Source organism: Bradyrhizobium sp. AZCC 1693 (genome assembly GCF_036924745.1).
Classification (GTDB): domain Bacteria; phylum Pseudomonadota; class Alphaproteobacteria; order Rhizobiales; family Xanthobacteraceae; genus Bradyrhizobium.
Genome location: NZ_JAZHSD010000001.1, coordinates 4,032,697 through 4,089,935 on the forward strand (window position 1 = coordinate 4,032,697; position 57,239 = coordinate 4,089,935).

Here is a 57,239-nt window from a genome sequence, read left to right on the forward strand (position 1 = left end):
ACGTCGGAGCCGACCTTTTCGACGACGCCTGCGGATTCATGCCCGAGCACGGCCGGCAGCGGATGCGGGTAAAGCCCTTCCATGAAATGCAGGTCGGAATGGCAAAGGCCGGCGACGCGCGTGCGGATCAGGACTTCGCGCGGGCCGGGATTCGGCACGCTGACATCCTCGATCACCAGCGGCTGGTTGACTTCATGCAGGACGGCGGCCTTCATCGGGTACTCCCTATAATTATGTTTTTTAAACCAGGGCTGGCAGCAGCCTACGCTGCGACGAGCAATTCGCCAACCTCGGCCATGCCGACGTTGCGCTCGCCAAGCAAATGATCCGTGATGGCGCGCTGGGTCGCATTTTCCGCAAGCCGGAACGGATCGCCCGCCGAGATGCGGTGGTCGACTACCATGCGCGACAACAACAATCGCCGCGCGTCACCGCGCATCTCGTGGATGCGGCCACCTTCCCAGGCCAGCGCGACCGCACTGGCGACATGATAGAGCAGGCTGGTGGCGCGCCGCGCATCGCCCTCATTGTCACTCCGGCTGGCCACTTCGCGTGCGAAACCGATAGCGCGGTCGGTCAACTCCCGCAGGCGATCGCGCCAAGCCTGCGGCACATTGGCGCTGTCGTCGAGGCGGGCGTGCAGGTCCGCCGCCAGCGCCGCATCGGCGCCGTGACGTCCGACCGCGCGCGTCAGCGCATCGATCGCGACGATGTTGCCGGTACCTTCCCAGATCGAACCGAGATGGGCGTCGCGCAGCAGCCGGGCTGTGGCAAATTCCTCGATATAACCGATGCCGCCCCGCATCTCCAACGCGTCGCCGCAGACCTTGCGCGCATCGCGCGTCGCGCGGAATTTCAAAGTCGGCGTCAGGATCCGCAGCAGCGCCGCCGCATCCTGGCTGCCGGCCTCGGCGCGATCGAGCGCGTCGGCGGTGAGAAAACTCATCGACAGCGCCTGCTCGGTCGGCAGCATGATCTTCATCAATTGCCGCCGCGCCAGCGGCAGGTCGATGATGCGGCTGCCGAACACCACGCGGTTTCGCGCCACCGTCATCGCATCATGGTGCGCACGCCGCATCAGCGCGGTCGACTTGACGCCGTTGGAGAGCCGCGACGAATTGACCATCTCGGCCATCTGCACAAAACCACGGTCGAGCTTGCCGACGGCATAGGCAATCGCGCCCTCGAACTTGATTTCGCCCGAGGCCATCGAGCGGGTGCCGAGCTTGTCCTTCAAGCGAACGATCCGGTAATGATTCTGCGAGCCGTCGTCGAGATATCGCGGCATCAGGAACAGTCCGACGCCGCGCGTACCCGGCCCCGCCCCCTCCGGGCGCGCCAGCAGCATCACCACCTTGGCGTCGGCATTGGAGCAGAACCACTTTTCGCCATAGAGCCGCCAGTGGTCGCCTTCCTGCACGGCCGTGGTCGTCAGCGTGCCGACGTCGGAGCCGCCCTCCTTCTCGGTCATGAACTGGCCGCCCTGCGTCAGCTTGCTCATGTCGGTTTGCGTTAGCCCATCGAGATACTTCGCTTTCAACGCCTCGCTGCCGAAATTGTTGAGCAGTTTTGCGCAGCCGTCAGTGACGTTGATCGGGCAACCCATGCCGAACTCGGTCTGATTGAACAGGAACGTGAAGGCGTGCTTGGCCACAACAGGGTATTTGTCCGGCCAGCCCATGATGCCCTTGCGGATCGACATCGCGTGAATGCCGAACTCGCCGAACGCGGCCTTTTCCAGTTCACGATAGGCGGGATGATATTCGATGTATTGCGTATCGCGCCCGAACTTGTCGCGCTGATGCAGCACCGGCGTATGCCGGTCGGCGAGCCGCGCGCATTCGTCGAGATAGCCTCCGGCCAGTTCGCCGAGGCGATCGAGATGCGGCTCGATATGGCGGAACAGCGCCTCGGGAAGATGCAGCCGCAGCAGATCGGTCAGCGCCGGATCGGCCCGGTAGAAATTCATCCCCGTCGTATCCGGCGCGAGCAATCCCGGCTGGTTGGCTGACGCTGATGCACGGTCCTGCATGAGTGGATGCATTTTTAGCCCTTGTCCGTTTCGCCCAATATTGATCATCTACCGATAACGCAGGCGGACGCGCCGTCAACAAGCATCATTGGAGGACCGCCCCATGGCGGACGGATACCGCATCATCGGCGCCGGGATGTCGTTCCTGTTTCCGCTGCAAGGACATTCAGCTGCAACGGATTTTTGCGAAACGCAGCCGACGGGTGCGATCTCGAGCCTATCCTCGCCTCCCTCGGGTTGCCTCGCGAGATTGCGCGCCTAGATACCAAGTCCCGATCATCGGAGGACCGCGCCCATGGAATTGCCAAAATACAAGATTGCCCTGATCGTCGGCGCCGGCGAGGGATTGAGCGCATCGCTGGCGCGGCTGTTTGCGCGCGAAGGCATCAAGGTCGCGCTCGCCGCGCGCAAAATCGAAAAACTCGGCGCACTCTGCACCGAGACCGGCGCCCGTGCCTTTGCCTGCAACGCGACCGTGGCCGAGGAAGTCGAGCGGCTGTTCGGCATGGTCGAGCGCGAGATCGGCACGCCCGACCTCGTCGTCTACAACGCCAGCGGACGGGCGCGCGGCGCCTTTACTGATCTGGTGCCGGCGGATGTCGCGCAGGCGATCGCGGTTTCGGGTTTCGGCGGCTTCCTGGTGGCGCAGCAGGCAGCGCTCCGTATGCTGCCGAACAAGCACGGCGCCATCCTGTTCACCGGCGCTTCCGCCAGCGTGAAGGGCTATGCGCAATCGGCGCCGTTCGCGATGGGCAAGTTCGCGCTGCGCGGCCTTGCCCAAAGCATGGCGCGCGAATTGTCGCCGCAAGGCATCCATGTCGCCCATTTCGTCATCGACGGCGGCATCCGCAGCGCCGCACGCACCGAGCCGGCCGACCGGCCGGATTCGATGCTCGATCCCGACGCGATTGCATTGAGCTACTGGAACGTGCTGCAGCAGCCGCGCAGCGCCTGGACCTGGGAGGTCGAACTGCGGCCGTGGGTGGAGAAGTTCTGAGACAAGCCCGTCATTCCGGGGCGCATCGAAGATGCGAACTATGGTGCGCAATTGCGCACCTGAGAATCTCGAGATTCCGGGTTCGATGCTAACGCATCGCCCCGGAATGACGGATCAAAAACATGGGGAGCGAAATGACCACCGAAACCAAAATCGATACCGGCACCGATGAACTGCTTTGCGTGATCCGCGACCGCGTCGCCATCATCACGCTGAACCGCCCCGAGGCCCGCAACGCGATGTCGGATAATCTGACCCCGGCCTTGCGCAACATGATCAAGGCCTGTGGCGAGAATCCCGATGTCGGCGTGCTCCTGCTCACCGGCGCCGGCACGGCGTTCTGCGCCGGCGGCAACGTCAAGGGCATGGGGGCGAATCGCGACAAGACGAAGCTCGCAATGTCCCATGACGAGCGGGTCGCCGATCTGCAGGAGCGGCAGCGTCTCCTGACCGGCGCGCTGGTCTCGGTGCGCAAGCCGACCATTGCCGCCCTACCCGGCCCCGCGGTCGGCGCCGGGCTCGCTCTGGCGATGGCCTGCGACATCCGCATCGCCGCGCAATCGGCATTCCTTTCCACCGGCTACCTCAAGGTGGGTCTGAGCGGCGATTATGGCATCGCCTGGCTCCTGACACGGTTGGTCGGCACTTCGCGGGCACGGGAATTGATGTTCACTTGCGACAGGGTCGATGCGGCCAGGTGCGAGGCGATCGGCTTGATGAACCGCGTGGTCCCCGACGACAGGCTGCACGCGGAGGCCTTCGCGCTCGCTAAGTCGATCGCCGAAGGACCGACGATCGCGATCCGCTACATGAAGGATAATCTGGACGAAGCCTTGATGTTCGATTTCGCCACCGCGCGCGATCATGAGGCCGAGCGCATGATCCGGGCCCAGCTGACCGCCGATCACAGGGAGGCCGTGCAGGCCTTCATCGACAAGCGCAAGCCGGTATTCAGGGGAAGTTGAGACGTTCGCCGGCAATTGAGAAAAATAGCCCGGTTCTGGTGCGGCCAGAACCGGGCTCAGTGGTCAGACCGCAGGCGAGGACATTGCGCTGGGTGAGACGGCGGCAAGCCGCCAACTGGCGCAGGGGATTTCCTGCGGTTCGACATGAATTGGCTTCTGCAAGCGCGTCAGCTTCCAGTCGCCGGGGGTGTTGGTGAAGGCGTAGCCGGACTTGCGGGCGAGCGCGATCATCGCGTCGTTGGAGCGCAACGTGTCGCCGAACAGGCGCGTGGCGCCGAACGAGGCCGCGCGGCATTCGAGATTTTTCAACAGCGCCATGCCGATGCCGTGGCCCTGCCAGCGGTCGTCGATCGACAGGCCGAATTCGATGCTTGCGGTGTCGCTCTCGAAGGCGTAGCGGGCTTCGCCCACGATGGTCTCAAAGCCCTCGACCAGCATGGTTGCGACCACGCTGAACTGGTCAGCCTCGCCGACATGGATGAAGCGGTCGAGTTCGGACGGCGGCAGTTCGCTGGCTGCGCCGAGGAAGCGGTTGTAGCGGGAGCGCGTCGTCAGCGAGCGGAAGTAGTTTTGCAACGCCTCGGCATCGCGCGGCTCGACGAAGCGCACGGTCACGGCCTGGCCATGCCGCGAACGCAGCACGTCGGAATATTGCCTGAGATCGTCGAGACGCATCGTGGTCATGGGCCGCTCCCGCGGAGCTTAAAAATACGGCCGGCGTCCCCCTGACGAGGCGACGCCAGCCCGGCTGCCATTCAAGCCCGCCAGAACGGTTTTTCGGCCTCGTAGGCGATATCGCTCCAGGAGATGCCGATGTCGTGGAGTTCGCGCTCGGACCACTGCGCCAGTTCGCGGCGCGACTGATAGCGCTGCCGCCAGATGTGGAGGGTCTCGGCGATCTGGGCCAAAAGCCCCGGTTCATGATGATTTATCATCGATTCATGGGTGTAAGTGGACATTTTCGGCTCCTGTAGCTAATCTGTTGCCGCTAATATCTGCCCGATTCAGGCTTCCCACAAACGACACTTTGTACCGTTTCGGATGATATAAACTCATGCATCTGGGGATCGCGGAATGACCGCCAGGCTGCCGTCGCTGAATGGATTGCGCGCCTTCGAGGCCGCGGCCCGGCATTTGAGTTTTACGCAGGCCGCCTCCGAGCTGAACGTCACGCAGACCGCGATCAGCCATCAGATCAAACGGCTGGAGGAGGAGCTCGGCGTTCGCCTGTTCATCCGCCAGAACCGTTCGCTGGCGCTGACGCAGCAGGCGCAGGAATATCTCCCCGGCATCCGCGCCGCGTTCAACGACCTCAGGCTCGCGACCGACCGCCTGCTGCGCAAGGACGATGACCATGTGCTGACGGTCTCGACGTTGGCATCGCTCGCCGCCAAATGGCTGTTGCCGCGGCTGACTGCCTTTCAGGAAGCCCATCCCGGCATCGATGTGCGCATCACCACCTCGACCAATCTGGTCGACTTCCAGCGCGACAATGTTGACGCCGGGATCCGCTACGGCCGCGGCCAGTGGCCGGGCGTCCGCGCCGACTGGCTGATGGCGGACGAGCTGTTCCCGGTCTGCAGCCCCGCGCTGCTCCATGGCAACAAGCCGCTGAAATGCCCCGAGGACCTCAGGGATCACGTGCTGCTGCACACCAGCAACGCCAACAGCGACGACTGGCGGCTGTGGCTGACGGCCGCCGGACTGCCGGCCGATTTTTCGAAACAGCCCGGCGTCACGTTCGACCTGATCTTCATGACCGTGCAGGCCGCGATCGACGGCCTCGGCGTTGCGATGGGCCGCACCGCCTATGTGCAGGAAGACATCGCCAAAGGACGGCTGGTCGTTCCCTTCAATATCGCATTTCCAGTCGACGCCGGTTTCTATCTGGTCTCGCCCTCGGGGCGAACCGACCCGCCCAAACTCGCAGCCTTCCGGCAGTGGCTGCTCGCCTCCGTGCAGAGCAAGCCCTGACATCGCAGATATTCCGCGATGCGAGTTGCATGCGACATCGTCGCATGCCGCTGCGCGGATCACCGACGAAGGCGCACGAGACGCGTGACGCGGCCTCTTCATCAGGCTAGAAAATCGCTGGAGCGGATGGACTTGCCTGGCCGAGCGCCGGTTTGATTTCCATGCCAACAACGATAACAGGAGCGCATGGTCGATCTCAGTCAAAAATTCGATGTGCTGGTGATCGGCGGCGGTAACGCCGCTCTCTGCGCCGCCATCAGCGCTCGGCGCGCCGGCGCCTCCGTGCTGGTGCTGGAAGGCGCGCCAAAATTCTATCGCGGCGGCAATACCCGCCACACCCGCAACATGCGTTGCGCGCATGATGCCGCGACCGAGATCCTTACCGGTCCCTACACCGAGGAAGAGTTCTGGGACGATCTGCTGGTCCTGACCGGCGGTCAGACCGACGAGGAACTCGCCAGGTTCATGATCAAGGAGTCCAAGGACATTCTGAACTGGATCGTCGAACAGGGCGTGCGCTGGCAGCCCTCGCTCGGCGGCACGCTGAGCCTCGGCCGCACCAATTCGTTCTTCCTCGGCGGCGGGCGTGCGATGCTGAACGCGCTCTATCTCACCGCGGAAAAACTCGGCGTCGAGATCATCTACGACGCCGAAGTGACCGACCTCCAGATCGAAGACGGCATGTTTCTGTCCGCAACGTCGAAGCAGCCGATCGATGGCGCCGCTGAAATCCGTGCTTCGGCGCTGGTCGCCGCCGCCGGCGGTTTTGAAGCCAACATCGAATGGCTGAAGGAATATTGGGGCGAGGCTGCCGACAATTTCCTGATCCGCGGCACGCCCTATAACCGAGGCTCGATCCTCAAAATGCTGCTCGACAAGGGCGTGCAGGAGATTGGCGATCCCACCCAATGCCATGCGGTCGCGATCGACGCCCGCGCGCCGAAATTCGACGGCGGCATCATCACGCGGCACGATTCGGTGGTGTTCGGCATCGTCGTCAACAAGCACGCCCAGCGCTTCTATGACGAGGGCGAGGACATCTGGCCGAAGCGCTATGCCATCTGGGGCCGGCTGGTGGCAGCCCAACCGGACCAGATCGCCTACATCATTTTCGATTCGACTGTTGTCACGAGCTTCATGCCGACGCTGTTTCCGCCGATCGCAGGCGCTACCATTGCCGAACTCGCCAGCAAGCTCGGACTGGAGCCGACCGCGTTGGAAAAAACCATCACCGATTTCAACGCCGCGGTGCAGCCCGGCACGTTCGATCACACCATCCTCGATGATTGCCGTACCGCTGCCATCACGCCGCCGAAGACGCATTGGGCGCGCAGGATCGAGACGCCGCCCTATCTCGCCTATCCGGTGCGGCCCGGCATCACCTTCACCTATCTCGGCACCCGCGTGAACAAGCAGTCGCGCATGGTGATGAAGGACGGCAAGCCCTCCGCCAACATGTTCGCGGCCGGCGAGATCATGGCCGGCAACGTGCTCGGCAAGGGCTATGCGGCGGGCATCGGCATGACCATCGGCAGCGTGTTCGGACGGGTGGCGGGACGAGAAGCGGCGAAGAATGCGAGGAATTAGCGAGTAACCTCTCCCCGCTCTTCGCGGGGAGAGGTCGGATCGCGCTCGGCGATGCGAAGCATCGTCCGGTGCGATCCGGGTGAGGGGCTCTCTCAGCGAGCACGGTGCGTGGAGAGAGCCTCTCACCCCTACCCTCTCCCCGCGAAGGGCGGGGAGAGGGAGATAACAACGACGGGAGGAAACATGTCGCGCATTGCATTTGCTTTCATTACAACGCTCCTGACGGCGTCGACGCTCGCCAACGCCGCCGAGCCGATCGCGTTGCGCGACATGGGCTCGTTCCATGTCGGCGGAAGGTTGGTCGAGATCAGCGGCAAGCCGGTGAAGGAAGTCACCTTCACGCCGGGCGGCGTGCCCGCAAAAGTCGATCCCAACGGCACCTATCAGGTCGAGCAGATGTATGCGCAGTATTTTCTGCCCGCCAATGAGAAGGGCGCCTATCCGCTCCTGATGTGGCATGGCGGCGGGCTGACCGGCGTCACATACGAGACGACACCGGATGGACGCGAGGGCTGGCTGAACTATTTCCTGCGCAAGGGCTGGGCCGTCTACAATTCGGATGCGGTCGAGCGCGGCCGCGCCGGCTGGGCGCAATACCCTGACATCTTCAAGAGCGAGCCGGTGTTCCTCACCACCGCCAACCCGTTCGAGCGGTTTCGCATCGGCGATGGCGCAGGCTCCTACAATCCGGATCCGGCCAAGCGCAAGCTGATGCCCGGCAGCCAGTTCCCGAACGAGGGCTATGAGAACTTCGTCAAGCAGAACGTGCCGCGCTGGACCACGACAGATGATGCGATCATCGCTGCTTACATCGCCGAGATCGACCGCGTCGGTCCTTCCGTCATCCTGTTCCACAGCCAGGCCGGCAGTTTCGGCTTCAAGGTCGCGCAGGCGCGGCCCGATAAGGTCAAGGCCTTGATTGCGATCGAGCCGGCCGGCCTCGGCGATCCGGCCAAGGTCGATGCCTTGAAAAACATTCCGACGCTGATCGTCTATGGCGACTACATCGAGAAGGACTCGCGCTGGCCGAAAATCCGCGCCAACGGCATCGCCTTTGCGGACGCCATCAAGGCCGCCGGCGGCAGCGTCGATGTCGTCGACCTGCCGCAGGCCGGCATCAAGGGCAATTCGCACATGGTGATGATGGACAATAACAACGCCGAGGTCGCCGCCCTGATCCAGAAATGGCTCGAGGGCAAGGGGCTGACGAGGTAAGCGGGCTGGCGCGAAGGCAGGAAGCAACGGATGCACGGAACGCGAATCCTGGAAGAGGCCGACCGCCTGATGACGGTTTGCAATTCCTGCCGTTATTGCGAGGGCCTTTGCGCGGTGTTTCCGGCGATGGAGATGCGCCGCGCGTTCTCCGACGGCGACCTCAACTACCTCGCCAATCTCTGCCACGCCTGCGGCGCCTGCTACACCGACTGCCAGTTCTCGCCGCCGCATGAATTCAACGTCAACGTCCCGCAGACGCTCGCAGTGGCGCGGGCCGATTCCTACGCGGCCTATACGTGGCCCCGCGCATTCGCCGGCGCATTTGCGCGTAACGGGCTCGTCATCAGCCTCGTTGCCGCGCTCAGCGTCGCCGCGTTCATCTTCGGCTTTGCCGCGTTGAACGACCGCCAGGTGCTGTTCGGCGTCCATACCGGCGCCGGCGCGTTCTACAAATTGATGCCGCATAATGCGATGGCCGCCCTTTTCGGCGCGGCGTTTCTCTATGCGATCGTGGCTTTGGTGATGGGCGTGCGCGCGTTCTGGCGCGATATCGGCGAGCCCGTCGGCATGAAGACCGATGCGGCCGCGCTGTTTCAGGCGATCCGCGATGCCGGCGAGCTGCGCTATCTCGACGGCGGCGGCGTCGGCTGCTTCAACGAGGATGACCGCCCGACCGACCGCCGCAGGCTCTATCATCATTTGACGTTCTACGGCTTTGCGCTGTGCTTCGCCTCGACCTGCGTCGCGACGCTCTATCACTATCTCCTGGCCCGCGAAGCGCCGTATGCGTGGTGGGATCTGCCCGTGGTGCTGGGCACGCTCGGCGGCGTCGGGCTGCTGATCGGGCCGATCGGCCTGCTCACTGAGCGATGGAAGCGCGATCCCGTGCTGGTCGATGACGCGCGCTACGGCATGGATATCGCGTTCATCGCGATGCTGTTTCTCACCAGCCTGACCGGCATGGCGCTGTTGCTGTTGCGCGAGACCGCAGCGATGGGGCCGCTGCTCGCGCTGCATCTCGGCGTGGTGTTTTCGCTGTTCGTCACCATGCCCTACGGCAAGTTCGTGCATGGCATTTATCGTTTCGCCGCGCTGGTGCGCTATGCGATGGAGCGGAAGGCGATGCATGGGGCGGGGGAGTAAGGCCGGAAACACATTAGCGGTGGGCACCGCAGAAACCCGTCATGCCCCGCGAAGGCGGGGCATCCAGTACGCCGCGGCTTCTCGGTTCGATCACTGCTGTCTCGGATACTGGGTCACCCGCCCCAGTGCGCAATTGCGCACCAGGCGGGCGATGACAACGGATTATGAGGCGGCATTCTCGCGGCGCATTGCGCCCGAGGTTTGCATCTCAGGTGCGCACTTGCGCACCGGGGAATGACACCGATCTCGCCAGGCGCGGGCTTAACGTAGCGTAACCCGCCGCCATTTCATCGATGGACGGCGGGTTACGCTTCGCTTGCTGGACATCGCGAGACGCGCGGCGAAGGTGATCGCCTGCCGGGCAAAGAGCGACGGCCTCAGCCCGGCACAGGCGCTGAGGCCATCGATGTTTCTGACTGAGGATGTATCTGCGCTGATACGACTCTCCAATCCAGTCGTACGCTCAACGTTCCAAGTTTTTGCGAACGCGAACCCACGCGATATCCGCGGAACGTATGCAGTCAGACCCAGGAAAAAGGCCCCACCGAGATGGGGCCTTTCACGTTCGACGATGCCGCTACCTTAGTTGTAGTCCGAATATTGCCTGCCTGGCCACGGGCGCCGACGTGGTATTTATCGGGAAAATGGCATATTGGGTTTTGGGGAAAATGCGGTTGCCATGAACGAGGACTATTACAAGCAACGGGCCCGGGAAGTTCGCGATATCGCGGCCAAGGCCGACCCATTCATCAAGCAGCGGCTTTTGGACCTGGCCGACCGCTACGATGGCAAGCGCAAAACAAGCGTCACGCCCTTACCGCCAGCGCCAGCCACCACCTAGAACCCGTCGGGCGAGCGCGACGGCCATTCCGGCCAGGCCCGGTCCGATCGTTCGCTGCCATTTCGCTTCGCGGAAAAATGTTCGGCGACGGCATAGTTTCGTGTTTTGCAACCGGAACGGACTGAAAATCAGCCGGTTAGTTCTGAGCGTCCTGTCTCAAAGGGCCAAACGGAAGTCCGTTTTGCATCGAGGGTTGCGATGGCCAATGCAAAATACGAACGCGCCCGTGCGCGAGCGCGACTGGCATTGATTGCGCCGGCGGTTGACGACGTCACCGCTGCCTATTTCGACAGGCAGGTCGAAAAGGTTTTGCTGGACGCCAAACAGCGCGAGGAAAAGTCGGACCAGGAATTGATAGCGACGCTGCTCGATGCCGTCGCGAGGAAATACTTCTCGCTTGGCCTGCGTGACCGCGATCCCGAGCGAAGCCCGGATGGCCGTGCACCGGGTCGCACTCCGACGAAGTCATGAAGCTTGCAGCCAAGCCGACTGCCGTCTGAACTACAGCTAATCCTCAGCCGTTGATTTGAGTCACCGGAACGTGACTGCTTCGCGCATCGCACGGTGCAAATTGATGCACGAATGCGCGCTATTTGATCTGGCATTGGCGTCCACCAGTACCTATCTGTGATGCAGGTAGGAAATTCGCCCCAAGGACAACTCCGAAAAGGAGCCATCTATGGCGAACGTACTAACCACTGGGGCCTGGCTTTCTGCTCCGACCAAAAGATCCTCATTTTTCGCACGATTATTGAGCGCGTACGCCGAATCCAATCAGCGACGGGCTGACCGCGTTGTCGAGGAGTATATTGCTACCCACGGGCTGCAAAAGCTGTCGGACGATGCGGAGCGTCAAATCAGTCGCTTGCTTGTCAAGGCGGACCGCTAGTCATGATCACACTCATCATCGTGCACGTAGCAACCAAGCTCGCCCGTTTTGCGAAAGAGGCCGGTGAGACGTGGCGCGAAGCGCAGCGGCTTCGTCGTACCCTTGGCGGCCCAATGGACGAGTAGCAAACGTAGGATGGGCAAAGCGACTTGTCCGCCTTGGCTCGACGAGCGAAGGCGGAAGCGCGCCCACCATTCTGAGTGATGCGCGAGATGGTGGGCACGGCGCAAGAGCGCCCTTTGCCCACCCTGCGGCGATCCGCAACCGCGCGTTCGCGGTTCAGTATCGCTCCATGATCTGATCGAGCTTCCTGCTGAGCAACCAGGACAGGCCGAGGAACGCGACCAGCATCACGATGCCCAGGCCCGAAGAAGCATTGTTGATGGACGTCTCCGAGAATTGACCGAAGGCATAGCCGGCCGAGACGACGGCGCCGGACCAAAGACCCGCCGCGACGAAGTTGAGCGCGAGGAAGGTGGACCAGGGCAGCCGCGATATCCCGTAGGCAAATCCCGCGAGACCGCGGATGCCATTCGGAAAGCGGTGAAACAGGATCATCCAGACATAGTGACGATCCGTCAGGCGGACGACGGTCTGCACGGTGCGCTCGAACCGCGGAAAACGATCGAGCAAGCGGGCGCCATAGCGCCGCCCGATCCAGAAGCGGATGACGTCGCCTGTGAAACTGCCTAACCAGCAGATCACGATGAGCGCGCCAAGACCCAGCGCGCCCGAATGCGCCGCGTAGCCGGCGAACAGCGCAAGCAGCAGGCTATGCGAGGCCGCATAGGCAAACATGAAGCTGTAGGCCGCATCGCCGTGTTGGCGTATGAGGTCGAGAAACGAGGTCAGATCCGTCGGAAACAGCAATGCAAGCCCACCCAAACCGGTTCATGGAGCGTTCCCCCAGATGAGTGGGTTCGGCCTGAACGCTAGCACTCGGCGGAAGGCCACGAAAGCCAACAGGCAGGCCCACAGCCGCCAGCTTTGCACGCCGAGCGTGTTTGTAAGTGAGGCGAGCCGTACAACGCGTTAGGACGCGTACTCATTCATCGAGCTTGATCGGTGCGGCTCGATCGACGCCCGCCATGCGCCGATAGCGACCAATAAGCGGCCGGGACCCGCCGCTCTAAGGACCGCATGTGGCGAGCGCATAAGGGCATTGCAATTACCGCCGATCACATTTGGATCGCGCGAAATCGCGGGAAGTTCATTCTGATCACCCGCGTCGATTGGACGCAGCTGGTGTTGTTTGGCTGGTCCGGCAATAACGCCGGACTGCAAAACAAAAAAGGGACGAACAATGCTCAGGAAGTTGCTAGGTGCAGCCGTAATGGCTGCAGGTGCTTACGCTTTTGTGCCCGCATATGCCGCGCACGTCCATCACGCCGTGCAGGTCGGTGTCGGATGTAGCGGCGACAACTTCGCCAAAGCTGAAGGCGGAGCCGAGGCTATGGCCGACAGCCCTGCCAAGTTCATGGCGGAAAGGGAGATTGCTCAGGCGCAGGACGCAATGCTCAGTGGGAAGATGAGTGGATGCGCAATGCATCTTGGCCAAGCGTTGCGCGCTGAAAGCGTGGCCCAAACCCCTTATCCGGGGACGATGGCCCCGGCTTCGTTCGCAAATACAGCCGCACAAGCCCCGGCCGAAACCATACAAGGAGCGACGCCGCAGCCGCAGTTTAATTGGACCCCGCTGAAAGGCGCGTATTGAGCCTCAGCAGAAGGGCCTGACCGCGCGCGGCGATCGGCCCAGCTTCGCGCGCCGCTCCCTCTAGGCCGTAGGGTGAGCAAAGCGACAGCGTGCCCACCATCACGAAGCGCGATCGGTGATAGATGGTGGGCACGGCGCTGACGTGCCTTTGCCCATCCTACGATCGCAACGACGCCCGCCTACAAATCCACCACCACGTAGTCGCTCTCGACCGACACGGCGAGCGTTTCCGCGACATACGGCCCTTTCACCACCGCCGATCCCGGCTCGACATTGACCGGATAGGCGCGCGCGCGAAAACGCTTCGGATCGCAGTAGGATTGCCCGGTGCGAATGTCGAATTCCCAGCCGTGCCAGGGACAGCGGATGATCTCGCCGAGCCTGGTGTATTCGATTTCGCCGGGATCGGAGGATTGCGCGAGCCCGATCAGCGGGCCCTCGCACAAGGCCGCGCCCTGGTGCGGGCAGCGGTTCAACAGGCCGAAGAACTCGCCCTTGATGTTGAAGATCGCGATCGGCCGCTCGTCGATGGTGAGGAATTTTCGCGTGCCCGGCGGCAACTCGTCCACCGGGGCAATGACGTGTCGCGCCATCAAGAAATCCCGTACAGCTTCTTCGCATTGCCGAGATAGAAGGCTTCGCGGTTGGCGTCGCTGACGCCGGCCGGCAGCACGCGCGACGGTTCATCGAAATCCCAATGCGGGTAATCGGTGGCGAACAACAGCTTGTCCCAGCCGATCCATTCGATCACCTGGAACAGATGGTTGCGGCGCTCCGGGTCCTCCATCGGCTGCGTGGTCCACCAGATGTGGTCGCGGATATATTCCGACGGCTTGCGTTTCAGATACGGCACCTCGCTGTGCAGCCGCTCGAAACTCTTATCCAGCCGCCAGCCAAGCGACGGCGCCCAGCCGAAGCCGGCCTCGATCATGACCATCTTCAGTTTTGGATATCGCTCGAACACGCCTTCGAGCACCAGGCTCGCCAGCACGGTCTGCTGGCACTGCGAATGGCCGACCATCTCCTCGATATAGAAGCTCGGCCAGCCGGACGGGGGGTGAGCGGATTGCCGCCGAAGCCGAAGGCATGAATGCCGACCGGCAGGCCGATCTCCTGCGCCGCCTCGTAGATCGGCCAGTAGCGGCGCTGGCCGAGCGGCTCGACATTGCGCGAGAGCAGCAGCACCTGAACGAAATTCTTGTCGCCTGCGCGCTTGCGAATTTCGGCGGCGGCGGAAAGGCCGTCCTCATTGGCGACGACGATCGAGCCCTTCAGGCGGGAATCCTTGGCTGTCCATTTCTCGATCTGCCAGTCGTTGATCGCGGTGCAGATCGCGCCGGCCAGATCCTGGTTGCGCAGGCCCTGCCCGCTGGCGAGCGGATTGAGAACGCCGAGTGCGACGTTATAGGGGTCGAGAAGCTGCTTCTGCATGAAGGACAGCGAGGAGCCCTGCGGCCCGCCTTCCGGCGGCCAGGCATCGCGGCGCGAGGCGTTCGGCTGCGCCTTCGGATAGGGCGGGCCTTCCATCATGCCGTGATAGGCCTGCTTGCCGTAGGCCTCGAGATGGTCGTGCCAACGTTTTTCCAGAAAGGGATAGAGCTCGTCCGCGGTCGCGCGCGCCGGATGGATGTCGCAATCGGCGATCGCGGTCTTGACGCTGACGGGTGACGCGGGCTCCGGACGGTCGCGGAACTGGACGTTCATGGCGTCGCCTCCTTCGCAAATTCCAACCGGCCGTAGGTCGCGAGCGGATTGTCGATCATGATCTTGCGAACAAGATCCGGCGACAACCCCGGCGGCAGCACCTCGTCGCCGTCGAATTGCCAGTGCGGATAGTCGGTCGAGAATAGGAGCAATTCGTCCGACTGCATATGGTCAAACAGGCGGTTCAGGGTTGCGGGATCGGGCGGCGCATCGACCGGCTGCAGCGAGAAACGGATGTTGCTGCGCACAATCTCCAGTGGCGCGCGATCGACCCACGGCGTTTCCATCCGTATCCCGCGCCAGAACTTGTGCAGCCGCCACAGATAGGCCGGCAGCCAGGTGAAGCCACTTTCCAGCATCACCATCTTCAGATTCGGGTGGCGGGCGAACACGCCCTCCACGATCAGGCTGGTGAGCTGGGTCTGGAACGCGGTGGCCTGCGCGACATAATCCTCGATGTGGTAGGAGCCCCAGCCGACCGAGGTCGGTGGGTTGTGATAGGCGCTGCCGGCGTGGATGCCGATGGTGAGACCCAGCCGTTCGGCCGCCGCATAGATCGGCCAGTAGGCGCGCTTGCCCAAGGGCATGTCGCCCATGACAAGCATCAGCACCTGGACGAAACGCTTGTCCTTGGCGCAGCGCTCGATCTCGGCAACTGATTTTTCGAGGCTTTGCGCAGGAATCACGATCGAGCCGCGCAGCCGCGCATCCCGGTCGAGCCATTCCCTGGCCAGCCAGTCGTTCAGCGCGCGGCAGAACGCGTCCTGCATGTCCTCGGAGAACACCATCTGCACGCCGTAGAGCGGATTGCAGATGCCATAGCTCACCTGAAAGCGGTCGAGCGCCTGCTTCTGCATGTCGGCGAGGTCTGAACCCGGTTTGCCCTGCCCCGGCCGCCAGTCCGGCCGCGACGAGATCGGCGAATTGGTCGGATAGGATTGCGAGACCAGATCGGTCATGCCGCGCGTCGTCACCTGGTCGCGCCAGTAGTCGTTCATGTAGGGCAACAGGCCGGTCAGATGAGGAACGGCGGGATGCAGATCGCAATCCACGCCGCCGGCAATCGGCGACGTCATGATGTTTCCTCGTTCGCGAGCGCGGTCTCACGGCATCTTGTAGGCATCGCCGCTTGGTTCTTTAAGCGCATTCAAGCAGGCTGGTCTGCAGCCCGCAACTCGGCAAACGCTGGCCCCCTGTGCTAGGAAAACATGGGTAAGGGCTTTGGGGAGATTTTCGATGACTAGGATTGGACGTACGGCGATTGTCTTAACCCTGTTGCTGGCCGGCAGCGCATTCGCGCAGCAACAACCCCCTGCCTCGCCCGCAGCACCGCCGCCGGTCGATTTCTCCAAGGTCGAGATCAAGACCATCGACCTCGGCGACAACGTCTACATGCTCGAGGGCCAGGGTGGAAACATCACCGTGGCGGTGGGGAAAGCCGGCATTATCATGGTCGACGGCCAGTTCGCGCCGCTGCACGACAAGATCAAGGCCGCGATATCGACGATCTCCAACCTGCCGGTCAAATATCTGATCAACACGCACTATCACGGCGACCACACCGGCGGGAATGAAGCCTTTGCCAAGGACGGCGCCATCATCGTTGCCGACATCAACGTCAGGAATCGCCTGGCCGAGGGAACCACCAATGGCCTGACCGGCGTCAAGACGCCACCGGCCGCAGCAGGCGCATTGCCGTCGAAGACCTATGCCGGCAAGATGTTCAAGATCAGACTTCCCGGCCGCGTCGCCGATCTCCGGCACATCGCCAACGCGCATACGGACGGCGACACTTACGTCTGGTTCAAGACCGCCAATGTGCTGGCGACCGGCGACACCTTCACCAACGGCCGCTATCCCAACATCGACTTCGCCAATGGCGGCAACATCAGGGGCATGATCGCGGCGACCGACGCCTACATCAAGCTGACCAACGCGAAGAGCCGCATCGTGCCGGGCCACGGCCCGATCGCCGACAGGGCGGCGCTGACCGAATATCGCGCCATGCTCGTTACCGCGCGCGACCGCATGGCGGCGCTGGTGAACCAAGGCAAGAGCGAAGACGATGTGGTGGCGGCCAAGCCCTTCGCCGATCTCGACAAGAAATGGGCGCCGACGGAGTTGGCCTCCAAGAATTTTATTCGCGTCGTCTATCATTCGCTCGCGGACAAAACCGACAAGAAGGCCGTGCTGAAGCGAATGCTGCGCCGGGGTTGAGAGAACATGAATGAACTCGTAACAACAGCCGAAAAGATCGCCGCCCAACTGATCGCGCGGAAACAGACGATTGCAGTCGCGGAATCTTCAACCGGCGGCCTGATCTCGGCGGCGCTCCTGTCGGTGCCGGGCGCATCGGCCTATTTCCTCGGCGGCGCCGTGGTCTATACCCGCGACGCGCGACGGCTATTGATGGATATTCCCGACGAGGCGATGAAGGGTATCCGCTCTGCATCCGAGCCCTACGCAAAGCTGCTCGCAAGCCAGGTCCGCCAGCGCTTTGCGACCGACTGGGGATTGTCGGAAACCGGCGCAACAGGCCCGACCGGCAACCGCTATGGCGACGCCGCCGGGCATAGCTGCATGGCGGTGGCTGGGCCGTCGCAATCGGTGTTCACGCTGGAAACCGGGAGTGCCGACCGGCAAGCCAATATGCAGGCGTTTGCGAAGACGGCGTTGAATCTGCTGCTGGAGAATTTGTCGAAGTAAGCTGTCGTCCCTGCGAACGCAGGGACCCATACGCCGTGTCGCTTGTTGTGAGAGAACGCTGTTCGACGGCTTTCGCCCAACAATCAAGTGCGGTGGTTATGGGTCCCTGCGTTCGCAGGGACGACGGGGAGATTTTACAGGTACTGACCCGAGGACCATATCCATGCAACAGCCATTCGACCGCGCCGCTGAGGATCTCGGCAACTCGATCCATTTCGAGCACGTCAATGTCACCATTCCCGATCAGCGACTGGCGACGCTGTTCTATATCGCCGGCCTCGGGCTGACCCGCGATCCCTATCTGATGGTGTCGGACACCAACATGTGGGTCAATGTCGGCAGGAGCCAGTTTCATCTGCCTGATGGCGCGCCGCAGGTGCTGCGCGGGCATACCGGCATCGTCATCGCCGGCCGCGAGGCGCTGCTGGCGCGGCTCGCATCCGTGGCGAAGAAGCTGGAAGGAACGTCGTTCGCATTCACCGAGCATAATGACCATGTCGAGGCGATCTGCCCCTGGGGCAACCGCGTGCGATGCTATGAGCCGGACGCGGCGCGCTTCGGGCGCATCACGCTCGGCATTCCCTATGTCGAGTTCGACGTGCCGGCAGGCACCGCGAAAGCGATCTGCGCCTTCTATCCTCAGATCATGGGGATGCAGGCCGAGTTCCTGAACGGTGATAACGCCGTGGCGCGGGTCAAGGCCGGCAAGGATCAGGTTCTGCAGTTCCGCGAGACCGACCGGCCTCAGCCCGAGTTCGACGGCCATCACGTGCAGATCTACATCACGGATTTTTCAGGTCCCTACCGTCGCCTGCGCGAACGCGGCCTGATCTCGCAGGAAGACAACCAGTATCAATACCGCTTTCGCGACATCATCGACCTCGACGGCGGCCGGCACCTGTTCACCGTCGAGCACGAGGTGCGCAGCGCGACGCACCCGATGTTCATGCGCCCGCTGGTCAACCGCAACCCGGCCGAGACCAACCGCACCTACGCGCCGGGGCACGAGCGGTGGGCTTGGGCGATGGGGCCGGATGAATACGATCGGCGGTAGGGGCGGGCACACTGTCGTCCCTGCGAAAGCAGGGACCCATACGCCGTGCCGTGTGTTTTGAGAGACGCTGTTCGACGGCTTCGTTTCAACAACGTAAGTCGGTGGGTATGGGTCCCTGCTTTCGCAGGGACGACAGCGGGGATGAATTACCGCTCCCTGAACGAGCGCATCAGCTGGTCGCTGAACGGCTTCATCAGATAGGAGAACATGGTGCGGTCGCCGGTCTGGACGAAGGCTTCCACCGGCATGCCCGGGATGATCTTGACGTTGTCGCCGAGGCGGGCGACTTCGGCCGGCGGCAGCGAGACGCGGATGGTGTAGTAGCTCTGGCCGGTGCGCTGGTCGGTGGTGACGTCGGCGGAGACGCGCGTCACCACACCATTGAGTTCCGGCGTGGTGCGCTGGTTGAAGGCGGACAGCCGCAGAAGCGTCTTCTGGCCGATCTGCAGCTTGTCGATGTCCTGCGGATTGACCTTGGCCTCGACCGAGAGATCGTCGGCCCGCGGCACCACCATCATGATGGCGTCGCCGGCGGTAATCACGCCGCCCACGGTATGCACCGTCGACTGCAGCACGACACCGTCCTGCGGCGCGCGGATGTCGATGCGGCGCAATTGATCCTCGGCGGTGACCTTGCGCTCGACGAACTCGCCGATCTTGTCGTTGGTCTCGCGCAGATCCTTGGAGACCTCGCTGACCACGTCCTTGTCGACCTGGATGATCTGCAGCTCGGTTTCGGTGATCTTGCCCCTCGCCTGCGCACGCGCGGCGATGTATTGCGCGCGCTCGCCCGACAGCCGGGCGAGGTCGCGCTCCAGCACCGTCAGGCGCGAGATCTGGATCAGGCGCTGCTCGTAGAGCTGGCGCACGCCGACCAGTTCCTTCTCGACCAGCGCAACTTCCTTTTCCTTGGCCTGCTCCTGCGCCGTCAGCCCTGCGATTTCCTCGTTGAGCTGCGAGACGCGCTCGCGCAACTGGGATTTTTGTCCGGCGCGCCCGAACACCCGCACCTCGAACAGCTTGGTTTCGCTCGCCATGACGTCGCGTACATCGGGATCGCCGGCCTGATCGGTCAGCTGTGGGGGAAACTTGATTTGGTCGAGGCCGCGCTGTTCGGCCTCCAGCCGCGCGGCGCGCGCCCACAATCCGTTCAGCGTCTTGACGACGATGGCGAGGCTCGCCTTGACCACGGTCTCGTCGAGACGCACCACGACGTCGCCGGCCTTGACGATGTCGCCGTCGCGCACCCTGACCTCGCCGACCACGCCGCCGGTCGGATGCTGCACCTTCTTGACGTTGGAATCGACCACCACCGAACCCGGCGCGATCAGCGCGCCCGAAATCTGCACCGTCGAGGCCCAGCCGCCGAATCCGCCGGCCAGAACCAGCATCAGCGAGAGCCCAACGATGAGATGCATCCGTATCGAGCGCCGCGCGCCCTTCAGCTCATCGGTCATGATTTTTTCGCGACTCCTGCCTCGGACACGATCTTGATCGGCGTCGGCGGTGCGACGCGCTGCAACACCTGGCCGAGCACGGTTTCCTTCGGACCGAACGCCTGCATGCGGCCGTCCTTCAGCACCAGAAGCTGGTCGACCGCCTCGATGCCGATCGGCCGGTGCGCCACCACGACCACGATGGCGCCGCGCTCACGCGCGCTACGCACTGCGCGCGTCAGCGCCTCGTCGCCCTCGCTGTCGAGATTGGAATTCGGCTCGTCGAGCACGATCAGGAACGGATTGCCGTAGAGCGCGCGGGCCAGCGCCACGCGCTGGGCCTGGCCGGCCGAAAGTGCGGTGCCCTGCTCGCCGATCTGGGTGTCGTAGCCCTCGCGCATCTTGATGATCATCTCATGCACGCCGGCTTCCTTGGCCGCGGCGATGATCGACTCCGACTTCGCTTCCGAATCGAAGCGGCAGATGTTCTGCGCCACGGTGCCGGCGAACAATTCGACGTCCTGCGGCAGATAGCCGACGTGGCGGCCGAGCACGTCCGACGACCACTGGTCGAGCGCCGCGCCATCGAGCCGCACCTTGCCGCGGGCCGGCATCCAGACGCCGACCAGCGCGCGCACCAGCGACGATTTGCCCGAACCGCTCGGACCGATGACGCCGACGCCGGTGCCGGCCTCGACGGCGAAATTGACGTCCTGCACGATGACGCGCTGGTCGCCCGGCGGCACGATGCTGACGGCCTCGACCGACAGCCGCTTCGAGGGCGCCTGCAAAAGCGTCTGTTCATTCGCCGCCGGCATTTGCTGCAGGAGCTTGGACAAGCGATGCCAGCTCTGGCGCGCGGCAACGAAACCTTTCCAGTGGGCGATGGCGAGATCGACCGGCGCCAGCGCGCGGGCGCTCAGGATCGAGCCCGCGATGATGATGCCGGCGGTGGCCTCCTGGTGGATCACGAGATAGGCGCCGACCGCGAGCACCGCCGATTGCAGCATCATGCGCAAGACTTTTGCGACCGCCCCCAGGCCGCCGGCAATGTCGCTGGCGCGCTGATTGCCCGCCAGATAGGTCTCGTTGGCCTCGCTCCAGCGCCTCGTTAGCCGTCCGGACATGCCCATCGCGACCAGCACCTCGGCGTTGCGCCGGCTGGTGGCGGCCAGATCATTACGCCGCGCGGCCAACGTCATCGCCTCCTTTGCCGGCGTGCGCGACAGGAACTCGGTGATCAGCGTCAGCGTCACCAGAACGGCGGCGCCGGCCAGAGCGGTGACGCCGAGCAGCCAGTGAAACGCAAAGCAGATCGCCAGATAGAACGGCAGCCACGGCAGATCGAAGAACGCGCCCGGCCCCATGCTGCCGAGAAACGACCTGACATTGTCGAGATCGCGCAGCGGCTGCAGGCCCTCGTTGCGGCTGCCGACCAGCAGCGGCAGCCGCACCACGGTTTCGAACACGCGCGTGTTGAGGGCTTCGTCGAGTGCGGTTCCAATGCGGCCGAGAATGCGACCGCGGATCAGATCGAGGCCGCCTTGCGCGATGTAGAGGCCGCCGGCGAGAATCACCAGACCGACCAAGGTCGGCACGCTGCGGCTCGGCAGCACGCGGTCGTAGACCTCCAGCATGAAAATCGAGCCGGTGAGGTACAGCAAATTGATCATGCAACTCATGACGCCGACGCCGATAAAGGCGTTGCGACAAGCGCGCAGCGCTTCACCGAGCTCGGAACGCCGGACGGGAGCGGCTGCCATTAATGCGTATCTCTTCAAAAGGATAAGGTACGTGCAGGTTCTACCGATGTTTTTGGACACCGTCTATTTATGTCACGTTAACCTGCATCCAGTTCCCCCATATGAAGGGGGTGAAGACGGAAGTCGCGCGTTTTGGGCCGCTAATTTGACGCCGGCGCCAGCCGCCCGGCGGGTTCGACCTTCGGGCTGGGCGGAAACGGCACCAGAATCACCGGCATCGAGACCCGGCCGATTTCGCCGTTGATATCGAGCAGGACGCCGCTTCCGGCACCCAACCCGCCCGCCGGCCGCCAATTGGCCTGGGCGCGAATACCGACCCATCGGCCTTCCGGCTGGCGGAACAACTGAACCGTGAGATCGGGTTCGAATCCGCCACCACACCCCTAAACGGCTGGGCGATGCCATGGGTCCAGTCCGCCGGTCCCAGCACCGAGGACAGCGGCAGCTTCAAAGGGCTCGAAGATGGCCAATGTCAGGGTATCCTGAGATCAGGAATTTCGAACATTGGGCCAGTCTGGCAAAAGCCAGAGAATGCAACAAAGGGGTTTTCTCAGCTCAGATGAATAATATTCAACCGGGGGCTTTGGCAAAAAGCTAATCGCGCCCTTTGCGTTCGAGGCCAGCCATTGCGAGACGATCTATCTCGTCTCCCGCACCGAGCAGGCGCGGGACCGCCGGATTGCCGCGGTGCGGCGCTGGATCGTGGAGGCGGTTGGCCGCGCCAAATAGCGCGCGTTACATTCGCCCGCGGATCAGCCGCACGACCAGCAGCAGGATGATGGCGCCGATGGTGGAGTAGACGATCTCCGACACCAGCCCGGTGCCGATACGGACACCGAGTTTGGGAAACAGCAGGCTGGCGAGCAGCGCGCCGGCGATGCCGATCAGGATGTCGCCGATAATGCCGAAGCCGGTGCCGCGCACGATCTTGCCGGCCAGCCAGCCGGCGACCAGTCCGACAAACAGAACAACGAGAATGCCTTCGTTGGAAATATACATCTGACGTCCCCCCGGTTTGCCACGCTGGCCGGATGACAGCCTATCGCATTATTGTCCGATGTGACGAGCCGCAATCCGCGCACAGCCCAACTGCGCCCGCGAAGTGAAACTTTTTTGCCTCACCCGCGTTATGTCGGCATGAGACACGGCGATATTTGGTATGTCACTTTTGGTCCGCACAAAGCGGACGACAGCGCAGCGGGCATGGCCCGCTCGACCCGCACCTTCAAGTCGGAGGTCGACGCCAAGCTGTTCGCGATGCAGATCCTGTCCAAGGGACTGACGGCGAGCGCAGGCACGCTCAATCCCCATCAGCCGAAGCAGGTCGTGGGGCCATCCCAGATCGAGAGTTGGGCCGATCCGGGCCTGGGTGGGTAACTGCTCTCTTGTCCCGGACGCGGCGCAGCGTGAAACGCTGCACCGCTGAGCCGGGACCTACCTGCTGCCACAGCGTCTGGATCCCGGATCAGCAGCGCACCACGCCGCAAGGGCGGCGCGCTGCGCAGCATCCGGGGAACGCATCCAGGACTGATTTCTTCGTCATGGCCGGGCTTGTCCCGGGCGAGTTGGCTACACGTCGGCGGCTTGCTCTGCCAGCACACAGCGCGCGGTGCGGTCCGCCGATACCTGCACATTGGGCGGCAATCCTTCGCTGCAGCGCGGCTGCGCGTAACTGCAGCGCGGCGCGAACGAACAACTCGCGGGCGCCTTGTCGAGCGAAGGTGGCGTGCCCGGGATGGTCTCCAGCCGCTGGCCGCGTTTTGCGCCGTGGACGGTCGAGGCCAGCAGGCCCTTGGCATAGGGATGAACCGGCGTGCGTACGATGTCGCGCAAGCGGCCCTGCTCCACGATCTGGCCGGCATACATGACAGCGACACGGTCGCAGATCTCGATGGCGACGCCGATATCGTGAGTCACGAAAATCACGGACATGCCGAACTCGCGCTGCAATTCGCGCAGCAGCAGCAGAATCTGGATCTGCACGGTGGCGTCCAGCGCCGTGGTCGGCTCGTCGGCCAGCAGGATTTTCGGTTTGCAAGCCAAGGCCAGCGCGATCATTGCGCGCTGCCGCATGCCGCCGCTCATTTCGTGCGGATAGGCCTCGAGCCGGCGCCTGGCCGAGGGAATCCGCACCACCTCCAGCATTTCCAGCGCGCGCGCAGTCGCCTCCTTCTGGCTCTTGCCTTCGTGGCGCATCACGCTTTCCGCGATCTGGTCGCCGATCGTGTAGACGGGATCGAGCGCCAGCGCGGGCTCCTGGAAGATCATCGAGACAGTCTGGCCGCGGAACGCCGAAAGTTGTTCGTCGTTCATCGCCAGCACGTCGCGCCCCAGCACCTTCACCGTCCCCGAAATCTGCGTCCGCTTCTTCGGCAATAGCCGCATCAGCGCGCGCAGGGTTACGCTCTTGCCGGAGCCGGATTCGCCGAGCAGGCCGAGCACCTCGCCCTCGCCAAGCGAGAGCGAGATGTCGTTGACGGCGTGAACCGTGCGCTCGCCGGTGAAGCGGATGTTGAGCTCGCGGATTTCGACGAGGTTGCTCATGCCAATCTGGGTACCTGCTGGTGATAGTCGGTAGCGCGCTGGAATGCCGCGCCGATCCGCACAAGCCCGGCCTCATCGAAGGGGCGGCCGATCAACTGCATGCCGACCGGCAAGCCCTTTCCGGTGAAGCCGGCGGGAATCGAAAGCGACGGCAGGCCGAGATAGTTGATCGGACGGGTGAACTTCGTGATCCGCTGGATCACTGATTCCGCGTCCAAGCTGTTGCCGACGTCGCTCTCGGCAATGGTCACCGCCGGCATCGGCGCGACCGGCGCGATCACGGCATCGGTGCCGCTGACCGCTGCGAGATAGGCGGCGAGCGCCGGACCGCGCCAGCGCATCGCTTCGAGATAGGTCACTGCCGGAATAGCGAGCCCGTTCTGCAAGCGCATCAAGACCTGCGCGCCGTAATCCTGCGGCCGCTCTATCATCCAGCGCTTATGGAAGGCGGCGGCTTCGGTGGCGAGCACGATCTGGCAGGCGGCGGTGAGCTGCCGCTGGTCCGGCAGATCGACCTTGACGATCTCTGCGCCCTCGCCTTGGAGGGTGCCGATGGTCTCGTCGAGCACCCGCGCCACCTCGGAATCGAGATCGTCGACATAGAAGGCGGTGGGCACGCCAATCCTCAGGCCCTTGAGCGAGCCTGTGGTCTCGGCCATGTAGTTGGGCACCAGGAGCGTCGAGGCGGTAGGATCCTCGGGATCGGCCCCTGCCATCAGCCCGATCAGCAGCGCGCAATCTTCGACCGTTTGCGCGAGCGGTCCGACGGTATCAAGCGATTGCGACAGCGGCATCGCACCGGCGCGGCTGATCAGGCCGACGGTGGTCTTGAAGCCGGTGACGCCGCAGAAATGCGCGGGCATCCGGATCGAGCCGCCGGTATCGGAGCCGAGCGCCGCAAAGGTCAGCCGGGCCGCGACCGCAGATCCGGAGCCGGACGACGAGCCGCCGGTGATGTGATCGACATTCCAGGGGTTACGCACCGCGCCGTAATGGACGTTGTGGCCGGTCGGGCCGTAGGCGAACTCGACCATCTGCAGCGAGCCGAGCCTGACGGAGCCGGCGTCCTTCAGGCGCTGCAACGCGGTGGAAGTTGTCGTCGCGACGTAATCGCGGCGGATTTTCGAGCCGCAGGTGACCACCTTGCCGGCTTCGTAGTACATGTCCTTGTGCGCCATCGGCACGCCGTGCAGCGGGCCGAGATTTTTGCCCTTGGCGAGCGCGGCATCGGCGGCGTCAGCGGCGGCGAGCGCCTCATCCGCCTCGATCGCCATGAAGGCGTTGACGCGCGGCTGCCATTGCGCGATCCGGTCGAGACAGGACTGCGTGACCTCGCGCGAGGAAAATTTCTTGCCGGCGATCGCTTTCGCAACCGCGACCGCTGACATCAGGGCCGGTTCGCTGCTCATGTCGACACCTTCGCGCGCTGCACCAGAAGGAAGCTCGCAGGTTCAAGGTCCATCGGCAGTGTGCCCGCGACAGGCGCAAAGCCGTCAAAGGCCGGGCCGATGGAATTGGCGATGCGCGCGGAAACTTCCGAATCCTGCGGCACGCCGGCGACATCGGTCATTACCTTGACCTGCTTGGGGTCGGGTTTTGTCATGCGGCGGTTGCTCCCTCGTCCTTTTCTTTGGCCGGTGCGCGGCTGTGCCCGGAACCAGCTATGGCCATGTAGCACGCCGCCTGATGGCCCATTGTATCGACATCGCTGAGTTTTGGCGTCGCATTTGCGCAGAGGGGCTCCGCAAACGGGCAACGGGTGTGAAACCGGCAACCGGGCGGCGGGTCGATCGGATTGGGGGGATCGCCCGAGATCGGCGGCGTCTCGGTGCGATTATCGGGGTCGGACGACGGCATCGCGGCCAGCAGCGCCCGCGTATAGGGATGCGCCGGCGCATCCCAGACCTTGTCGACCGGGCCTAGCTCGACGACCTCGCCGAGGTACATCACCAGCACGCGATCAGAAATGTAGCGCACCACGTTGAGATCGTGGCTGATGAACAGGTATGTGAGGCCGAATTCGCGCTTCAGGTCCGCCAGCAGATTGAGCACCTGGGCCTCGACCGACTTGTCCAGCGCCGACACCGCTTCATCGAGGATCACCAGCCGCGGCGACAGCGCCAAAGCGCGGGCGATATTGACGCGCTGGCGCTGGCCGCCGGAAATCTCATGCGGATAGCGGTTGGCAAAGGTTTCGGGCCGCAAGCCCACCTTGCCGAGCAGCTCGCGCGCCAGCGCGCGCGCAGTGCCATCAGCCATGCCGTGAACTTTCGGACCGAACGCGATCGATTCCTCGATGGTGAGGCGTGGGTTCAGCGAGGCATAGCTGTCCTGAAACACCATCTGCATGCCGCGCCGCAATTCGCGCAGCGACAGCGCGCGGCCGACCTGCATGCCGTCATAGACGATGTCGCCGGCGTCGCGCTTCATCAGGTGCATCAACAGCCGCGCAGTGGTCGATTTGCCGCAGCCGGATTCGCCGACGATGCCGACGGTTTCGCCCTTGGCGATGGAGAAGGAAACATCATCGACCGCGCGCACGGTTTTGCGGGGGCTGAACAGATCGCCGCGCACCGGAAAATGCTTTGTGAGGCCAGTGACCTGCAGCAGCGGCTGCGCGGCGCCGCCGACGTCCTCGACCGGCTCCAGTAGTTCGACTGACGGGCTTGTCTCACTCATCGCGTCAGTTCCTGATGTCCATGGCGCTACGCATGCCGTCGCTGAGCAGATTGAAGCAGATCGACACCGCAAAGATCATGACGCCCGGCAGCGCCGCCACCCATGGATTGACATAGATCGCGGTACGCAGCGTGTTCAGCATCAAGCCCCATTCCGGCTCCGGCGGCTTTGTACCCAGGCCAAGGAACGACAGGCCGGCGGCGAGGATCATCGACACCGAGATCAGTCCCGTCGCGTAGACGAAGATCGGACCGAGCACGTTGCCGAGCATATGCACACGCATGATGGTGAAGGGGCCGGCACCGGAGGCGCGCGCGGCCTCGACGAAATCCATGTTGCGCACGCCGGTGGTGACACTTTCCGACACGCGGGTGATCTGCGGCACGAACACGATGGTCAGCGAGACGATGGAGTTGACGATGCCAGCCCCCAGCGCGCCCGAGATCGCAATCGCCAGCAGCACCGACGGGAAGGCGTAGAACACGTCGATCGTGCGCATGATCGCGGTGTTGAGCCTGCCGCCGACATAGCCGGCGACGAGTCCGAGCGAGGTGCCGATCACGAAGGCGAAAATCACGGGCAGGATGCCGATGATCAGCGACAGCCGGCCGCCATAGATCAGCCGCGCCAGCATGTCGCGGCCGAGTTCGTCGGTGCCGAGCGGATAATTCGGCGTGCCGATGTGCCGAAGCCTGCGGATCATCGAGCCCTGGTAGGGATCGGCAAGGCCGAGCCATGGCGCGCACAGCGCGGAGGCGAAGATCAGCACCAGCACGAAGGCGCAAACCATGCTGACCTTGTCGCGCGCGATGCGGCGGCCGACGGTGGCCCAATAGCCGCGCGCCTTGGTGGCGGGCGCAGCTTGCAGGGCGGTATCCGACATCACGGTCATAAATCAGCCCCGCTTGATGCGCGGATCGATCGCGGCCTGCGCGATATCGACCAGCATATTGAGGGCGACGAAGAACAGCGCCAGCACCAAAATCGTACCCTGCAGCAGCGGCAGGTCGCGCTGGAAGATCGCGGAATTGAGCAACAGGCCCGAGCCTGGCCAGGAAAACACGGTTTCGATCAGGATCGAGCCGCCTAGCATGTAGCCGAGTTGCAGGCCCATCACTGCCAGCGCGGTCGGTGCGGCGTTCTTGATGACATGCTTGAACACATCCAGTTCGCGCAGGCCTTTGGCACGCAGCGCCTCAACGAAATCCTGCGAGAGGATGTCGCCGGTCAGCGCCCGCACGGTGCGGGTGACGATGCCCATCGGAATCACCGAGGTCGTGATCGCCGGCAGGATCAGATATTTCATGTGCTCCCAATCCCAGCCCCACGCGCCGGAGCCACCGGGACCGGCGCCGACGGCGGGCAGCCAGTTGAGCTGCACCGAGAAGATGATGACCATCACCATGCCGAGCCAGTAATGCGGCACCGACACGCCGGCAATCGCAACCGAGGTTGCGACCTTGTCGATCCAGGTGTCGCGGAAATAGCCGGCGATCAGGCCGAACATTAGCCCCAGCGTGAAGCCGATCAGGGCGGCGGCAATCGCAAGCGTGACCGTGTTGCCGACGGCACGCAACACTTCCGTCAGCACCGGGCGGCCGGTGGCGATCGAACTGCCGAGATCGCCATGGAGCGCGCGCCACAGCCAGAGGCCGAACTGGACCGGCAGCGGACGATCAAAGCCGTATGCCGTGCGCAATTGCGCCGCGAGCTCCTGCGACGCATCCGCCGGCAGCACAGCGACGAGCGGATCGCCGGGCGTGATGTGCACCAGCAGGAAACACACCAGCGCGACGCTGATCACGATCGGAATGACGTAGACGATACGCCGGGCGATATAAGCAAACACGAGCAACTCTCTTCTTGCCTTCTCCCCTTGTGGGAGAAGTGCCTTGGACGCAAACTCTATGTCGTCATGGCCGGGCTTGACCCGGCCATCCACGTCTTGGCCACAGCAAGAAAGGCGTGGATGCCCGGGTCAAGCCCGGGCATGACGACTGAAGTAACCCTCCCCTACGGCGCCATCGACACCGGCGAGAAGTCGACGAACCAGCTCTTCGGCTGCACAAACCCCTTGACCTTGGGGCTCATGGCGCGCGGCGAGACGTCGTGGGCGACGTAGAGGAACGCCGCATCGTCGACCGAGGCCGCGTGCAGTTCGGCCAGTGCCGCGTCACGCGCGGCGGGATCGAAAGTCTGGCGCGCCTTGGTCACCAGCTCGTCGAACCTGGGATTGTTGATGTAACCCCAATTATTCGACGTTGGCGGGGCCATCGACGATTGCAGGAAGCGCACCAGCGCGAAGAACGGATCCATCGCCGCATAGGTCACGTTGGTAGCATTGGCGCCGTTGGCGGTGGGATCCTTGGCGCCGCGGCGCCAGTTGGTGAACAGCGTATTCCACTCGATGACGTCGAGCTGGACGTCGAAGTAGCATTCGGCCAGCGCCTGCTGCAGATATTCGTTCATCGGCAAAGGCTGCATCTGGCCCGATCCCGACGCCGACGTCTGCGTCTTCACCGTCAGCTTCTTGCTGGGACCGTAGCCCGCCTCCTGCATCAGCTTCTGTGCGGCCTTCAGGTCATACTTGATCTCGAAGGTCGGCTTGCCGCGCCAGGGATGGCCGGCCTCGAACGTGCCGGTCGCCGGCACCATCAGCCCGGCGAGCAGGCCTTCCTTGAGACCTTCGCGATCGATGCAGAGATTGGCCGCCTTGCGGACGCGGATGTCGTTCCAGGGCGAGCCTTCGACGCGGGAGAACTGCCACGGCCAGACATGCGGCGACTCGTTGGCCTGGAGCTGGAAGCCGCGCTGCTTGATTTCCTTGACCGCGTCAGGTGCGGGCGCCTCGACCCAGTCGACCTGGCCGGACAGCAAGGCCGCGGTGCGGGCGTTGGCTTCCGGCATCGGCAGCAGCACCATCCTGTCGGTCTTCGGCACGCGCGCCTTGTCCCAATAGCCGTCGTTCTTCACCAGTTCGAGCCGCTCGCGCGGGGTGAACTTCGACATCTTCCAGGGGCCGGTGCCCGACGCCTCCTTGGCAAAGGCCGCCCACGCGGCCTGCGACTTGGCCTTGGCATCGGCGCCTTCAGCCTTGTCATAAAACGCCTGCCACTTGGTCGGGCTCGCCATGAACAGGTTGGTCAGGTTGATCGGCAGAAAACTGTCCGGCTCCTTGGTGGTCAGCTCCACCGTCAGGTCGTCGATCTTGCGCGCCGAGGCCAGCGTCGGCATGCGCGAGGCGGTGACGCCGACCTGGCTGGCGTCGAATTGCGGCGCGTCCTGCTTCAGCACCTTTTCGACGTTCCAGACCACGGCATCGGCGTTGAACGGCGAGCCGTCGTGGAAGGTGACGCCGGGACGAAGCTTGAAGGTCCACTTCTTCTTGTCTGATTCGTCGACCTTCCATTCGGTTGCGAGCCCCGGAATCATCACGCTGGCCTTGTCCGCCGACGACAGGTCCCACATCGTCAGGCCGTCATACATGGTCAGTCCGGTGAAGCGGTTGCCCTCAAAGCCCTGATCGGGCTGGCCGAGCGTGCGCGGAATATCGGCAGCCGTCATGCCGATCCGCAGCACCGTTTCGGCGCTGGCGAGTTGCGGCAGTCCGACCACCAGCGCGGTCGCCAGCAGCCACGCGGTGGCCGTCTTCTTCGATTTGTCGTTAGCGCATATGCAGCAATTCCTTCTCGACTTGGGTGACTAATTCTTATGCAAAGGTATGCAATGGCTGTGCCAAGGAAGGCACTTCGCTGGAGGCCTTTAGCCGCACAACTCCCTGTGAGTGCGCATACACGTACAGGTTCTGTGCTCCATCTGGCATCAAGCTTGCATTTTTTAGCTCCAAACCCCGCCCGATGGAGCTTAATTCATGCGCATCCGAAATTCGATGCTTCTTGCTGCCACAGCATTCACCCTCGGATTCCCTCTTGGCTTGCCTACAATTTCGGCGCAGGCGGAAACCGTTGTGCGCTACGGCATTTCGATGGCGGACATCCCGCTGACCACTGGCCAGCCTGACCGCGGCGCGGGCGCCTACCAGTTCTCCGCCTATACGATCTACGATCCGCTGGTCGCCTGGGAGATGGACGTGTCCGACCGGCCCGGCAAACTGGTGCCCGGCCTGGCCACCGAATGGAAGGTCGACGACGCCGACAAGAAGAAATGGCGCTTTGCCCTGCGCAAGGGTGTCAAGTTTCACGACGGCAGCGAATTCAACGCCGACGCGGTGATCTGGAATCTGGACAAGGTGCTCAATGACAAGGCACCGCAGTTCGACAAGCGCCAGAGCGCACAGGTGAAAACCCGCCTGCCCTCGGTCGCGAGCTACGCCAAGATCGACGATGACACGATCGAGATCACCACCAAGACCGTCGATTCGTTCTTCCCGTATCAGATGCTCTGGTTCCTGGTCTCCAGCCCCGCGCAATATGAAAAGCTCGGCAAGGACTGGGACAAGTTTGCCAGCCAGCCCTCGGGCACCGGCCCGTTCAAGCTGACCAAGCTCGTTCCGCGCGAACTCGCCGAGTTGACCAGGAACGCCGACTACTGGGACCCGAAGCGAATTCCGAAGGCGGACAAGATCGTGCTGATCCCGATGCCGGAAGCGCTGACGCGCACCAATGCGCTGTTGGCCGGCCAGGTCGATCTGATCGAGACGCCGGCGCCGGATGCGGTGCCGCAGCTCAAATCCGCCGGCATGAAGATCGTCGACAACGTCACGCCGCATGTCTGGAATTATCATCTGAGCGTGCTGCCCGGCTCGCCCTGGACCGATGTCCGCCTGCGCAAGGCGCTGAACCTTGCGATTGACCGCGAAGCGGTGGTCGGGTTGATGAACGGTCTCGCAAAACCCGCCAAGGGCCAGGTCGACCCGTCGAGTCCGTGGTTTGGCAAGCCGACGTTCGAGCTCAAATATGATCTCGCCGCGGCGAAGAAGCTGGTGCAGGAGGCCGGCTATTCGAAAGAGAAGCCGCTGAAGACGACTTTCGTCATCGCGCAGGGCGGCACCGGGCAGATGCTGTCGCTGCCAATGAACGAATTCCTGCAGCAGAGTTTTAAGGAAATCGGCATCGATGTTGACTTCAAGGTGGTCGAGCTCGAGACACTCTATACGGCGTGGCGCAAGGGGGCGGCCGACGAGATGAACGCCGGCATCACTTCCAACAACATCGCCTATGTCACGTCAGACCCGCTTTACGCGATCGTCCGCTTCTTCCACTCCGGCCAGATCGCGCCGGTCGGCGTCAACTGGGGCGGCTACAAGAACCCGAAGGTCGACGCGCTGATCGACGAGGCGAAACAGACGTTTGATGTCGCCAAACAGGACGAACTGTTGGCGCAGGCGCACGCCGCGATCGTCGACGACGCCACGCTGGTCTGGGTGGTGCACGACACCAACCCGCATGCGCTGTCGCCCAAGGTGAAGAAATTCGTGCAGGCGCAGCACTGGTTTCAGGATCTGACGCAGATTGGGCTGGAGTGAAAGGGGCTTGATCCAGCTGTGGAGACAAGGCACGGCGGCGCCCAAGCATAACCAACGTCGCCCCTGGCAAACCAACGGGCCCGCACGAATAGGGCTTGAGGATTTTGCCCGTCTCACAATTGCCGCACAGCAGTCATGTTGGCCGAACGTGTCCGCCGTACTGTAGTCGTATTCCGACGATCATGTGCACGGCATGCCTGCTGGGCAGCGCTCAGCAGGCATGCTTTGTTTCGTCTAACGTTATGGGGAACTGCCGTGATCAAGATTGCGATTGTAGCGGGTGCGACGCTTGCCGTGGTGACTGCCGCCGGCGCCGCCGACATTCCACGCCGACAGCCCGTCTATCAGCAAGCTCCCGTAGGCAAGATGCCGATTGGCAAGACCCCCGTCGGGAAGAGCCCAATCGGCAAGGCGCCCGGGCCCGTCGTGTCGCGCTACTAGCGCACGGCATCGACCGGGGGGGCGTTGAACCTGCCTTTGTCGTCGACGGTTGAGGGGCGAAGCGTGGCAAGTCGACCTAACAGATTGGGACCATGCTTGCTTGCGGGACTCACACTCGCAGCTTCGCTCCCAGGCACAATCCCGTCGGCTTCTGCACACGAGGCACGCGAGCGCTTGGCTGACGCGAATGCGCTTGTGTCCAGTGACGCGCCCATCCAGCCAAGACCGGCGGGACAGGCGGCTCGAAAGCAGGGCACCGCCAAGGGCCCGTACTACGTCGATTTCAGAGCCAGGACGGCGGCGAGCTGGGGACATGCTTTCGTCTGGTACGGGAAGACCAGCGAGCGAGCAGTTGAGGTCGCGGGCCTCACGCCTGCCGGAGACACCGTTGCCTACGTGCTGGGGCATTTGACGTGGGTCCCGTCCGAGACCGGGGCGAGCTATGGCGATCTTGATCCGGAGTACCTGACCGCGAGCTACCGGGTTTACCTGAGTGAGCCGGACGCAAAAAGGGTGTTCGCTTACATCAAGAAATTGCAAGCGAGTTCACCGGTCTGGAACGCGGAAACATCCAATTGCACGGCGTTTATCGGCAGCATCGCAAGTTTTATGGGACTGAAAGTGCCTCTGCGCTGGCAGCGTCCCGAGAACTACGTCAACAACCTCAAGGAAATGAATGGCGGACGCCAGCTGGTCCGCCTGTCGTCGGAGTAGTTAGCGGTTGGTGGTCTCGCAATATCCGCTGTCGTCCCGGGCAAGCGAAGCGCGACCCGGTGGCTCCACCCATCCTGCGTTCTTGTCACTTCGTCAGCAGTGCAAACGCTCCGTTCCAGTCTTCCGGCGGCGGATTTTCGAGATAGCCGCGGATGCGGGCTTCGTAGAGATTGTAGAGCAGCTCCAGCGAATTCGCCTCGTCGGTCTTGCGGCCGCGCGCGATGGCCGCCAGCGCGCCTTCCCAGTCGCGGTTGCGATAGCAGGCGAGCATCTCGATCGTTAGATTCCGCAGGCGCTGGAAGCGGCCGGACTGCGCGGTGTCCTCGCGGCCGGCGATGGCGTAGATCACCTCCGGCTCCTTCTTGCCCTTCACCATGATGAAGTCGAGTTCGAGGATTGCGAACCTGTTCTTCACCGCCAGCGCGGTCCTGGAGCCGATGATGATCGGAAAGCCGTATTCCTTCGACTGCCCTTCGAGGCGCGAGGCCAGATTGACGCTGTCGCCGAACACCGAATAGTCGAAGCGCTGGTCGGAGCCCATGTTGCCGACCACGCAGATGCCGGTATTGAGGCCGACGCCGATATTGAGCGGAATGAACGGGCGGTTCTCCTCCTTTGCCTCCTGCTCGCGCGCCTGATTGAGCTCGTCGACGCGCTCCAGCATGTCGAGCGCCGCCTCGCAGGCGTTGAGTTCATGGTCTTTGTCGTCGAGCGGCGCGTTCCAGAACGCCATGATGGCGTCGCCCATATATTTGTCGATGGTGCCCTTGCGCTTGAGGATCGCGTTGGTCAGCGGGGTGAGGAAACGGTTCATCAGCGCGGTGAGGCCCTGCGGGTCGTTCTTGTAGGTTTCCGAGATCGAGGTGAAGCCGCGCATGTCGGAAAACATGATGGTCATCTCACGCTCCTCGCCGCCGAGCACGAGCTTTTCCGGCGACTGCGCGAGTTGCTCGACCAAAGCCGGCGACAGATATTGGCCGAAGGCGGAACGAATCTGCCGGCGCTGCGCCTGCTCGCGCACGAAGCTGGAAAAGATCAGCGTGAGGTAGATCGCCGTGGTCGACATCAGGGGATAGGTGAAATCGATCAGCAGCCGGTGCTGCGTGTAGAAATATACCGAGGTTCCGACCAGCACGCTTGCAAACGCGCCCCCGACGATGACCAGCGAGACCGGACCGAACAGAGGCGCGAACACGATGACGAGAAGCCCGAACAACATCGCTGTCGCGAACTCGATGGCGATGCCGTTATTCGGCTGCGAGATCACCGCGCCGGCCAGCGTGCTCTCGAGCACCTGGGCATGAATCTCCACGCCGGGCATGGCGCGCGACACCGGCGTGGTCTTGATGTCATTGAGACCGACCGCCGAGGTGCCGATCAGCACCAGCTTGCCGGCGATCATGTCGGGCGCGACGTTTTTCTCCAGCACATTGAACGCGGGGACGTAGATCGAGGCGTCGTTGCGGGCATAGTGGACCCAGAGCTGGCCGTTATGGTCGGTCGGGATCTGGACGCCCTTGATGCCGAGGCTCTTGATGCCGGCCTTTTCGGCCTTGATCAGGATGGTGCCGGACCCGGCGGCGACCCGAAGCATCTCGAACGTCAGCGAGGGCATGGTCTGGCCCTGCGCCTGCATGATCATCGGCACCCGCCGCACGATGCCGTCGCGTTCGGGCTTGATCGTGAACAGGCCGCGCCCGGCGGCGGCATGCTCCAGCACCGGCACGTTGCGCAACAGGCCGGGGAACTCGAACATGAAGCGGTGCGGTTCCTCGCCCAGCATCGCCAGTCCCGTCACCGGCAGCGTCTTGTCGAGGGCCGCGATTTCATCGGGCAGGCCAGACTCGCCGAGCACGACGCGGGAAGCCTTGATGGCGTCGGCAAAGACCTGGTCGTTGCTCGGCAGCGCGCGCAGCTTGGCGCGGGTTTCCTCGTCGAGATTGCGGAACGTGTCGGCCGCATAGGCGGGGTTGAGCCGGTCGGGCTCCGAAAACACCGCGTCGAACGCGATCACGACGGCGCCCAGCCTGGTCAACTCGGTGACGAGGGCTGCAATCCGCGTCCGCGGCCACGGCCACTGCCCGAGCTTCTCCAGGCTCTTGTCGTCGATATCGACGATGGTGACCGGCCTTGCGGTCTTCTTGCGGGGATCGATGCGCTGGAAAGCGTCAAACATCCGGACCCGAATTTCCTCGACCGGGGCCGGGTCGGCGACGCGAAGGGCTGCGAACCCGATCAGCAGCGCAAGGCACAGCAGCCGCGCATACCCGATGCGCCGCGTGAACCACCTCGGTAGGGCCCGGAGCTTCATGGCTTCGATTGTTCGCTAACTGACGGCGCCAGACAAGCCAGAAGATGGCATCGATATCCCTGAGTTAGTGGCGAAGCGCCATCTTAGTGATGCGGCGACACTATGAAGTCGCTCGCATGCAGGCTGGCGGCGGCAAGCCCCTTAAGGGTGATGGTGTCGCCGGTATCGAGCGTGATCAGCTTGTCACCGCCGCTGGTCTTCACATGAGCGGAATTTGCAAGCCACGCAGTGATGTTTTCGGCGTCCACGGACTGGGCGAACGCACGGAGATCGATATGGTCCTCGCCCTGCGTGAAGTCGGTGATCTCATCGGCGCTCGGGTCGTCGTATTGGGATGCCGGCGCAAACACGAACTGGTCGGCGCTTGCACCGCCGGTCAGCGTATCATTGCCTTCCGTTGCGAAGATGACGTCCTTTTCGTCCGTCCCTACGAGCGTGGCGCCACCCCATCCGGACTGCTGGAACACGAAGTTCAAGGTATCGCTCTGGCCATTTGCGTCCGTTGCAGTCACCGTGACGATATCGTTCAGCTCGGTATCGCCGTTGTAGTCCGTCGGCGTGTAAATGATGCCGTTGGCAAACTGGGCATTGATTTCCGAAACGTTGCCCACATTCACCGGCGAAAGCGTGCCGTGCAAAGCGCTCACCGTGATCGTCACATCGGAAGCCGGGTCGTCATCAGATAGCTTGATGTCAAAAACGGTGCTGGTAACTGCGGCGTCTTCGTTCTCCTCAACCTTGATGCTTTCGGCGCTCAGGACCGGCGCTTCGTTGACCGGCATGATATCGATGGTCGCGGTGGCGGTTGCGGTCTGGCTGCCGCCCGACCCGCTGTTGCCATCGTCGTTGACGGACAGCGTCAGGTCGGTCGATAGACTCGGATTGTCCGAATTCGCGGTGTAGCTGATCGTGCCGGAATTGTCTCCGGAGAGCAGCGCTTCGATGTAGTCGAGCACTCCGGTGATCGTCACAGAGGACGTACCGTTGCCGGTGACCGAAACGGCGTTTCCACCCAAGTCGACGTCCAGGATGCCTTCGCCGACGGAGAGGGTCACCGTTTCGGTGCCGCCATTGCGATCGATATCAGCGACATGCAAGCCGGTACCGCTGATGACCAGCGGCGTTTGTTCAGTCGCAGCGTAATGCGTCGCAGGCGCGGCCGCGGTCGGCGCGTCGTTGACCGCCGTCACCGTCAGCGTTGCGGTATCCGATGTCACGGAGAAGGCGGCGGAGCCGCCCGATGCCGGGACGTCCGCCATGGTGCCATGGATGCCCGTCGTTTGATCCCACGCTACATACGTGAACGTGTCCGTCCCGCCATCTTGGCCGTCGGGGACGAACCTGACCATGTCGGTCGCCGCCAGCAGCAAGGCGGAGCCGCCCGACACCGCCGGGAAAGCGACGAACGTGCTGCCGTCGGTGGAATATTCCCAGTGGCCATGCGCGCTGGTCGTAGCGGTGATTGCGATGCCTTGCAGCGCGCCGTGATCGACGTCGGCAATGCTGGCTCCGAGAAACGAGGCGACGGTCTGGCCGGCATTCGCGGTCTCGTCTTCGGTAATCGTGATCAGCGACGGAGCCGACGCGGTCAGGACCGGCGCGTCATTGGTGCCGGTAATGGTGATCGTGAAAGGCTGTGACGTGATCCCGCCATCGCCATCGTTGATCGCGACCGTATAGGTCAGCGTAACGGACTCGGTCTTGGCCAGATAGTCGAATGCGGTAGAGGCCGCCGAGAAGTCGAGATGGACGGACCCGGCCGACGAGCCCAAAGCCTTGGTCACGGTTCCCGCGCTCACCAACGCAATCAGTTCGCTCGCGTTGAGGCCAAGCCCGTCGGTATCCCCGTCCAGCGTCACGCCGGTGATCGTCGCGGTATGACCGACATCATTCAGGTCGACATCGGCGAAGTGGACCGGAATCGTGGCGGTCAGCGGTTTGGTATCGGTCTGCTCGACCAGGCCCTGCTGCGTGATGTCGGCGATGTCAGGCGCGTCGTTGCTGCCGTTGATGGTGACGACAATGTCCTGCGAGGTGACGCCGCCATGGTGGTCGTCGACCTCTACCGTGTAGGTCAGCGTGACCGCCTCGCCATCGGCGAGGTAGTCGAAATAACTATCCGGCGCCGAGAACGACCAGCCCTTCGAGCCCTGCACGCCATCGGTGGAATCGGTAAGCGTACCCAGCGACAGCCAGCTGAGCTGCACCGTGCCGTTGGCCAGGCCCGTCATGACGCCGGAGGCGTGGACGCCGGTGATCTTGACCCCATGCGTATCGGTCAGATCGACATCGCGGAATGTGATCGCGCCGCTGGCGGTATCCGGTGTCGCCGAAGCGTGGGTGTCGGCGCGTTCCGCGATGGTCGCGGCCTGCGGGTCGCTGGTGATATCGGGCGTGTCATTGCTGCCGGTGACGGTGATGGTGATCGGCTTGGTCACCACGCCGCCATGCCCGTCATCGACGGTTGCGGTGTAGGTCGGCGTCAGGATCTCGCCGTAGGCAAGGAAATCGAATGCATGGTCGGGGACGCTGTAGCTCCAGCTCGCCGAACCGTCATTGGTGTTGCCGGGCGCCTGCACCACCGTCAGCGGCCCATCCACCGCTGATATCGCCGCGAGTTGCTTGGCCGTGAGCTGCGAGGTGATGTCGACGCTGTAGGCATTCAGGTAGGTGAGCGCCGTAAAGGCGGCGCTCGCCACCGGCCGGTCGGTCAGGTCGACGTCGGTGAAGCTGATGGTGCCGGACGCGGTATGGAGCGCAGCGGACCCCGTCGGGTTCGGCTGGTCGAGGTTCGAAAATTCGGCAAAGGCATCGCTCGTCGTGGCGATGATCGGCACGTCGTTGGTGCCGGTGACGACGACGTCGGCGCCATGGATCGAGACCGTGATCGGCGTGGAGACGACGCCGCCATGGCCGTCGTCGACCTGGGCGACGTAGTTGAGCGTCAGCGTCTCGCCCTTGGCGATGAAGTCGAACTTGCTGTCTTCAATGCTGTAGGTCCAGCTCGCCGAGCCGTTGTGGGTGTTTCCGGCCGCCTGCACCACGGAGAGCGGCACTTCGACGGCCAGGATCGCCGCCAGCTGCGCCGGCGTCAGCGTCGCGGTGACGTCGCTACCCTCTGCATCGTAATAGCGGAACGGATCGGTCGTGGAGATCGCGGCGCTGACGACGGGCCGGTCGGTCAGATCGACGTCGGCGAAGGTGACGGAGCCGGTCACGGTATCGACCGCCGTATTGCCGGTGCCGATCCGCTCCGTAATCGTGCCGCCGGTCGCCGACAGCGTCGGCTTGTCGTTGGTGCCGGTGATGACGATCGTAAACGGCACGAACGTCGTCTCGTTGCTCGGCGCGAAGTTGTTGTCGACCCGCGCCATATAGGTCAGCGTCAGCGTCTCGCCGGCGGCGAGGAAGTCGAACGCGCCATCGGCAATGGTGTAGGTCCAGGTCGCCTGGCCGGTATTCTTGCCGTTGGCGTCTTGCACCACGGAGAGCGGGACCTCTACCGCCTTGATCGCGACCAGTTGCTCCGCCGTCAGCGTCGCGGTGACGTCGACCTTCTGCGCGTCGGCGTAAACGAAGGAGGAAAACTCGGTCTTGACGCTCGGAACGTCGCCGGGATTGACGTCGGCGTAGCTGACAACGTTGGACATGCTGTCCACGGCGGTGCTGCCGGTGGTGTTGGTGCGCTCGGTAAACGAACCGCCATGCGCGGCAGCCGCCGGCGGCCCGGGAATGTGAACAAGCGTGGGACTGGGACCCGTGCCGGGGGAAGCCGCGGGTTTGTCCGGGATGTTGAGGAACTGAAGCGTAACCGGGACGACATCGTTGCTGGCCAGCTTGAGGAACGACGTTTGCGGGACGATCGAGTCGGTAAAGTTGGTCGTGAGCTTGGTATTCGGGTTGTTCAGGTCGGTGAACTTCAGCGAAAACACGTCGCTGATGATCTTCTGCGCGTCGGGCGACAGTTGCACGGACGACTGGAAGCTGACCGAGCCCTGGCCATTGATGATCGTCTGCGTGCCGGCCTGGTTGACGGTCGCGATCGGCGTCAGCGTGGTCTTGTCGAACAGGATGTAGGAGCCGGTGGTGCCGTCGGGCTCGACCAGCACCTGGAATTTCGCCGGCGGCGCACCGCCCTGCGACGGCACCTCGAAATCGATCTCGACCAGCACCGCGGTGCCGCGGATGCCCATGGTCGCGACCGGCGTGTCGATCTTCATGTCGCCTTTCTTGGCGGTGGCGCCGGCGACGAACGAGATCGTGCCCTGCACCAGGCTGAGCAGCGATTTGTTGTCCGACCCGTTGGGGTCGTAGACCATTTCGTTCAGCACCATCTTGGCGTTCGAGGCGAGGCCGAACACGGTGCCGTCGATGAAGGTGATGCCGAGCGTCGAATCGGAGCCGGACTGGACGACGTCGCCTTTGTGGACAGTGTCGCCCTGGTTCAGGATGATCGACACCCCGTTGCGGATCGCGGTCGCGTTGCCCGCCAGCTTGGTGACGTGGCCGATGACGGCGGGCGCGACGCTGGCGCTGCCGTCGGCCTGCGCGAACTGGGTGTGCCCGGCCAGCGCGTTGACGATGTCGCCGGTGAGGTGCGCGCCATCGGGCGAGGCCAGCGCGGCGCGCTTCTCGCCCTTGAAGTACTCGCGCAGCACCAGCTCCTGGTCGCCACTGGAGAGGATCAGGTCGACGCCCGACCGTTTGAAATCCCCGTGGAACAGCAGATGAGCATCAGAAATAATTATGGCGTCGGACGGCGCCTGTGTCGAAACCTTGTCGACATGGAACTTGCCGGAAGACGAAAGATGGCCGGGCTGTGACAGCGGCCCGAGATCAATATCAACGCCGGACGCAGGGTCGAGCCCGCCCGATCCGAATTTGCCGGCGTAGTTCAATTGGGCACCACATAAAAATAGTTAAGAATTATGCAATTTCCCTGCAGGGTTTTCATACCATGCAGGTAAGGAACACAAAAGCAGGCGTGCCGCGTACACCCACAACATGGGTTATGTCCGCGACCGGACCGAAAAGGTCCGAAAAAGTGTCGGGCCGAAGTGTGGCAAGGAAAAGGCCAAATTCGACCAAGGCGTATCTAAAGAATGGGCATGGCTTTTGCCAAGCATAAAGATAAGCAATCATAACAGTTTATCTCTGCTGCACCACACCGAATGTCGCTTCATGCGGGATGAAACAGCGGCCTCAAAGCTGGTCACTTCGCCGGATCGGTAGAGCCGCAGGCAGGCCGGCGTCTCCTTTAGGGGATCGGGACGGGTTGTAGTCGCCAGGCCACAGGCAGGGTTAATTCGATGACCAGCGCCCCCTCGGATCGATAAAATTGGCCGCAAACCGGCAAGACCTGATTCAGCCTGTTCGCTCTTCGCAGGCCGGCTCCCCGTCGTCTTAAGCGGATCAAAAGCACCCGCGCCCATCCTGCCCCCTCCAAATGATCCGGTCACGCGCAGGCAGAACACGCCCGCCGATGTCCGGACAAGGGGCGTCAGATGGGGTTGTCAGTCTACTCGCACGCATTTCGTGCGGGCATCGTCGCGTGCGGCCTGGCCTGGTTCGGACCGGCCGACCTGCGGGCCGAGACGGCGGAGCCGTCCGCGCCGGCAGAGTTGGTCCAGCGATCGGCCGAGCCGTTCGGGCTTGCGGCATCTCTCCTCACGAGCGGCGGACTGCGTGACAAATGGCTTGGTCTGCAACGCCGGCTCGAAGACGAAATGGTGCAGCTTGCGCTCTGCGAAGGCGACCGTGACGGCTGCGTGTCGCCGGCCGCGCTGAAATTTCTCGACATCGTCGACGCCGCCCGGTTGCGCGAGGGCCGCGCCCGCCTCGGCGAAATCAACCGCGCCATCAATCTCGCCATCCGGCCGGTGAGCGACCTCGCCCAACACGGCCAGATCGATGTCTGGACCTCGCCGCTCGCAACGCTCGCGCGTGGCGGTGGCGATTGCGAGGATTATGCAATTGCGAAATTCATAGCCTTGCGCCACGCCGGACTCGCGCCCGACGATCTCAGGATCGTGGTCCTGCGCGATACCATTCATGGCGAGGATCATGCGGTGGCTGCTGCGCGGCTGGACGGACGCTGGCTGACGCTCGACAACCGCCGCATGGCGATGGTCGAGGATGCCGACGTCAGAAATTTCCGGCCGACATTCGTGATCGGCCAGCACGGCGTGATGCGATACGCCGACGCTTCCCTGCTCGCCGACGCCTCGGGCAGCATCCTTGTGGCGCCGCTGGTCTTGAGCGCTCTGGTCGCTGACCAATTGAATTTGCCGATTACCGACTGACGGCGCGCAATTGTTGCGCAGCGACGGATGACAACAATCTGCTTTCCTTGCCTGATCTTCCTTGCCTCATGCCGATGGTGCGCTGCAGCCGTACTGCCCATCGCATTCCGAAAACATGACGAGACAAGTTTCTCGCTTTCTCAGCTCACGCATCCTTCTCGACTTTCGTATTGACGCTTTTTCCCGTTTCAGAAAGATTGTTGGTCCACAGCGCCAGCAAATAGGCGCGCAGGAAGTTCATTGGGAGGGACAACATGAAAAGCATTGCGTTTGCCGCAACCCTTGTCGTTCTTGCGCCGCTCGGTGCAAGCGCTCAGACGACCGACCAGTTGGTCAAGGGAGCGGCCGATACAGCCAACGTTCTCAATTATGGTATGGGCTATCATCTGCAGCGGTTCAGTCCGCTCACGCAGATCAACAAGGATACCGTAAAGAACCTGGTGCCGGTGTGGAACTACAGCTTCGCAGACGATAGAAGCGCGCAGTCACAGCCGCTGGTGTACCAAGGTGTCATTTACGTCACCAACCACAACGCCACGATGGCGGTTGACGCAAAAACCGGCAAACAGATCTGGAAGACCAAGGTCGAGTACCCGGCAGAGACGCCGCGCATCGTGTGTTGCGGCATCATCAACCGCGGTGGTGCGATTCACAACGGCAAGCTTTTCCGCACCACGCTCGACGCCCACGTCATTGCACTCGACATGAAGACCGGCAAGGAGCTGTGGCGTCAGAAAGCGGCCGACATCAAGGAAGGCTATTCGATGACCGTGGCGCCGCTCGTCGCGGACGGCGTTGTCATCACGGGCATTTCCGGCGCGGAGTTCGGGACCCGCGGGTTCATCGATGGTTGGGATCCGGAGACGGGCAAGCGCCTGTGGCGGACACACACGGTACCCAGCCCCGAGGAGCCCGGCGGAGACACCTGGAAAGGCGACACCTGGAAGCTCGGTGGCGGATCGACATGGATCACCGGCTCCTATGACCCTGAGCTGAACACGGTTTATTGGGGCGTCGGCAACCCGGGGCCGTTCAATGCGGCGGTGCGTCCCGGCGACAATCTATACACCTGCGCGGTCCTGGCGCTCGAGCCGAAGACCGGCAAGATCAAATGGCACTATCAGTTCTCGCCGAACAATCCGTTCGACTATGACGCGGTCGCCGAGATGGTGCTTGCCGATATGACCATCGAAGGCAAGTCCACCAAGGTTCTGATGGATGCCAATCGCAACGGCTTCTTCTATGTCCTTGACCGGACGAACGGGAAACTGCTTGCGGCCAACCCCTATGTGAAGGTGAACTGGGCCAGCGGCATCGACATGAAGACCGGTCGCCCGATCGAAACCGACATCTCCAGGGACGCCCGCGAAGGCAAGAAGGTCACGGTTCACCCGTCGATTCTCGGCGGCAAGAATTGGGAGCCGATGTCGTACAATCCGCAGACCGGCCTCGCCTACGCCAATACGCTCAATATCGGCGGCAACTACAAGTCCGAACCAGCCGTCTTCAAGCAAGGCGAATGGTATCTCGGCATGGACCTGACCGATATCTGGGCGTGGCCCGACGGACCGCGCGGCCATCTCAAGGCCATCGATCCCATGACCGGAAAGGCAAAGTGGGAAGTGCCGAGCGATATACCGCGCTTCTCGGGCGTGCTGTCGACGGCCGGCGGGGTCGTGTTCTCCGGCCAGTTGACCGGCGAGTTTGACGCCTTTGACGCCAACGACGGCAAGAAGCTGTGGAGCTTCCAGACCGGCTCGGGCATCGAGGGACAACCGGTAACCTGGCAGCAGGACGGCGTCCAATACATCGCCGTCACCAGCGGCTATGGCGGCGTTTACTCGATCTTCTCCGGCGATGAGCGGCTTGCCAAAGTGCCTACAGGCGGCTCGCTGTGGGTGTTCGCGGTAAAGAACTGATCGCGGAACGCTGATGACGGACAAGGTATCGAAGCGGACGGCGGCGTCTCTCGCCGCCGTCGCAGTGGCGGCTATCGGGTGGATTTCGCTGCCGGCCAGCGCGCAGCAACAAGCCGCCGCCAGCGATCAGGCGCTGATCGGTCCCGGCAAGACTGCTTATGCGCAGAAGTGCTCGCACTGCCATGGTCCGAACATGGTCAGTTCGGGCACGGTCGCACCCGATCTGCGTGCATTCCCGGACGACAACGCCCGGTTCACCACGACGGTGAAGCAGGGCAAGAACAACATGCCGCCGTGGAAGGACATTCTGAGCGACCAGGAGATCACCGAGATCTGGGCCTTTGTATCGAGCCGGAGGAATCGATGAAGGGCCGGCTCGCAGTCGCTGCCGTGCTGCTTGTGACGGCGACGGCAACGCATGCGGATGGAGATCCGCTGAAAGTCTGTCTCGACGAGAACCTGCCCCCCCTTTCACTGCATCAGCGTGGAAAGCCCGACAGCGGGTTTGACGTCGCTCTTGCGCAGGCTGTTGCCGAGCGCCTCGGCCGACCGCTCAAAATCCAGTGGTTTGAAAGCAAGCTCGACGAAAGCTCGAGCCCGGCCCTCGAAGCCAATGCCCTGCTTTCCGACGGCCGCTGCGCGCTGGTCGGCAGCTATGCCTTGACCAATGACTCGCTCAAGGTGCCTGGCGTCAAGACGGCGAAGCTGCCGGATTTCGAGGGCGCCACCCGCGACGACCGCCGCCGCCGCGTGCCGGTCGGCGTGCTTGCAGCGAGCCAGCCTTATGTTTACTCGCCACTGACCGTCGTGCTCGGCGAGAAGACGCGCGACCGCAAGATCTCCGGCGTCGGCGATCTCGCCGGACTACGCATCGCGATCGAAAGCGGCACGCTTGCCGACGCTATCCTGATGACGTTCGAAAAAGGACGCTTGATCGACGACATCACGCATCTGGTTCCAGGACGGCATGACTTGCTCGGCGCGCTCAACCGCGGCGAATTCGACGCGACATTGCTCGACCTCAGCCGCTTCGATGCCTACCGCGCCGCCCATCCCGATACCAAGCTCGCCGCATCCGGATACTATTACCCAATCGGCGTTAATCGGGGCTATGTCGGCCTCGCCAGCGATCCGGCGCTCGTCGCCGCCGCCAACAAGGCGCTCGCCGGTTTGCAGGCGGCAGGAACCATAACCGACCTCGCGAAGGCGGCCGGCCTCACCTATCTGCCGCCGGTAGAACCCGCGATCCTCGGCGACGAGTTGCTGAAGGTACTTCAGAAATAACGACGAAAGACGTGGATGGCCGGGTCAGGCCCGGCCATGACGAGAAACGAAAGGGCTGCGCGATCGTTTCGCGCAGCCCCTTGTCGTTAGCCTTTGCCGTTGGGAGCTATCCGCTCCGTCAGAACATCAGGCCTTCCTTGATCAGCACCCAGCGGCCGTTCTTGACCTGCTGGACCTGGGTGATCGTGTTGGCGAGATGGTCGGTCTTGGAGAACTTGGTCGGCGGCGAGTTGAAGATGTCCATGAACTTGTCGCCGGATTCCAGCGCGTCCATCATCTTCTGGCCGGTCAGGTCCTTGCCCGCCTTGTTGGCGTAGAACGCAAACGTCATCATGGCGTTGTAGCCGATGATCGCCTGCGTGTTGGCGTCGGTGCCGAACATCTTCTTGTAGTTGGCGAGCCAATCCTTGACCTTGCCCTTTGCGGTGTCTTCGTACGGGATTTCGAAACCCGAGGCCGCGTAGAGGCCTTCGACCGCGTCCTTGCCGAGCGCCGGCACTTCCAGCACGTTGGTCGGCGTGGCGCCGAGGAAGGTGACGTCCCAGCCGAGCTTCTTGGCCTCGCCCATGGCGCCGATGGTTTCGCGAATGACCGTGCCGAGCACGACCATGTCGCAGCCGTCGGACTTCATCTTGGCGATCTGCGCGCTGAAATCGGAAGCGCCGCGCTTGTAGCTCGTGACCGAAGCGGGCGTCAGCTTCATCGCGGTGACCTGCTGCGTGAAGCCGTCAAGCACGTTCTTTCCGTACTCGTCGTCCTGATGCAGGATGCAGGGCTTCTTGAAGTTCTTGCCCTCGATCATGTATTTGACGGCCGCACGCGTGCTCTCGACGTAGGGCAGCAAATTGTTGAACTTCAGCCGCTCCTGCGGCTTGGCCGGATCGAACTTGAAGGTGAATTCGGCCGCCGTCAGCGGGAACAGCTGCAAGACGCCGGCATCGAACAGGATGTCCTGCGCGGCGAGCACGGTGGGCGAACCCATCGGACCGACCATGGCGAAGACCTTGTCGCGCTCGACCATCTTCTGCGACGCCAGCACGGCGCGCTTCGGATCGTAGCCTGAGTCCTCGAGAATCAGCTTGATCTTGCGGCCATGGATACCGCCGGCAGCATTGATTTCCTCGGCCGCCATCTTCATGCCGTTGGAAACCGGAACGCCCCAGACCTTGATCGGGCCCGACAGGTCCTGATGGGTGCCGATGACGATCTCGCTGGCCGAGATGCCTTGATCGGTAACCTTGGTCTGGGCTGCGGCCGGCAGCTGGGTCAGCGCAAGGGCGCTCACCGCAAGGCCCAACGCCCTAAACGATTTCGACATTGCAATATCCTCCTTGTTGGCCCGTGTTGAGCGAAGGGTAGGGCCTTGTTGTCCTTCGCCGCCTACTCGATGCTCGCTTCGAACTTCCGTTTTTCCTTACGCCACCGCCCGTTCGCCATACATGGCGTTGATTTCGGCGGCATAACGCTTGTTCACAAAACTGCGCTTCAGCTTCATGGTCGGCGTCAGCTCCTCGTCCTCAGGCGTGAGCTGACGTTCGATCAGGTAGAACTTCTTGATGGTTTCGACGCGCGCGAAGTTAACGTTGACCGCCTCGATCTCGCGCCGGATCAGGTCCTGGATCTCGGGCGCGCGGCACAGACTGGCGTAGTTGGTGAAGGGAATGTCGTGATCCTGGGCGTATTTTTCGACATTCTCCTGGTCGATCATGAGCAGGCACGTCAGATACGGCCGCTTGTCGCCGATCACCACCGCATCGGAGACGTAAGGCGAGAACTTCAACTGGTTCTCGATTTCCGACGGCGTGATGTTCTTGCCGCCCGAGGTGATGATGATGTCCTTCATCCGGTCGGTGATCCTGACGAAGCCTTCATTGTCGATCGAGCCGACATCGCCGGTGTGCAGCCATCCCTTGGCGTCGATGGTTTCCGCCGTCTTTTCCGGCTGGTTCAGATAACCCATGAACAGGAAATCACCGCGGATCAGGATCTCGCCTTGCGGTGAAATCGCCACCTCACCCCATGGCGCGGCCTTGCCGACCGAGCCGAGCTTGATCCGCTCGGGCGGCATGATGGTCGCGACGCCGCAATTTTCGGTCTGGCCGTAGACCTCGCGCATGTCGAGGCCGAGCGCGAGATACCAGCGGATCAGATCCGGCGCGATCGGGGCTGCGCCGGTGAAAGCCAGCCGGCAACGGTCGAGCCCGAGCATGCGGCGAATGTTGCGGAACACCAGCCAATAGGCAGCGCGATTGGCGAGCCGCAATGACAGCGGCGGCGTATCGCCCTGCAACCTGTACTCGGTCATCCGATTGCCGATGGCGAGCGCGTTGCGGTACATCCAGTTCTGGAACGAGGTCGCGTCCTTCAGCGCAATCGTGATTCCGGAATAGAATTTTTCCCAGATCCTGGGCACCGCGAGGAACGCGGTCGGCTGCACCTCGCGCAGATTGTCCGGCACGGTTTCCGGACTTTCGGCGAAGTTCATCACCGATCCCAGCGCCAGCGAGACGTAATAACCGCCGACCCGCTCGGCGACATGGCAGAGCGGCAGGAACACCAGCCGCTCTTCGTGATCGGTCGACGGGAACAGGTCGTTGGCATGGCGCATCTGGTGCGTCACGCTGCGATTGGAATGCATGGCGCCCTTGGGCGGGCCGGTCGTGCCTGACGTGTAGACGAGGATGGCGAGATCGGACGCCGCTCGGCTTCCGATCATCTCGTCCCACAGCGCCTCGTTGCCCTGCTCATGGTTGCGCCCGAGCGCCATGAACTCGGCCAGCGACAGCACCATCGGGTCGTTAAAGCCGCTCAGGCCCTCCATGTCGAACACGACGATCTTCTGCAGCGTCGGACACCGCGAACGGCACGACAGGATCTTGTCGAGCTGTTCCTCGTCCTCGGCAAAGATCACTTTGGTCGAGGAATCGTTGATCAGATATTCGACCTGCGAGGATGAGTCAGTCGGATAGATGCCCGACGAAACGCCACCGGCGCACAGGATGCCCATGTCGGCATAGACCCATTCCGGCACCGCGTTGGCGATGATCGAGGCGACGTCGCCGGGCCGGAAGCCCGACGCATGCAGGCCGAAGGCGATGTCCTTGGAGATCTGCAGCCACGCGCGCCAGCTGGTCGGCTGCCAGATGCCGAATTTCTTTTCGCGGATCGCCGGCCGGTCGCCGCGGGTTTCCACGGACTTCAGAAAGCTCCTCGCGATCGTGTCGGCGACTGTCAGCACTGCCGGTCTGGCCATGCTCTCTTCCTCCCTCTGTCGCCTGCTTCGCCGGTCTTGTCAGCCGGTCTTGCTTTTTGAAGCAGGGCCTGAATCTAGCTCTAACTCGTTCTGAACGCCATGCTTTTGACTATGACGGTTAACGCCAGGCCTTCTAACGCCAGGCCTTCTAACGCCATGTCTTCTTTTTTTTCCAGCGCCGCTCGCCGCGGGCGCCCTCTTCCTTGGCGCCAAGATAGAATTCCTGGATGTCCTTTGAATTCATCAGCCGCTCGCAGGTGTCGTTCATGACGACCCGGCCGATTTCCAGCACGTAGCCGTAATGGGCGGTCTCCAGCGCCACCTTGGCGTTCTGCTCGACCAGCAGGATCGACATGCCCTGTTCCTCGTTGACGCGCTTGATGATGGTAAAGATCTCCTTCACCAGGATCGGCGACAGGCCGAGCGACGGCTCATCCAGAAGCAGCAGGGTCGGACGGTTCATCAGCGCCCGCCCGATCGCCAGCATCTGCTGCTCGCCGCCGGAAAGCTGCCCGGCCGGCTGGTTGATCCGCTCCTTCAGCCGCGGGAAGTAGCCGTAGACGCGGTCGAGATCCTCGGCGACGCCGTCGCGGTCCTTGCGCGGATAGGCGCCCATCATCAGGTTTTCGCGCACCGAGAGGAACGGGAATACCTCACGGCCCTCTGGCACGTGGCTTAAGCCCAGCCGCACGATCTTGTCGGCCTCCATGCGCTGGATCGGCTTGCCCAGGAATTCGATCGAGCCCTTCTGGGGATCGAGAATGCCGGAGATGGTCTTGAGCACGGTGGTCTTGCCGGCGCCGTTGGCGCCGAGCAGCGTGACGATACGGCCGCGCGGCACCTCCAGGCTGATGCCGCGGATGGCCATGATCGGCCCGTAATAGCTTTCGATATTGCTGAGCTTGAGGATGATGTCGGAAGCGCTCATGGCATCATCCTCATGCGCCGAGATAGGCGGCGACGACGTCGGGATGGCGCTGCACCTCGGACGGCGAGCCCATCGCGAGCACGCGGCCATAGTTGAGCGCAATCACGCGGTCGGAGACGCGATTGACCAGCGTCATGTCATGCTCGACCATCAAGACGGTGATGCCGAGCTCGCTCTTCATGTCGCGGATCCAGAACGACATGTCGTCGGTCTCCTCGACGTTGAGCCCGGATGACGGCTCGTCGAGCAGAATCAGCTTCGGCTCCGAGCACAGCGCACGCGCCAGCTCGATCACTTTGCGGACACCGTAAGGCAGCCCCGAGATCAGCTTGTCGCGATAGGCTTCGAGATCGAGGAATTCGATCACCTGCTCGACGCGGCGGCGGTGCATCTTTTCGCCGGCGCGCACGCTCGGCATGAACAGCAATTCCTGCCAGAGCTGCGTGGTGGAGTGTCGGTGCCGGCCGACCAGGAGATTGCTCAGCATGGTCGCATTCTCGAACAATTCGATGTTCTGGAAGGTGCGGGCGATGCCGAGGCCGGCAATATCGTAGGCCGGCTGCTCGGTGATGTCCTGGTCCTCGAAAAAGATCCTGCCTGAAGTGGGCGGATAGATTCGCGAGATCAGGTTGAAGATCGAGCTTTTCCCCGCGCCGTTGGGGCCGATGATCGAGAGGATCTCGCCTTTCTCTACCGCGAAGCTGACGGAATCGACCGCCTTGAGGCCGCCGAAGTGCAAAGACAGGTTCTCGGCACGGAAATAGCTCATCGGTTCCGCTCCGATTTCACGTAGATTTTCTGACGCTTGAAGGTGGCGCGCTTGTAGAGCGGGAATAGCTGGAAGAAGAGTTTTATCTTGAGCCAGCGCCCGTACAGACCGAGCGGCTCGAACAGCACGAACAGCACGATGATCACCCCGTAGATCGCGCCCTTGAGGCCGTTGGCGGATGCAATGGCGGCGACGTTGCTATATATTTTCCCCGCGGTCACGCTATCGGCGCCGAACGTTGCGGCGACGCCAGCGATGATGCCGGGCAGGTCGTCCTTCAGATAGGTCAGGAACGGATCGATCATGACCAGGAAGATCGCGCCGAGCACCGCGCCGTGCAGGCTGAAGGTGCCGCCGATCAGGATCACGATGATGAACTCGATCGAGAGCTGCAGCGTGAACATTTCCGGGCTGATGAAGGAGAGCTTGTGCGCGAACAGCACACCGGCCAATCCGGTAATACCAGCACTGATCGCAAACGACTTCACCTTGTAGAGTGAGACGTTGACGCCCATGCTGCGCGCCGCCGTTTCGCTGTCACGGATCGCGACGAAGGCGCGCCCCGTGGGTGAGCGCAACAGATTGAGCGTGCCGACGATGGTGAGGATCAAGACGCCGAGACAAAGGAAGTAGAAGGTCGGGCCGTTTTGCGGCACCGCCTGCCCGAACAGGCTCAAGGTCTTGACGCGCATGCCTTCGTTGCCGTGGGTCACGCTTTCCCAGCGGGCCAGCACTTCCTCAACGATGAAGGCAAAGGAGATCGTCGCGATAACGAGATAGATGCCCTGCAGCCGCAACGCGGGAAACCCGACCAGCGCGCCGACCACGCCGGTCAACAGGCCGCCAGCCAGGAAGTAGACCGGAAAGGGAACGTTGTATTGCTGCAGATAGGCCGCCGTATAGGCGCCGATCGCCAGAAAGGCGGCGTGGCCGAGCGAGGCCTGCCCGGTGAAGCCGGTGAGAATCATCAACCCCACGCCCACGGTGGCGTAGATGCAGACGAACACCAGCTGGCTGACCAGATAGCTCGACAGCACGAACGGCGCGATCACGAGAAACGCCAGCAGGATGCCATAGGAGACGACGTAGCCGCTGTGCGGAAACAGCCTGATGTCGTCTTCGTAATCCGTCTTGAAGAGGAACCGCATCAGACCTTCTTCCGCATATGAATACCGAACAGGCCTTCGGGCTTGAGCAACAGCACCACCAGAAGAACGATGTAGGGCGCGACGTCCTTCCAGCCCTGCGGCAGGTAGAAGCCGGCCATGCTCTCGATCACGCCGATCAGTACGCCGCCCACCACGGCGCCGGGGATGGATCCGAAGCCGCCGAGCACGGCCGCCGGAAACGCCTTCAGGCCCAGCACCAGACCGACATTGGAGTGAATGAAGGTGATCGGCGCCAGCAGCACGCCGGCGGCGGTTGCGACCGCCGCAGAGATCGCCCACACGATCGACACCACGCGCTTGACCGGAATGCCCATGTAGTAGGCGGCCAGCATGTTTTCAGAGCTGGCACGCATCGCGGTGCCGAGCGTGGTGCGGTTGAAGAACAGGTACAGCAGCGCACAGAGGATGACGGTTGCGGCGATCACCGAGAGCTTGTCGTAGGCCAGCACGAGGCTGCCGATCCGCAGCACGCCGTCGCTGAACGGCGTCTCGATCTTGAAATCGTCGGTGCCCCAGATCATGCCGACCACGGAGCGCAGGAAGTATCCAAGCCCGATCGTCGCCATGATGATGGAAAACTGCGGATAGCCGAGGATCGGACGCACCACGACGCGTTCGGCCAGCATGCCGAACGCCGCCATGGCGATGACCGCGCCGGCGAATCCGAGCCAGTAATTGAGACCGAGCATGCCGATGAAGGTGAAGGCGAAGAATCCGCCCAGCATCATCAAATCGCCTTGTGCGAAATTGACGACCTCGGTTGCCTTGTAAACGAGCACGAAACCGAGCGCGATCAAGCCGTAAACGCAGCCGAGCGCGACGCCACTCACCAGCTGCTGAACGAAGTCCAGCATCATTTCCCTCCCCGATGCCAGGCGATTCTGTCGATCGCCTTTTCCGCATCTTGTGTCTACACGCTGCCCGCCATCCACGATGCCGGTAGCCGCATATGTCCCGCTGCATTGAGCCCAAAGCGCCGAGCCCTGTCAACAAAGCGCTGCACGCCGCGCCGTTAACAATTGCGGAGAAATGCCGCAGCCCGGGAAGTTGCGGGGTTCGCTTCGATTTGGCGTGCAAGATTCACCGTGCCGAAAGTTCTTCGGTCCATGTTCCGGACGACAAAACGAAACCGGACCGTCCCGTCATCATGCAGCCAGATGTATCGGCGCTCGAAGTACGAGGGTTAACGAAGCGTTTTGACCGCCCGGCGGTCGATGCGCTCGACCTCACCGTTCGCACCGGCGAATTCTACGCCCTGCTCGGCCCCAACGGCGCCGGCAAGACCACGACATTGCGGATGGTCGCCGGCCTGCTGCGGCCCGACGCCGGCTCTGTCTCCATTTCAGGCATCGACGCACTCGCCGATCCCGTCGCCGCCAAGCAGATCATGGCATGGGTTTCCGACGAGCCGATGATCTACGACAAGCTGACGCCGCTGGAATATCTCGAATTCGTTGCCGGCCTCTGGGGCATCGATCCCGCGGTGTCCGCCGCCTCCGCCTACAAGCTACTGGTGTCGCTCGGCCTCGAGCCGCATCTGCACGAACGCTGCGAGGGATTTTCCAAGGGCATGCGGCAGAAGGTTGCCCTGGCAGGCGCGCTGGTCCACGACCCCCGGCTGATCATCCTGGACGAGCCGCTGACCGGGCTCGATGCGCTGTCGGCGCGTCACGTCAAGGGATTGCTGCAGGAGCGTGTTCGTTCCGGCTGCACCGTCATCATGACGACGCATATTCTCGAAGTCGCCGAACGGATGGCCGACCGGATCGGCGTCATCGCCAAAGGCCAGCTGGTGGCCGAGGGCACGCTCGACGAATTGCGCCGGCAGAACGGCTGCACCGACACCAGCCTTGAGGACGTGTTCATCGCACTCGTCGACACTGCGGCCGCCGCATGAGTTCAACCGCAGCGCTCACCTGGTTTGCCCGGCACGAAATCCGGCTGGTCTGGCGTGAATGGCTGGCGATGATGACCGGCAGCCGCGGAAAACGAAAACGCGCCATCATCGCCCTGATCGCGTTCGCCGCCATCATGCACCTGCCGGCCTATGCGGTGATCGGCCGCTTTGCCGATCTGCAAGCCCCGCTCGGCAAGCCCGAGCTGATCGTCATCACGGCGAGCATCTTTCTCGCCTGGGCCCTGATGCTGTCGCAGGCCATCGAATCCGTGACGCGGGTGTTTTATGCCCGCGCCGATCTCGACCTCATCATGTCGTCGCCGGCGAACCTCGACAACGTATTTTCGGTGCGGATCGCGGCGATCGCGCTGTCCGTCACCGGAATGGCGCTGTTGCTCTCGACACCCTTTGTCGACGTGCTCGTGATCGGCGGCGGCATCCGATGGCTGTCTGCGTTCGGCGTCGTCATCGCCATCGGCCTCTCGGCCGCGGCGGTTGCGATCGCGATCACGGTCGCGCTGTTCAGATTGATCGGCCCGAGCCGCACCCGTCTCGTCGCGCAGATCGTGGCCGCCGTCATCGGCGCCGGCTTCGTCATCGCGCTTCAAGTTGCCGCGATCCTTTCCTACGGCACGTTGTCGCGCTTTGCGGTGCTGACCTCCGATGCCGCTTCAGCCTATGCGCCCGCACTCGGCAGTCCGCTGTGGTGGCCGGCACGAGCCGCGATCGGCGATGGCGCGGTGCTGGCGCTGCTGTTGGCCGTCGGATTCGTGCTGCTCGGCTGCGTGATGGCGATCTTCTCGCCGAAATTCGCGGACACCGTCGTCAGCGTCGCCGCGACCGCGCGGCCTGTCCGTCGCGGCCCGCGCGCAACCGCATTCCGCGGCGGTTCGCGGCAACAGGCGCTGCGCTGGAAGGAGTTCCTGCTGTTGCGGCGCGACCCCTGGCTGATGTCGCAGAGCCTGATGCAGTTGCTCTATCTGGTGCCGCCGGCCCTGATGCTGTGGCGAAGTTTTTCGGAAAGCTCGGACGCGGTCGTGCTGATCACACCCGTGATCGTGATGGCGGCGGGGCAGCTCGCCGGCGGTCTCGCCTGGCTGACGATTTCAGGCGAAGATGCCGCCGACCTGGTCGCCACCGCGCCGCTGCCGCCCTCGCGGGTCACCCGCGCCAAGATCGAGGTGGTGCTGATCGTGATCGGCGTCATTTTCACGCCGCTGATCGCCGCGCTGGCTTTTGCTTCCGTGATGCAGACGGCGGTTACCGCGCTCTTCGTCGTCACCGCAACCGTCTCGGCCGCCGCGATCCAGTTCTGGTTCCGCGTGCAGGCCAAACGCAGCCAGTTCCGCCGCCGCCAGACCTCTTCGCGGCTGGCGACATTCGCGGAAGCTTTTTGCTCGATCGGCTGGGCCGCGACCGCGGCGCTCGCGGTCACAATCCCGATCGCCGCCGTGATCAGCGGCGCATTGACCGCGGCCATTCTCGCGGCGACCTGGAAGATCAGCCCGCGGCGGGGTGAATGGCCCCGGTTATCGCAGACAGCCATACCGGGAAGGCCTTGATGGATGCACAAGGTCAGTCTGCGCAGCTATTGCCTTAGTGCGACCTGCAGACGGCTACTGCTTCTCCAGCCCCGCCCGCTCGATGACTTCGCGCCAACCCACGATCGTCTTTCGATGAACGGGATCATCTCGGCCTTTAACATCATCGGGCGGGTGCCGACCTTTTCGAAATGGATGCGCACGTGCTCCGACGAGAGCGCCGCGTGCGCGGCTTCCGCCCGTTTGTCGACCACCGCCCGCTGGCGTGCCCGCGGCGACGTGACGCTTTGCCACGCTGTTCCGGCCTGCGAAATTTTCGTCCTTCTTGGAGGAGGGAAGATGACCGCTTTTGATGCAGCTTGCCACGCGGCAATGTCGACGACTATCCGCGAACCAACTCCATCACAGCTCTAGCAAAGACTTCCGGCGCTTCCTGCGGCAGATTGTGTCCGGCGCGCGGGATCACGCGGTGGATGCGGTGGCCGGTGAACTTCGCCGCGCTGGCGGTGCCATCCGTTGCCGGCGCAACACCGTCGCCTGCGCCGTCCAATGTAATCGTCGGTACGGTGATGGGAGGCAGCGCCGCCAGCCTGTGTTGGATGGCAGCATATTGCGGATCGCCCCCGGCAAGGCCGAAGCGATGGCGATAGCTGTGGATCACGACATCGACGTAATCGGGGTTGTCGTGGGCGATCGCCGTGCGCTCAAAGCAGGCATCGTCGAACGGCCAGTTCGGCGACCATTGCGTCCACAATATCCTGGCGATCTCGCGCCGGTTGGCGGCCAGTCCCGCGTGGCCGCGTTCGAGCTGGAAATAATACTGGTACCACAGCGCCACCTCGCGTTCGGGGCGAAGCGGCGCCATGGCATTGGCAATATCCTGGATCAGATAAGAGTTGACGCATACGAGGCCGATGCAGCGCTCCGGCCACAGCGCCGCGCCGACGCAGGCCGCGCGGCCACCCCAGTCGTAACCCGCAAACACTGCGCGCTTGATGCCAAGCGCATCCATCAGCGCCATCATGTCGGCACCGACCGCGGCCTGCTCGCCCGAGCGCGGCGCGCTCGCGTCGCGAAACCGGGTCGGGCCGTAACCGCGCAAATAGGGAACAACGACGCGGCAGCCCTGGGCGGCCAGCATCGGCGCGACGTCGACATAGGAATGAATGTCGTAGGGAAAGCCGTGCATGAGCATCACGGCCGGGCCATCGGCGGGACCCGCCTCGTAATAGGCGATGTCGAGAACACCGGCATCGACCTGGCGCAACGGCTCCAGCCGTTTCGATGACGGGGCGGCGGTCTTTTCAGTCACGGCAAACTCCCTGGTTGAATTCCACAATATGGCATCGCCTGCCCCTGATGAAGCAAATCCGGCACGCTGCCGTGCGCGAATGCCATCATGACGTTTCCAAAATTCGGCGATACAGTGCGGCCCGCGGCCGTTGCCGCGGGATGGGTCATGCCATGTTGCGATCGCTTAACGTATCCCTTGCCGTCGCCCTTGCCTTCCTCGGTTCGCTGATCGTCCCGGCGGCCGCCCAGCAGCAGCCTTTGCGCAGCGAGTGCCTCGCGATGGCGAACGCTCCGCCGTTTGTCGCGCCGGTCAGCCTTCGCCGCGCCGCTGCCAAGGCCGAAGACGTCGCGATCACCTATGTCGGGCATTCCACCTACTATATCGACACGCCGGGTGGCGTGCGGATCGCGACCGACTTCAACGGCGTCTACCGAACCGGGCGGCTGCCCGACGTCGTCACCATGAACCGCGCGCATTCGACGCATTACACACTCTTTCCCGATCCGAAAATTCCGCATGTCCTGCATGGCTGGGGGGAGAATGGACAGGCGGCGCATGTCTCAACGCGCGTCGGCGACGTCTATATCCGCAACGTGCCCACCGATATCCGCCGCTATTATGGCGAGGGCTCCGGTGGGGCGATGATCAAGGACGGCAACTCGATCTTCATCTTCGAGGTCGCCGGCCTC

The 57,239-nt window shown here is 63.0% G+C and carries 52 protein-coding genes and 1 pseudogene (2 of these 53 only partly in view); 25 read left to right on the forward strand and 28 right to left on the reverse strand.

Going from position 1 to position 57,239, the window contains the following annotated elements; genetic code table 11:
• Both V1293_RS19265 and V1293_RS19270 read right to left on the reverse strand, forming a co-directional pair.
• Positions 1–215, reverse strand: partial view of a Zn-dependent alcohol dehydrogenase gene (locus tag V1293_RS19265; protein ID WP_334511424.1) — the start only. 874 nt of this gene lie to the left of the window's left edge; 215 of the gene's 1,089 nt are visible here — the first part of the coding sequence; it begins with the start codon at positions 213–215; its stop codon lies beyond the left edge, outside the window.
• Positions 216–262: 47 nt separating this feature from the next.
• Positions 263–2,044, reverse strand: a complete 1,782-nt coding sequence (locus tag V1293_RS19270) for an acyl-CoA dehydrogenase family protein (RefSeq protein WP_334511425.1) — start codon at positions 2,042–2,044, stop codon at positions 263–265.
• A gap of 283 nt (positions 2,045–2,327) precedes the next feature.
• Between V1293_RS19270 and V1293_RS19275 the strand changes: the two genes are divergently transcribed.
• Together V1293_RS19275 and V1293_RS19280 are read left to right on the forward strand one after the other, a co-directional pair.
• Positions 2,328–3,029 carry an SDR family NAD(P)-dependent oxidoreductase gene (locus V1293_RS19275; protein WP_334511426.1) on the forward strand — a complete coding sequence of 234 codons (702 nt, stop codon included), beginning with the start codon at positions 2,328–2,330 and terminating at the stop codon, positions 3,027–3,029.
• A gap of 134 nt (positions 3,030–3,163) precedes the next feature.
• A complete protein-coding gene (locus tag V1293_RS19280; protein WP_334511427.1) occupies positions 3,164–3,994 on the forward strand; it encodes an enoyl-CoA hydratase in 831 nt (276 codons plus the stop codon).
• Between the two features lie 63 nt (positions 3,995–4,057).
• On the opposite strand, the gene V1293_RS19285 is transcribed toward V1293_RS19280, so the two are convergent.
• A complete protein-coding gene (locus tag V1293_RS19285; protein WP_334511428.1) occupies positions 4,058–4,678 on the reverse strand; it encodes a GNAT family N-acetyltransferase in 621 nt (206 codons plus the stop codon).
• 71 nt (positions 4,679–4,749) lie between these two features.
• The gene (locus V1293_RS19290) at positions 4,750–4,953 is read right to left on the reverse strand and encodes a DUF1127 domain-containing protein (protein ID WP_334511429.1); all 204 of its coding nucleotides are present in this window, start codon (positions 4,951–4,953) and stop codon (positions 4,750–4,752) included.
• Positions 4,954–5,068: 115 nt separating this feature from the next.
• Between V1293_RS19290 and V1293_RS19295 the strand changes: the two genes are divergently transcribed.
• The 7 genes from V1293_RS19295 (at position 5,069) to V1293_RS19325 (ending at position 11,768) form a co-directional block, all read left to right on the forward strand.
• Complete coding sequence (locus V1293_RS19295) at positions 5,069–5,968, forward strand: transcriptional regulator GcvA (protein ID WP_334511430.1); 900 nt, start codon at positions 5,069–5,071, stop codon at positions 5,966–5,968.
• Positions 5,969–6,154: 186 nt separating this feature from the next.
• Positions 6,155–7,555, forward strand: a complete 1,401-nt coding sequence (gene tcuA, locus V1293_RS19300; protein WP_334511431.1) for an FAD-dependent tricarballylate dehydrogenase TcuA — start codon at positions 6,155–6,157, stop codon at positions 7,553–7,555.
• A gap of 183 nt (positions 7,556–7,738) precedes the next feature.
• Complete coding sequence (locus tag V1293_RS19305; protein ID WP_334511432.1) at positions 7,739–8,770, forward strand: esterase; 1,032 nt, start codon at positions 7,739–7,741, stop codon at positions 8,768–8,770.
• Positions 8,771–8,800: 30 nt separating this feature from the next.
• On the forward strand, positions 8,801–9,913 hold the full coding sequence (gene tcuB, locus V1293_RS19310) for a tricarballylate utilization 4Fe-4S protein TcuB (protein ID WP_334511433.1): 1,113 nt from the start codon (positions 8,801–8,803) through the stop codon (positions 9,911–9,913).
• A gap of 679 nt (positions 9,914–10,592) precedes the next feature.
• Positions 10,593–10,754 carry a hypothetical protein gene (locus V1293_RS19315; protein ID WP_334511434.1) on the forward strand — a complete coding sequence of 54 codons (162 nt, stop codon included), beginning with the start codon at positions 10,593–10,595 and terminating at the stop codon, positions 10,752–10,754.
• A 198-nt stretch (positions 10,755–10,952) separates the two neighbouring features.
• Positions 10,953–11,225, forward strand: coding sequence for a hypothetical protein (locus V1293_RS19320; RefSeq protein WP_334511435.1), 273 nt, complete (start codon positions 10,953–10,955; stop codon positions 11,223–11,225).
• A 420-nt stretch (positions 11,226–11,645) separates the two neighbouring features.
• Complete coding sequence (locus V1293_RS19325) at positions 11,646–11,768, forward strand: hypothetical protein (RefSeq protein ID WP_334511436.1); 123 nt, start codon at positions 11,646–11,648, stop codon at positions 11,766–11,768.
• A gap of 154 nt (positions 11,769–11,922) precedes the next feature.
• Here V1293_RS19325 and V1293_RS19330 read toward each other — a convergent pair whose 3' ends face one another.
• Positions 11,923–12,513: a DedA family protein gene (locus tag V1293_RS19330; RefSeq protein ID WP_334511437.1), complete on the reverse strand. Its 591-nt coding sequence runs from the start codon at positions 12,511–12,513 to the stop codon at positions 11,923–11,925.
• Between the two features lie 463 nt (positions 12,514–12,976).
• Here V1293_RS19330 and V1293_RS19335 point away from each other — a divergent pair, with 463 nt between their 5' ends.
• Positions 12,977–13,357: a hypothetical protein gene (locus tag V1293_RS19335; protein ID WP_334511438.1), complete on the forward strand. Its 381-nt coding sequence runs from the start codon at positions 12,977–12,979 to the stop codon at positions 13,355–13,357.
• A 179-nt stretch (positions 13,358–13,536) separates the two neighbouring features.
• Here V1293_RS19335 and V1293_RS19340 read toward each other — a convergent pair whose 3' ends face one another.
• The 3 genes and pseudogenes from V1293_RS19340 to V1293_RS19350 all read right to left on the reverse strand — a co-directional run bounded on the left by V1293_RS19340 (position 13,537) and on the right by V1293_RS19350 (position 16,137).
• Positions 13,537–13,950, reverse strand: coding sequence for a Rieske (2Fe-2S) protein (locus V1293_RS19340; RefSeq protein ID WP_334511439.1), 414 nt, complete (start codon positions 13,948–13,950; stop codon positions 13,537–13,539).
• Positions 13,950–15,061, reverse strand: a pseudogene (locus tag V1293_RS19345) (amidohydrolase family protein). The gene V1293_RS19340 and the pseudogene V1293_RS19345 overlap by 1 nt, the downstream one beginning before the upstream one ends.
• The gene (locus tag V1293_RS19350) at positions 15,058–16,137 is read right to left on the reverse strand and encodes an amidohydrolase family protein (protein WP_334511440.1); all 1,080 of its coding nucleotides are present in this window, start codon (positions 16,135–16,137) and stop codon (positions 15,058–15,060) included. The pseudogene V1293_RS19345 and the gene V1293_RS19350 overlap by 4 nt, the downstream one beginning before the upstream one ends.
• Before the next feature lie 160 nt (positions 16,138–16,297).
• Between V1293_RS19350 and V1293_RS19355 the strand changes: the two genes are divergently transcribed.
• The 3 genes from V1293_RS19355 to V1293_RS19365 all read left to right on the forward strand — a co-directional run bounded on the left by V1293_RS19355 (position 16,298) and on the right by V1293_RS19365 (position 18,821).
• Positions 16,298–17,278: an MBL fold metallo-hydrolase gene (locus tag V1293_RS19355; protein ID WP_334511441.1), complete on the forward strand. Its 981-nt coding sequence runs from the start codon at positions 16,298–16,300 to the stop codon at positions 17,276–17,278.
• Positions 17,279–17,284: 6 nt separating this feature from the next.
• Positions 17,285–17,767 carry a CinA family protein gene (locus V1293_RS19360; RefSeq protein WP_334511442.1) on the forward strand — a complete coding sequence of 161 codons (483 nt, stop codon included), beginning with the start codon at positions 17,285–17,287 and terminating at the stop codon, positions 17,765–17,767.
• A 163-nt stretch (positions 17,768–17,930) separates the two neighbouring features.
• Positions 17,931–18,821 carry a hypothetical protein gene (locus V1293_RS19365; RefSeq protein ID WP_334511443.1) on the forward strand — a complete coding sequence of 297 codons (891 nt, stop codon included), beginning with the start codon at positions 17,931–17,933 and terminating at the stop codon, positions 18,819–18,821.
• Positions 18,822–18,967: 146 nt separating this feature from the next.
• Here V1293_RS19365 and V1293_RS19370 read toward each other — a convergent pair whose 3' ends face one another.
• The 4 genes from V1293_RS19370 to V1293_RS19385 form a co-directional block, all read right to left on the reverse strand.
• On the reverse strand, positions 18,968–20,278 hold the full coding sequence (locus V1293_RS19370; RefSeq protein ID WP_334511444.1) for an HlyD family type I secretion periplasmic adaptor subunit: 1,311 nt from the start codon (positions 20,276–20,278) through the stop codon (positions 18,968–18,970).
• Entirely contained in the window at positions 20,275–22,020 is a 1,746-nt protein-coding gene (locus tag V1293_RS19375) for a type I secretion system permease/ATPase (protein ID WP_334511445.1), read from the reverse strand. Before V1293_RS19375 ends, V1293_RS19370 begins: the two co-directional genes overlap by 4 nt.
• 140 nt (positions 22,021–22,160) lie before the next feature.
• On the reverse strand, positions 22,161–22,295 hold the full coding sequence (locus tag V1293_RS19380) for a hypothetical protein (protein WP_334511446.1): 135 nt from the start codon (positions 22,293–22,295) through the stop codon (positions 22,161–22,163).
• Between the two features lie 460 nt (positions 22,296–22,755).
• Positions 22,756–23,019 (reverse strand): GlsB/YeaQ/YmgE family stress response membrane protein, encoded by a 264-nt coding sequence (locus V1293_RS19385; protein WP_334511447.1) that lies wholly within the window; start codon positions 23,017–23,019, stop codon positions 22,756–22,758.
• Between the two features lie 204 nt (positions 23,020–23,223).
• Between V1293_RS19385 and V1293_RS19390 the strand changes: the two genes are divergently transcribed.
• Positions 23,224–23,397: a hypothetical protein gene (locus V1293_RS19390; protein WP_334511448.1), complete on the forward strand. Its 174-nt coding sequence runs from the start codon at positions 23,224–23,226 to the stop codon at positions 23,395–23,397.
• 192 nt (positions 23,398–23,589) lie between these two features.
• Here V1293_RS19390 and V1293_RS19395 read toward each other — a convergent pair whose 3' ends face one another.
• From V1293_RS19395 to V1293_RS19425, 7 genes are all read right to left on the reverse strand, one after another.
• A complete protein-coding gene (locus tag V1293_RS19395; protein ID WP_334511449.1) occupies positions 23,590–24,564 on the reverse strand; it encodes an ABC transporter ATP-binding protein in 975 nt (324 codons plus the stop codon).
• Positions 24,561–25,973 carry an amidase gene (locus tag V1293_RS19400; RefSeq protein WP_334511450.1) on the reverse strand — a complete coding sequence of 471 codons (1,413 nt, stop codon included), beginning with the start codon at positions 25,971–25,973 and terminating at the stop codon, positions 24,561–24,563. Before V1293_RS19400 ends, V1293_RS19395 begins: the two co-directional genes overlap by 4 nt.
• The gene (locus tag V1293_RS19405) at positions 25,970–26,167 is read right to left on the reverse strand and encodes a hypothetical protein (protein WP_334511451.1); all 198 of its coding nucleotides are present in this window, start codon (positions 26,165–26,167) and stop codon (positions 25,970–25,972) included. The genes V1293_RS19400 and V1293_RS19405 overlap by 4 nt, the downstream gene beginning before the upstream one ends.
• Positions 26,164–27,243, reverse strand: coding sequence for an ABC transporter ATP-binding protein (locus V1293_RS19410; protein ID WP_334511452.1), 1,080 nt, complete (start codon positions 27,241–27,243; stop codon positions 26,164–26,166). The genes V1293_RS19405 and V1293_RS19410 overlap by 4 nt, the downstream gene beginning before the upstream one ends.
• Before the next feature lie 4 nt (positions 27,244–27,247).
• Positions 27,248–28,126, reverse strand: a complete 879-nt coding sequence (locus tag V1293_RS19415; RefSeq protein ID WP_442894359.1) for an ABC transporter permease — start codon at positions 28,124–28,126, stop codon at positions 27,248–27,250.
• Between the two features lie 12 nt (positions 28,127–28,138).
• Complete coding sequence (locus V1293_RS19420; protein WP_334511454.1) at positions 28,139–29,092, reverse strand: ABC transporter permease; 954 nt, start codon at positions 29,090–29,092, stop codon at positions 28,139–28,141.
• A 164-nt stretch (positions 29,093–29,256) separates the two neighbouring features.
• Positions 29,257–30,858 (reverse strand): ABC transporter substrate-binding protein, encoded by a 1,602-nt coding sequence (locus V1293_RS19425; protein WP_334511455.1) that lies wholly within the window; start codon positions 30,856–30,858, stop codon positions 29,257–29,259.
• Positions 30,859–31,114: 256 nt separating this feature from the next.
• Here V1293_RS19425 and V1293_RS19430 point away from each other — a divergent pair, with 256 nt between their 5' ends.
• From V1293_RS19430 to V1293_RS19440, 3 genes are all read left to right on the forward strand, one after another.
• Positions 31,115–32,728 carry an ABC transporter substrate-binding protein gene (locus V1293_RS19430; RefSeq protein WP_442894254.1) on the forward strand — a complete coding sequence of 538 codons (1,614 nt, stop codon included), beginning with the start codon at positions 31,115–31,117 and terminating at the stop codon, positions 32,726–32,728.
• A gap of 255 nt (positions 32,729–32,983) precedes the next feature.
• Positions 32,984–33,169 carry a hypothetical protein gene (locus V1293_RS19435; RefSeq protein ID WP_334511456.1) on the forward strand — a complete coding sequence of 62 codons (186 nt, stop codon included), beginning with the start codon at positions 32,984–32,986 and terminating at the stop codon, positions 33,167–33,169.
• Positions 33,170–33,232: 63 nt separating this feature from the next.
• A complete protein-coding gene (locus V1293_RS19440) occupies positions 33,233–33,883 on the forward strand; it encodes a hypothetical protein (protein WP_334516802.1) in 651 nt (216 codons plus the stop codon).
• Positions 33,884–33,968: 85 nt separating this feature from the next.
• Here the strand turns inward: V1293_RS19440 and V1293_RS19445 are convergent, their stop codons facing one another.
• Together V1293_RS19445 and V1293_RS19450 are read right to left on the reverse strand one after the other, a co-directional pair.
• Positions 33,969–36,194 carry a CHASE2 domain-containing protein gene (locus tag V1293_RS19445; RefSeq protein ID WP_334511457.1) on the reverse strand — a complete coding sequence of 742 codons (2,226 nt, stop codon included), beginning with the start codon at positions 36,192–36,194 and terminating at the stop codon, positions 33,969–33,971.
• A gap of 83 nt (positions 36,195–36,277) precedes the next feature.
• The gene (locus tag V1293_RS19450; RefSeq protein ID WP_334511458.1) at positions 36,278–41,092 is read right to left on the reverse strand and encodes a VCBS domain-containing protein; all 4,815 of its coding nucleotides are present in this window, start codon (positions 41,090–41,092) and stop codon (positions 36,278–36,280) included.
• 606 nt (positions 41,093–41,698) lie between these two features.
• On the opposite strand from V1293_RS19450, the gene V1293_RS19455 reads away from it, so the two are divergent.
• From V1293_RS19455 to V1293_RS19470, 4 genes are all read left to right on the forward strand, one after another.
• On the forward strand, positions 41,699–42,496 hold the full coding sequence (locus V1293_RS19455; RefSeq protein WP_334511459.1) for a transglutaminase-like cysteine peptidase: 798 nt from the start codon (positions 41,699–41,701) through the stop codon (positions 42,494–42,496).
• 254 nt (positions 42,497–42,750) lie between these two features.
• Positions 42,751–44,415, forward strand: coding sequence for a methanol/ethanol family PQQ-dependent dehydrogenase (locus V1293_RS19460; protein ID WP_334511460.1), 1,665 nt, complete (start codon positions 42,751–42,753; stop codon positions 44,413–44,415).
• 13 nt (positions 44,416–44,428) lie between these two features.
• Entirely contained in the window at positions 44,429–44,782 is a 354-nt protein-coding gene (locus V1293_RS19465; protein ID WP_334511461.1) for a c-type cytochrome, read from the forward strand.
• A complete protein-coding gene (locus tag V1293_RS19470) occupies positions 44,779–45,699 on the forward strand; it encodes a substrate-binding periplasmic protein (RefSeq protein ID WP_334511462.1) in 921 nt (306 codons plus the stop codon). Before V1293_RS19465 ends, V1293_RS19470 begins: the two co-directional genes overlap by 4 nt.
• A gap of 118 nt (positions 45,700–45,817) precedes the next feature.
• Here V1293_RS19470 and V1293_RS19475 read toward each other — a convergent pair whose 3' ends face one another.
• The 6 genes from V1293_RS19475 to V1293_RS19500 form a co-directional block, all read right to left on the reverse strand.
• Positions 45,818–47,017 carry an ABC transporter substrate-binding protein gene (locus V1293_RS19475; RefSeq protein ID WP_334511463.1) on the reverse strand — a complete coding sequence of 400 codons (1,200 nt, stop codon included), beginning with the start codon at positions 47,015–47,017 and terminating at the stop codon, positions 45,818–45,820.
• 96 nt (positions 47,018–47,113) lie between these two features.
• Entirely contained in the window at positions 47,114–48,952 is a 1,839-nt protein-coding gene (locus tag V1293_RS19480; RefSeq protein ID WP_334511464.1) for an AMP-dependent synthetase/ligase, read from the reverse strand.
• A gap of 148 nt (positions 48,953–49,100) precedes the next feature.
• Positions 49,101–49,880: an ABC transporter ATP-binding protein gene (locus V1293_RS19485; RefSeq protein WP_065751407.1), complete on the reverse strand. Its 780-nt coding sequence runs from the start codon at positions 49,878–49,880 to the stop codon at positions 49,101–49,103.
• Positions 49,881–49,890: 10 nt separating this feature from the next.
• Positions 49,891–50,649, reverse strand: a complete 759-nt coding sequence (locus V1293_RS19490; RefSeq protein WP_334511466.1) for an ABC transporter ATP-binding protein — start codon at positions 50,647–50,649, stop codon at positions 49,891–49,893.
• Positions 50,646–51,797, reverse strand: a complete 1,152-nt coding sequence (locus V1293_RS19495; RefSeq protein ID WP_334511467.1) for a branched-chain amino acid ABC transporter permease — start codon at positions 51,795–51,797, stop codon at positions 50,646–50,648. Before V1293_RS19495 ends, V1293_RS19490 begins: the two co-directional genes overlap by 4 nt.
• Positions 51,797–52,672, reverse strand: a complete 876-nt coding sequence (locus tag V1293_RS19500) for a branched-chain amino acid ABC transporter permease (RefSeq protein WP_334511468.1) — start codon at positions 52,670–52,672, stop codon at positions 51,797–51,799. Before V1293_RS19500 ends, V1293_RS19495 begins: the two co-directional genes overlap by 1 nt.
• A 293-nt stretch (positions 52,673–52,965) precedes the next feature.
• Here V1293_RS19500 and V1293_RS19505 point away from each other — a divergent pair, with 293 nt between their 5' ends.
• The 3 genes from V1293_RS19505 to V1293_RS19515 all read left to right on the forward strand — a co-directional run bounded on the left by V1293_RS19505 (position 52,966) and on the right by V1293_RS19515 (position 55,670).
• Positions 52,966–53,715 (forward strand): ABC transporter ATP-binding protein, encoded by a 750-nt coding sequence (locus tag V1293_RS19505; RefSeq protein ID WP_334511469.1) that lies wholly within the window; start codon positions 52,966–52,968, stop codon positions 53,713–53,715.
• Positions 53,712–55,277, forward strand: coding sequence for a permease (locus tag V1293_RS19510; RefSeq protein ID WP_334511470.1), 1,566 nt, complete (start codon positions 53,712–53,714; stop codon positions 55,275–55,277). The genes V1293_RS19505 and V1293_RS19510 overlap by 4 nt, the downstream gene beginning before the upstream one ends.
• 114 nt (positions 55,278–55,391) lie before the next feature.
• Entirely contained in the window at positions 55,392–55,670 is a 279-nt protein-coding gene (locus tag V1293_RS19515; RefSeq protein WP_334511472.1) for a hypothetical protein, read from the forward strand.
• Here V1293_RS19515 and V1293_RS19520 read toward each other — a convergent pair.
• The gene (locus tag V1293_RS19520; RefSeq protein ID WP_334511473.1) at positions 55,639–56,568 is read right to left on the reverse strand and encodes an alpha/beta fold hydrolase; all 930 of its coding nucleotides are present in this window, start codon (positions 56,566–56,568) and stop codon (positions 55,639–55,641) included. The genes V1293_RS19515 and V1293_RS19520 overlap by 32 nt on opposite strands.
• A 152-nt stretch (positions 56,569–56,720) precedes the next feature.
• On the opposite strand from V1293_RS19520, the gene V1293_RS19525 reads away from it, so the two are divergent.
• A protein-coding gene (locus tag V1293_RS19525; protein ID WP_334511474.1) for an MBL fold metallo-hydrolase crosses the window boundary here: on the forward strand, positions 56,721–57,239 show its 5' portion. It continues 312 nt past the right edge of the window; 519 of the gene's 831 nt are visible here — the first part of the coding sequence; the start codon lies at positions 56,721–56,723; the stop codon falls past the right edge of the window.

Bases quoted from the DNA above. Each gene is read 5' to 3' on its own strand.
- V1293_RS19270 (WP_334511425.1), bottom strand. From the start codon at position 2,044: ATGCATCCACTCATGCAGGACCGTGCATCAGCGTCAGCCAACCAGCCG.
- V1293_RS19275 (WP_334511426.1), top strand. From the start codon at position 2,328: ATGGAATTGCCAAAATACAAGATTGCCCTGATCGTCGGCGCCGGCGAG.
- V1293_RS19280 (WP_334511427.1), top strand. From the start codon at position 3,164: ATGACCACCGAAACCAAAATCGATACCGGCACCGATGAACTGCTTTGC.
- V1293_RS19285 (WP_334511428.1), bottom strand. From the start codon at position 4,678: ATGACCACGATGCGTCTCGACGATCTCAGGCAATATTCCGACGTGCTG.
- V1293_RS19290 (WP_334511429.1), bottom strand. From the start codon at position 4,953: ATGTCCACTTACACCCATGAATCGATGATAAATCATCATGAACCGGGG.
- V1293_RS19295 (WP_334511430.1), top strand. From the start codon at position 5,069: ATGACCGCCAGGCTGCCGTCGCTGAATGGATTGCGCGCCTTCGAGGCC.
- tcuA (WP_334511431.1), top strand. From the start codon at position 6,155: ATGGTCGATCTCAGTCAAAAATTCGATGTGCTGGTGATCGGCGGCGGT.
- V1293_RS19305 (WP_334511432.1), top strand. From the start codon at position 7,739: ATGTCGCGCATTGCATTTGCTTTCATTACAACGCTCCTGACGGCGTCG.
- tcuB (WP_334511433.1), top strand. From the start codon at position 8,801: ATGCACGGAACGCGAATCCTGGAAGAGGCCGACCGCCTGATGACGGTT.
- V1293_RS19315 (WP_334511434.1), top strand. From the start codon at position 10,593: ATGAACGAGGACTATTACAAGCAACGGGCCCGGGAAGTTCGCGATATC.
- V1293_RS19320 (WP_334511435.1), top strand. From the start codon at position 10,953: ATGGCCAATGCAAAATACGAACGCGCCCGTGCGCGAGCGCGACTGGCA.
- V1293_RS19325 (WP_334511436.1), top strand. From the start codon at position 11,646: ATGATCACACTCATCATCGTGCACGTAGCAACCAAGCTCGCCCGTTTT.
- V1293_RS19335 (WP_334511438.1), top strand. From the start codon at position 12,977: ATGGCTGCAGGTGCTTACGCTTTTGTGCCCGCATATGCCGCGCACGTC.
- V1293_RS19340 (WP_334511439.1), bottom strand. From the start codon at position 13,950: ATGGCGCGACACGTCATTGCCCCGGTGGACGAGTTGCCGCCGGGCACG.
- V1293_RS19350 (WP_334511440.1), bottom strand. From the start codon at position 16,137: ATGACGTCGCCGATTGCCGGCGGCGTGGATTGCGATCTGCATCCCGCC.
- V1293_RS19355 (WP_334511441.1), top strand. From the start codon at position 16,298: ATGACTAGGATTGGACGTACGGCGATTGTCTTAACCCTGTTGCTGGCC.
- V1293_RS19360 (WP_334511442.1), top strand. From the start codon at position 17,285: ATGAATGAACTCGTAACAACAGCCGAAAAGATCGCCGCCCAACTGATC.
- V1293_RS19365 (WP_334511443.1), top strand. From the start codon at position 17,931: ATGCAACAGCCATTCGACCGCGCCGCTGAGGATCTCGGCAACTCGATC.
- V1293_RS19370 (WP_334511444.1), bottom strand. From the start codon at position 20,278: ATGACCGATGAGCTGAAGGGCGCGCGGCGCTCGATACGGATGCATCTC.
- V1293_RS19375 (WP_334511445.1), bottom strand. From the start codon at position 22,020: ATGGCAGCCGCTCCCGTCCGGCGTTCCGAGCTCGGTGAAGCGCTGCGC.
- V1293_RS19385 (WP_334511447.1), bottom strand. From the start codon at position 23,019: ATGTATATTTCCAACGAAGGCATTCTCGTTGTTCTGTTTGTCGGACTG.
- V1293_RS19390 (WP_334511448.1), top strand. From the start codon at position 23,224: ATGGCCCGCTCGACCCGCACCTTCAAGTCGGAGGTCGACGCCAAGCTG.
- V1293_RS19395 (WP_334511449.1), bottom strand. From the start codon at position 24,564: ATGAGCAACCTCGTCGAAATCCGCGAGCTCAACATCCGCTTCACCGGC.
- V1293_RS19400 (WP_334511450.1), bottom strand. From the start codon at position 25,973: ATGAGCAGCGAACCGGCCCTGATGTCAGCGGTCGCGGTTGCGAAAGCG.
- V1293_RS19405 (WP_334511451.1), bottom strand. From the start codon at position 26,167: ATGACAAAACCCGACCCCAAGCAGGTCAAGGTAATGACCGATGTCGCC.
- V1293_RS19410 (WP_334511452.1), bottom strand. From the start codon at position 27,243: ATGAGTGAGACAAGCCCGTCAGTCGAACTACTGGAGCCGGTCGAGGAC.
- V1293_RS19415 (WP_442894359.1), bottom strand. From the start codon at position 28,126: ATGTCGGATACCGCCCTGCAAGCTGCGCCCGCCACCAAGGCGCGCGGC.
- V1293_RS19430 (WP_442894254.1), top strand. From the start codon at position 31,115: ATGCGCATCCGAAATTCGATGCTTCTTGCTGCCACAGCATTCACCCTC.
- V1293_RS19445 (WP_334511457.1), bottom strand. From the start codon at position 36,194: ATGAAGCTCCGGGCCCTACCGAGGTGGTTCACGCGGCGCATCGGGTAT.
- V1293_RS19455 (WP_334511459.1), top strand. From the start codon at position 41,699: ATGGGGTTGTCAGTCTACTCGCACGCATTTCGTGCGGGCATCGTCGCG.
- V1293_RS19460 (WP_334511460.1), top strand. From the start codon at position 42,751: ATGAAAAGCATTGCGTTTGCCGCAACCCTTGTCGTTCTTGCGCCGCTC.
- V1293_RS19465 (WP_334511461.1), top strand. From the start codon at position 44,429: ATGACGGACAAGGTATCGAAGCGGACGGCGGCGTCTCTCGCCGCCGTC.
- V1293_RS19470 (WP_334511462.1), top strand. From the start codon at position 44,779: ATGAAGGGCCGGCTCGCAGTCGCTGCCGTGCTGCTTGTGACGGCGACG.
- V1293_RS19475 (WP_334511463.1), bottom strand. From the start codon at position 47,017: ATGTCGAAATCGTTTAGGGCGTTGGGCCTTGCGGTGAGCGCCCTTGCG.
- V1293_RS19480 (WP_334511464.1), bottom strand. From the start codon at position 48,952: ATGGCCAGACCGGCAGTGCTGACAGTCGCCGACACGATCGCGAGGAGC.
- V1293_RS19485 (WP_065751407.1), bottom strand. From the start codon at position 49,880: ATGAGCGCTTCCGACATCATCCTCAAGCTCAGCAATATCGAAAGCTAT.
- V1293_RS19490 (WP_334511466.1), bottom strand. From the start codon at position 50,649: ATGAGCTATTTCCGTGCCGAGAACCTGTCTTTGCACTTCGGCGGCCTC.
- V1293_RS19495 (WP_334511467.1), bottom strand. From the start codon at position 51,797: ATGCGGTTCCTCTTCAAGACGGATTACGAAGACGACATCAGGCTGTTT.
- V1293_RS19500 (WP_334511468.1), bottom strand. From the start codon at position 52,672: ATGCTGGACTTCGTTCAGCAGCTGGTGAGTGGCGTCGCGCTCGGCTGC.
- V1293_RS19505 (WP_334511469.1), top strand. From the start codon at position 52,966: ATGCAGCCAGATGTATCGGCGCTCGAAGTACGAGGGTTAACGAAGCGT.
- V1293_RS19510 (WP_334511470.1), top strand. From the start codon at position 53,712: ATGAGTTCAACCGCAGCGCTCACCTGGTTTGCCCGGCACGAAATCCGG.
- V1293_RS19515 (WP_334511472.1), top strand. From the start codon at position 55,392: ATGAACGGGATCATCTCGGCCTTTAACATCATCGGGCGGGTGCCGACC.